Annotated in this window: 50 protein-coding genes (1 of these 50 only partly in view); 21 read left to right on the top strand and 29 right to left on the bottom strand. The window is 70.6% G+C overall.

The window, feature by feature from the left end:
* Positions 1–325: 325 nt before the first annotated feature.
* From ACIOEW_RS29845 to ACIOEW_RS29835, 3 genes are all read right to left on the bottom strand, one after another.
* Positions 326–1,501, bottom strand: coding sequence for a macrolide family glycosyltransferase (locus ACIOEW_RS29845; protein ID WP_362554284.1), 1,176 nt, complete (start codon positions 1,499–1,501; stop codon positions 326–328).
* Between the two features lie 229 nt (positions 1,502–1,730).
* A complete protein-coding gene (locus ACIOEW_RS29840) occupies positions 1,731–2,372 on the bottom strand; it encodes a CatB-related O-acetyltransferase (RefSeq protein ID WP_401967424.1) in 642 nt (213 codons plus the stop codon).
* Between the two features lie 166 nt (positions 2,373–2,538).
* Positions 2,539–3,945: a lipase family protein gene (locus ACIOEW_RS29835; RefSeq protein WP_401967422.1), complete on the bottom strand. Its 1,407-nt coding sequence runs from the start codon at positions 3,943–3,945 to the stop codon at positions 2,539–2,541.
* A gap of 1,055 nt (positions 3,946–5,000) precedes the next feature.
* Here ACIOEW_RS29835 and ACIOEW_RS29830 point away from each other — a divergent pair.
* The 8 genes from ACIOEW_RS29830 to ACIOEW_RS29795 all read left to right on the top strand — a co-directional run bounded on the left by ACIOEW_RS29830 (position 5,001) and on the right by ACIOEW_RS29795 (position 12,808).
* Positions 5,001–6,365 carry an ATP-binding protein gene (locus tag ACIOEW_RS29830; protein WP_401967419.1) on the top strand — a complete coding sequence of 455 codons (1,365 nt, stop codon included), beginning with the start codon at positions 5,001–5,003 and terminating at the stop codon, positions 6,363–6,365.
* 2 nt (positions 6,366–6,367) lie between these two features.
* Positions 6,368–6,796, top strand: a complete 429-nt coding sequence (locus tag ACIOEW_RS29825; RefSeq protein WP_326739377.1) for a roadblock/LC7 domain-containing protein — start codon at positions 6,368–6,370, stop codon at positions 6,794–6,796.
* Positions 6,793–7,146 (top strand): DUF742 domain-containing protein, encoded by a 354-nt coding sequence (locus ACIOEW_RS29820; protein WP_362554293.1) that lies wholly within the window; start codon positions 6,793–6,795, stop codon positions 7,144–7,146. Before ACIOEW_RS29825 ends, ACIOEW_RS29820 begins: the two co-directional genes overlap by 4 nt.
* The gene (locus tag ACIOEW_RS29815) at positions 7,124–7,750 is read left to right on the top strand and encodes a GTP-binding protein (protein ID WP_401967416.1); all 627 of its coding nucleotides are present in this window, start codon (positions 7,124–7,126) and stop codon (positions 7,748–7,750) included. Before ACIOEW_RS29820 ends, ACIOEW_RS29815 begins: the two co-directional genes overlap by 23 nt.
* Entirely contained in the window at positions 7,747–8,955 is a 1,209-nt protein-coding gene (locus ACIOEW_RS29810) for a cytochrome P450 (RefSeq protein ID WP_401967414.1), read from the top strand. The genes ACIOEW_RS29815 and ACIOEW_RS29810 overlap by 4 nt, the downstream gene beginning before the upstream one ends.
* Before the next feature lie 12 nt (positions 8,956–8,967).
* Complete coding sequence (locus ACIOEW_RS29805) at positions 8,968–10,200, top strand: cytochrome P450 (RefSeq protein ID WP_362554301.1); 1,233 nt, start codon at positions 8,968–8,970, stop codon at positions 10,198–10,200.
* A gap of 161 nt (positions 10,201–10,361) precedes the next feature.
* On the top strand, positions 10,362–11,891 hold the full coding sequence (locus ACIOEW_RS29800; RefSeq protein WP_401967412.1) for a glycoside hydrolase family 43 protein: 1,530 nt from the start codon (positions 10,362–10,364) through the stop codon (positions 11,889–11,891).
* 128 nt (positions 11,892–12,019) lie between these two features.
* Entirely contained in the window at positions 12,020–12,808 is a 789-nt protein-coding gene (locus tag ACIOEW_RS29795; protein WP_401967410.1) for an IclR family transcriptional regulator, read from the top strand.
* Positions 12,809–12,881: 73 nt separating this feature from the next.
* Here the strand turns inward: ACIOEW_RS29795 and ACIOEW_RS29790 are convergent, their stop codons facing one another.
* Positions 12,882–15,179 carry an FAD-dependent oxidoreductase gene (locus ACIOEW_RS29790; protein ID WP_401967409.1) on the bottom strand — a complete coding sequence of 766 codons (2,298 nt, stop codon included), beginning with the start codon at positions 15,177–15,179 and terminating at the stop codon, positions 12,882–12,884.
* 457 nt (positions 15,180–15,636) lie between these two features.
* Here ACIOEW_RS29790 and ACIOEW_RS29785 point away from each other — a divergent pair, with 457 nt between their 5' ends.
* From ACIOEW_RS29785 to ACIOEW_RS29770, 4 genes are all read left to right on the top strand, one after another.
* Entirely contained in the window at positions 15,637–16,563 is a 927-nt protein-coding gene (locus tag ACIOEW_RS29785) for a carbohydrate ABC transporter permease (RefSeq protein WP_401967406.1), read from the top strand.
* Positions 16,563–17,483: a carbohydrate ABC transporter permease gene (locus tag ACIOEW_RS29780; protein ID WP_401967405.1), complete on the top strand. Its 921-nt coding sequence runs from the start codon at positions 16,563–16,565 to the stop codon at positions 17,481–17,483. Before ACIOEW_RS29785 ends, ACIOEW_RS29780 begins: the two co-directional genes overlap by 1 nt.
* A 100-nt stretch (positions 17,484–17,583) precedes the next feature.
* A complete protein-coding gene (locus ACIOEW_RS29775; protein WP_362554319.1) occupies positions 17,584–18,891 on the top strand; it encodes an extracellular solute-binding protein in 1,308 nt (435 codons plus the stop codon).
* 227 nt (positions 18,892–19,118) lie between these two features.
* A complete protein-coding gene (locus ACIOEW_RS29770; protein ID WP_401967403.1) occupies positions 19,119–20,420 on the top strand; it encodes a BNR-4 repeat-containing protein in 1,302 nt (433 codons plus the stop codon).
* Positions 20,421–20,448: 28 nt separating this feature from the next.
* Here ACIOEW_RS29770 and ACIOEW_RS29765 read toward each other — a convergent pair whose 3' ends face one another.
* A complete protein-coding gene (locus ACIOEW_RS29765; RefSeq protein WP_362554325.1) occupies positions 20,449–21,405 on the bottom strand; it encodes a sugar ABC transporter substrate-binding protein in 957 nt (318 codons plus the stop codon).
* A gap of 155 nt (positions 21,406–21,560) precedes the next feature.
* Positions 21,561–22,700 (bottom strand): FAD-dependent monooxygenase, encoded by a 1,140-nt coding sequence (locus ACIOEW_RS29760; RefSeq protein WP_362554328.1) that lies wholly within the window; start codon positions 22,698–22,700, stop codon positions 21,561–21,563.
* A 466-nt stretch (positions 22,701–23,166) separates the two neighbouring features.
* Here ACIOEW_RS29760 and ACIOEW_RS29755 point away from each other — a divergent pair, with 466 nt between their 5' ends.
* On the top strand, positions 23,167–24,246 hold the full coding sequence (locus ACIOEW_RS29755) for an Lrp/AsnC family transcriptional regulator (RefSeq protein WP_401967437.1): 1,080 nt from the start codon (positions 23,167–23,169) through the stop codon (positions 24,244–24,246).
* A gap of 94 nt (positions 24,247–24,340) precedes the next feature.
* On the opposite strand, the gene ACIOEW_RS29750 is transcribed toward ACIOEW_RS29755, so the two are convergent.
* Genes ACIOEW_RS29750 through ACIOEW_RS29725 form a run of 6 tightly spaced genes read right to left on the bottom strand, consistent with a single transcriptional unit; the run spans position 24,341 to position 31,105 of the window.
* On the bottom strand, positions 24,341–26,080 hold the full coding sequence (locus tag ACIOEW_RS29750; RefSeq protein ID WP_401967400.1) for a CocE/NonD family hydrolase: 1,740 nt from the start codon (positions 26,078–26,080) through the stop codon (positions 24,341–24,343).
* Between the two features lie 13 nt (positions 26,081–26,093).
* Positions 26,094–27,035, bottom strand: coding sequence for an MBL fold metallo-hydrolase (locus ACIOEW_RS29745; protein ID WP_401967398.1), 942 nt, complete (start codon positions 27,033–27,035; stop codon positions 26,094–26,096).
* Positions 27,036–27,071: 36 nt separating this feature from the next.
* Positions 27,072–27,995 carry an alpha/beta hydrolase gene (locus ACIOEW_RS29740; RefSeq protein ID WP_401967396.1) on the bottom strand — a complete coding sequence of 308 codons (924 nt, stop codon included), beginning with the start codon at positions 27,993–27,995 and terminating at the stop codon, positions 27,072–27,074.
* Positions 27,996–27,999: 4 nt separating this feature from the next.
* Positions 28,000–29,115, bottom strand: coding sequence for an FAD-dependent monooxygenase (locus ACIOEW_RS29735; RefSeq protein WP_401967394.1), 1,116 nt, complete (start codon positions 29,113–29,115; stop codon positions 28,000–28,002).
* An 11-nt stretch (positions 29,116–29,126) separates the two neighbouring features.
* Positions 29,127–30,080 (bottom strand): phosphotriesterase, encoded by a 954-nt coding sequence (locus ACIOEW_RS29730; RefSeq protein ID WP_362554342.1) that lies wholly within the window; start codon positions 30,078–30,080, stop codon positions 29,127–29,129.
* Between the two features lie 50 nt (positions 30,081–30,130).
* Positions 30,131–31,105 carry a phosphotriesterase gene (locus tag ACIOEW_RS29725; RefSeq protein ID WP_401967393.1) on the bottom strand — a complete coding sequence of 325 codons (975 nt, stop codon included), beginning with the start codon at positions 31,103–31,105 and terminating at the stop codon, positions 30,131–30,133.
* A gap of 219 nt (positions 31,106–31,324) precedes the next feature.
* Between ACIOEW_RS29725 and ACIOEW_RS29720 the strand changes: the two genes are divergently transcribed.
* From ACIOEW_RS29720 to ACIOEW_RS29705, 4 genes are read left to right on the top strand one after another with little or no spacing between them, the layout of a single operon-like run.
* Positions 31,325–32,497 carry a cytochrome P450 gene (locus ACIOEW_RS29720; protein WP_401967391.1) on the top strand — a complete coding sequence of 391 codons (1,173 nt, stop codon included), beginning with the start codon at positions 31,325–31,327 and terminating at the stop codon, positions 32,495–32,497.
* Positions 32,494–32,682: a ferredoxin gene (locus ACIOEW_RS29715; RefSeq protein ID WP_362554348.1), complete on the top strand. Its 189-nt coding sequence runs from the start codon at positions 32,494–32,496 to the stop codon at positions 32,680–32,682. The genes ACIOEW_RS29720 and ACIOEW_RS29715 overlap by 4 nt, the downstream gene beginning before the upstream one ends.
* Complete coding sequence (locus tag ACIOEW_RS29710) at positions 32,679–33,824, top strand: NAD(P)/FAD-dependent oxidoreductase (protein WP_401967389.1); 1,146 nt, start codon at positions 32,679–32,681, stop codon at positions 33,822–33,824. The genes ACIOEW_RS29715 and ACIOEW_RS29710 overlap by 4 nt, the downstream gene beginning before the upstream one ends.
* 10 nt (positions 33,825–33,834) lie before the next feature.
* The gene (locus tag ACIOEW_RS29705; protein WP_401967387.1) at positions 33,835–34,761 is read left to right on the top strand and encodes a LysR family transcriptional regulator; all 927 of its coding nucleotides are present in this window, start codon (positions 33,835–33,837) and stop codon (positions 34,759–34,761) included.
* 50 nt (positions 34,762–34,811) lie between these two features.
* Here the strand turns inward: ACIOEW_RS29705 and ACIOEW_RS29700 are convergent, their stop codons facing one another.
* From ACIOEW_RS29700 to ACIOEW_RS29670, 7 genes are all read right to left on the bottom strand, one after another.
* Entirely contained in the window at positions 34,812–35,420 is a 609-nt protein-coding gene (locus tag ACIOEW_RS29700; protein ID WP_401967385.1) for a TetR/AcrR family transcriptional regulator, read from the bottom strand.
* A gap of 125 nt (positions 35,421–35,545) precedes the next feature.
* Positions 35,546–36,229: a 3-oxoacid CoA-transferase subunit B gene (locus ACIOEW_RS29695; RefSeq protein ID WP_401967383.1), complete on the bottom strand. Its 684-nt coding sequence runs from the start codon at positions 36,227–36,229 to the stop codon at positions 35,546–35,548.
* Positions 36,229–36,921 carry a 3-oxoacid CoA-transferase subunit A gene (locus ACIOEW_RS29690; RefSeq protein ID WP_401967381.1) on the bottom strand — a complete coding sequence of 231 codons (693 nt, stop codon included), beginning with the start codon at positions 36,919–36,921 and terminating at the stop codon, positions 36,229–36,231. The genes ACIOEW_RS29695 and ACIOEW_RS29690 overlap by 1 nt, the downstream gene beginning before the upstream one ends.
* Positions 36,918–38,279 (bottom strand): FAD-dependent oxidoreductase, encoded by a 1,362-nt coding sequence (locus tag ACIOEW_RS29685; RefSeq protein ID WP_401967379.1) that lies wholly within the window; start codon positions 38,277–38,279, stop codon positions 36,918–36,920. Before ACIOEW_RS29685 ends, ACIOEW_RS29690 begins: the two co-directional genes overlap by 4 nt.
* Before the next feature lie 128 nt (positions 38,280–38,407).
* On the bottom strand, positions 38,408–39,115 hold the full coding sequence (locus ACIOEW_RS29680; RefSeq protein WP_362554359.1) for a maleylpyruvate isomerase family mycothiol-dependent enzyme: 708 nt from the start codon (positions 39,113–39,115) through the stop codon (positions 38,408–38,410).
* Complete coding sequence (locus tag ACIOEW_RS29675; protein ID WP_362554361.1) at positions 39,115–39,963, bottom strand: fumarylacetoacetate hydrolase family protein; 849 nt, start codon at positions 39,961–39,963, stop codon at positions 39,115–39,117. Before ACIOEW_RS29675 ends, ACIOEW_RS29680 begins: the two co-directional genes overlap by 1 nt.
* Entirely contained in the window at positions 39,960–41,129 is a 1,170-nt protein-coding gene (locus tag ACIOEW_RS29670; RefSeq protein ID WP_401967376.1) for a cupin domain-containing protein, read from the bottom strand. Before ACIOEW_RS29670 ends, ACIOEW_RS29675 begins: the two co-directional genes overlap by 4 nt.
* A 130-nt stretch (positions 41,130–41,259) precedes the next feature.
* Between ACIOEW_RS29670 and ACIOEW_RS29665 the strand changes: the two genes are divergently transcribed.
* Positions 41,260–42,036, top strand: coding sequence for an IclR family transcriptional regulator (locus ACIOEW_RS29665; protein WP_401967373.1), 777 nt, complete (start codon positions 41,260–41,262; stop codon positions 42,034–42,036).
* A gap of 523 nt (positions 42,037–42,559) precedes the next feature.
* A complete protein-coding gene (locus ACIOEW_RS29660) occupies positions 42,560–44,194 on the top strand; it encodes an MFS transporter (RefSeq protein WP_401967372.1) in 1,635 nt (544 codons plus the stop codon).
* A gap of 149 nt (positions 44,195–44,343) precedes the next feature.
* Here the strand turns inward: ACIOEW_RS29660 and ACIOEW_RS29655 are convergent, their stop codons facing one another.
* The 10 genes from ACIOEW_RS29655 to ACIOEW_RS29610 form a co-directional block, all read right to left on the bottom strand.
* Positions 44,344–45,414, bottom strand: a complete 1,071-nt coding sequence (locus ACIOEW_RS29655) for a peptidase C39 family protein (protein ID WP_401967369.1) — start codon at positions 45,412–45,414, stop codon at positions 44,344–44,346.
* 113 nt (positions 45,415–45,527) lie between these two features.
* Complete coding sequence (locus ACIOEW_RS29650; protein WP_401967366.1) at positions 45,528–47,630, bottom strand: iron ABC transporter permease; 2,103 nt, start codon at positions 47,628–47,630, stop codon at positions 45,528–45,530.
* Positions 47,627–48,691, bottom strand: coding sequence for an iron-siderophore ABC transporter substrate-binding protein (locus tag ACIOEW_RS29645; RefSeq protein ID WP_401967364.1), 1,065 nt, complete (start codon positions 48,689–48,691; stop codon positions 47,627–47,629). Before ACIOEW_RS29645 ends, ACIOEW_RS29650 begins: the two co-directional genes overlap by 4 nt.
* A gap of 164 nt (positions 48,692–48,855) precedes the next feature.
* Positions 48,856–49,719, bottom strand: a complete 864-nt coding sequence (locus ACIOEW_RS29640) for an ABC transporter ATP-binding protein (RefSeq protein ID WP_401967362.1) — start codon at positions 49,717–49,719, stop codon at positions 48,856–48,858.
* A 166-nt stretch (positions 49,720–49,885) separates the two neighbouring features.
* On the bottom strand, positions 49,886–50,761 hold the full coding sequence (locus tag ACIOEW_RS29635) for a helix-turn-helix domain-containing protein (RefSeq protein WP_401967360.1): 876 nt from the start codon (positions 50,759–50,761) through the stop codon (positions 49,886–49,888).
* A 289-nt stretch (positions 50,762–51,050) separates the two neighbouring features.
* Entirely contained in the window at positions 51,051–52,205 is a 1,155-nt protein-coding gene (locus ACIOEW_RS29630) for a serine hydrolase domain-containing protein (protein WP_401967358.1), read from the bottom strand.
* Entirely contained in the window at positions 52,202–53,125 is a 924-nt protein-coding gene (locus ACIOEW_RS29625; protein ID WP_401967355.1) for a DUF6895 family protein, read from the bottom strand. The genes ACIOEW_RS29630 and ACIOEW_RS29625 overlap by 4 nt, the downstream gene beginning before the upstream one ends.
* Before the next feature lie 49 nt (positions 53,126–53,174).
* Entirely contained in the window at positions 53,175–54,203 is a 1,029-nt protein-coding gene (locus ACIOEW_RS29620) for a DUF6895 family protein (RefSeq protein WP_401967352.1), read from the bottom strand.
* Positions 54,200–54,916: a hypothetical protein gene (locus tag ACIOEW_RS29615; RefSeq protein WP_401967350.1), complete on the bottom strand. Its 717-nt coding sequence runs from the start codon at positions 54,914–54,916 to the stop codon at positions 54,200–54,202. The genes ACIOEW_RS29620 and ACIOEW_RS29615 overlap by 4 nt, the downstream gene beginning before the upstream one ends.
* A 10-nt stretch (positions 54,917–54,926) precedes the next feature.
* On the bottom strand, positions 54,927–55,103 hold the full coding sequence (locus tag ACIOEW_RS29610) for a hypothetical protein (RefSeq protein ID WP_350995886.1): 177 nt from the start codon (positions 55,101–55,103) through the stop codon (positions 54,927–54,929).
* A 389-nt stretch (positions 55,104–55,492) separates the two neighbouring features.
* Here ACIOEW_RS29610 and ACIOEW_RS29605 point away from each other — a divergent pair, with 389 nt between their 5' ends.
* Both ACIOEW_RS29605 and ACIOEW_RS29600 read left to right on the top strand, forming a co-directional pair.
* On the top strand, positions 55,493–56,020 hold the full coding sequence (locus ACIOEW_RS29605) for a hypothetical protein (RefSeq protein WP_401967349.1): 528 nt from the start codon (positions 55,493–55,495) through the stop codon (positions 56,018–56,020).
* 250 nt (positions 56,021–56,270) lie between these two features.
* On the top strand, positions 56,271–56,912 hold the 5' portion of the coding sequence (locus ACIOEW_RS29600; RefSeq protein WP_401967347.1) for a PP2C family protein-serine/threonine phosphatase. The gene runs 543 nt beyond the window's last position; the window shows 642 of its 1,185 coding nt (coding positions 1–642); it begins with the start codon at positions 56,271–56,273; its stop codon lies off the right edge, out of view.

Below are 56,912 nucleotides of genomic sequence, written 5' to 3'. Positions count from 1 at the left end.
ACTACGGCGTCGTCGGTGACCTCTTCAATGTCGTCCCGCAGCTCACCGACGAGGTCACCGCCCGCAAGGGCTGACCCGGCCGGGCAGCACACGGCACAACAGCAGGACCCGCAGTCCGGGGCCGCACGGTGAACCCACCGCGCGGCCCCGCACCGTTGCCCCCTGTCCATCGCGTTCTCGCCCTCCACCCGTTCGGCCCCGCTCACCTGGTCGGGTGGCAGGAGCCGAACAGGGCTGAGGGCGAATCGGCATGGTCGGCATGGTCGCAGCCCTTACGGCCGATGACGACGACCGGGGAACCCGGCTCTTCGCCCTCGCCGGGGTGTCAGCCCAGCAGTTCCTCGACGAGGTCGGCGGCCCGTGGGGTGCCGCCCTCGGCCCGCGCCTCGGCACGCAGCCGCGCCGAGCGGCGGGCGGCCTCCGGGTCGGCGACGAGTTCGGTGAGGGCGGTTCGCAGCGCCTCGGCGGTGGCGTCCGCGGTGTCAATGCGGCGGGCTACGCCCAGTTCCACGAGCCGGTCGGCGTTCATGAACTGGTCGGCGCCCTGCGGGACGGCGATCATCGGCACTCCGGTGTACAGCCCCTCGGCGCTTCCGCCCATCCCGGCATGGGTGACGAACGCGTCGGCCTGCTCCAGAATCGCCAACTGCGGCACCCAGGAGTGCACTTCGACATTGCCGGGGATGGTGCCGAGCTCCGCCCGGTCGGTGTGCCTGCCGACCTGGAGCACGACGTGCCAGCCGGGCAGGTCTCCGTACGCGGCCAGGCACTGGCGGTAGAACTCGGGCCGGTCGGTGTACGCCGAGCCCAGCGAGACCAGCAGCACGCGCTCCGCGCCCGCGGGGCGGGTCCAGGTCTGCTCGGCGGCGCGTCCGCCGAAGCAGGGGCCGACGAACGTCACCGTGTCCGTGTCGACGTCCGCACCGTGCGGCTGCATCGCCCGGGGGATCAGGGCGAGGGTGTGCGCGGGACGCCCGGAGAAGGCGTCCATGTCGGTGGTGGACGCGCCGCCGTCAGCGAGCCACCGGGTGAACCTCGCCCGGTACGCGTCGGCACCGGGCAGCCCCCACATGTGCGCCGCCACGTCCTGTTCGTAGCTGTTCCAGGCGACGAACGTCGGGGACAGCTGCATCAGCGGGCGCTTCTGGGACTCGGCCAGCGCACGCGCGGCGTACGCGCCGATGTCGTACAGGTAGAGGTCCGCGGGATCGTCGTCGTAGAAGGCCCGCAGCTGCGGGAGGGCCTGGACGGCGTCGTCGAGGAAGAGGCCCATCGCGCCGATGGCGTCGTCGGGCCAGTTGTTGTCGGCGACCGGCAGGACGGAGCCGTACGGGACGAACTCGGCGCCGGTGGCCTCGATCCGGTCGGCCACCACCGGGTCGTTGGCATACGTCACCCGGTGGCCACGGGCCACCAGTTCGCGGATGACCTCAAGGCTCGGCAGGACGTGGCTGACGGCAGGGATACCGACCATGGCGATGTGTGCACGGCGACGTGACATGGAAGATCACTCGATTCAGGTCTGCGGCGAAAGGGACACGGCGAACCCGTGCGTCGGCCGCCCCGGCACAGAGGCCGGTCGTGGGCGCGCACAGGGCATGCCGGACGGAGACGGGGCGCTGCCCCGTCCCGCGTCAGCCGTAGAGCTGCTGGAAGAACATGCGAAAAACCATATCCGGCGCTCGGGCCCGCCGCACCTGGATTTCGGCGGGCCCGGTGCGCGGCAGCCGTCACTCGGACGGGGCGGCGGCCTCGAGATCGTCGACGGTGCCCGACATGATCGTGCGTACGTGGGCGGTGATGTGCTCCGCCGGCCAGTCCCACCAGGCCACGGCGAGCAGCCGGGCGATGTCCCCGTCGTCGTAGCGGGCGCGCAGGAGGCGGGCCGGGTTGCCGCCGACGATCCCGTAGTCGGGCACATCCTTGGTGACCACTGAACCGGTGCCGATGATCGCTCCGTTTCCGATCCGCACCCCGGGCAGCACGGTGGCGCCGTGGCCGAACCAGACGTCATGACCGACGACGGTGTCCCCCCGGTTCGGCAGTCCGGCGAGCAGGTCGAAGTGGTCGGCCCACGAGCCGCCCAGGGTGGGGAAGGGGAACGTCGAGGGCCCGTCCATACGGTGGTTGGCGCCGTTCATGATGAACCGCACCCCCGTGCCCAGGGCGCAGAACCTGCCGATGACCAGCTTCTCCGGGCCGTAGTGGTAGAGGACGTTGCGCGTCTCGAACGCGGTGGCGTCGTCCGGGTCGTCGTAGTACGAGTACTCCCCGACCTCGATCAGCGGGGACTTCACCAGGGGTCTGAGCTGCACCACCCGCGGCTGGTCGGGCATCGGGTGGAGCACGGTCGGATCGGCCGGTACGGGCATGGTGCGCGATTTCCTTCACGGGTGACGGGCAGGGGGCCGGATCCCATGATCGTGTCACCGGCCCCGTCGCGACACCGGTTTACCGTGACCGGGCACCGGAATCACGACTGCCGGGCGGACCGGAGGTCCGCCCGGCAGGTCCGGGTCGAGAGTCGGGCGTCGGGCGTCAGGGCTGGAGCGGCATCGTCCAGCAGTTGGAGGATGTGCCCTTGCCCGAGAGGCGGTCGGTCATCCAGGAGATCGCGTCACCCTGATCGGTGATCAGCGGGACCAGGTGGTTGGTCAGGAGCTTGTCGCCGAGGTTCGGCAGAACGATGGCGTCGTAGGTGACGTCGGCACCCTTGCGGCACCAGTCCACGGCCAGTTGGCGCGCCTGGGCGTGGGGCACGATGTCGTCCTGCACACCGGTGGCCAGGCGCACCGGACCTGCGGGCTTCAGCGCGCCTATGCGCTGCCTGTCCAGGGCGGCCTGCGCCCTGGGCTCGGCGGCGATGACGTCACCGAGGGACTTGCCGCTGGTGGTCCACTTGGTGCTCTTGGTGAAGCCGTAGCCGAAGATCGCGTCCCCGACGCACATGGTCGAGGCGTCCTTCAGCGCGGCCCGGCCGGCGTCGTTGACGTTGGCCTCGATGACGTCCCTCAGATCGGGATCGGCCTGGGCGAAGCCGTTGATCGACCAGGCCAGGGCGCCGGCGAGGGCGCTGCCGTCGATGCCCTTCATGACCGCGGTCAGATTCGCTGGCGGCGCACCGGCGTAGGTGCCGGCGAGCTTGACGTCGGGCGCGTAGGACGGCTGGAGTTCGGCGGCGGACGCGCTGGCTCCGCCGCCCTGGCTGTAGCCGTACAGACCGGTGCGCGAGTCGGGCGCGATCGAGGTGCCGGGCAGCCGGTGCGCGGCGCGGGCCGCGTCGAGCAGGGCGTGCCCCTGGTCGAGCCGGTTGACGTAGGTGTGGAGCCGGTCGGTCGTGCCGAGACCGACGTAGTCGGTGACCACGACGGCGACACCGGCGGAGAGCAGCCGGTAGACCGCCAGGGTCTCGTAGCCGACCGACACGGTCTCGCCGCTGAGGGTCAGCGGGTACTGGAGGGTCATGGAGGGCGCGCACTGGTCGCCCTGACCCACGGTTCCCGAGGCCAGCGCCACCAGCGGACGCGGGCCGGAGCCCTTCCAGGCGGCGGACGGTTCGATGTAGGCGCCGGTCACCGCGACAGCCTGCCCGCCCGAGTCGGTGGAGCGGTACATCAGCCGGGTCGCCCTACCCGGCATCGGCCGGCCGTCCAGGCCCGGCAGACTCAGACCGAGGGGCAGCGGCTCGTGACGGATCACCGCGCCGTTGGCGGAGGGCAGTTCGGCCGGCGGGTTGTAGAAGTCGGGGATCGTGACCCCCCGGGACACCACGGGCTGCGACCCGTCGGTGGCGGACGCGGGTGCGGCGTACGCGGCCACACAGGCCGCCGCGGTCACGGCGACCGCCACCGCCCGCAGGCCACGGGGGCGTGGCCCGCGGGCGGGGGAAACCATGGGGGACGTCGTGGGGGAGATGGAAAGCGAACGGGTGCTCTTGCGGCTCACAGCTCACTCCTCGCTTTGCTCGGAATGCAGGTGAACGCAAGTTAGCAGCGGCACTTACCGCAGGTAACCCATCAGTAAGTTACGCTGCGGTAACTATCGGGGGCGAGTGCGCCGCATGCCGGCGTACGGCCGGATCAGCCCGCGAGGAGTAATACCGACGCTCCGTCACTCACCCACTCGCGCCGGCGCACCCCGCAGCGAACCAGAACGGGATCGCCACCCAAGCGGCACCCGAGGCGAGTTCGACTCCGCCGCCCCCACGGTCCATATCCTGGGCCCGATTTGGACCACCACGGACTCACGTACTTCCGGCCGGCAAGCCGCTCGGCGGGCAGGGCGGCACGGGGTGGCAAACCGGCTCCCTCTCACCAGCGCGGCCCCGTCAGGCATCCTCACGCTCAACTGCCGTGCCGCATATTTGCCTTGATGTGCCGTCATCCGGACCAAAATGCGGCGAGACGGCCCCCGCGCGACTTCCGTTTCGGATTCCGGCGTTCCTCAACACGGCCAAAATGCATCCGCTTTCACAGCAAAGCCTCCCATCAGACACAAGGGCCTCATGCGCAACAAGGCCAATTCCAACTAGAGTTCTGTCATGCCCATCTCGCCGGCCTTACGCTCACACCGCCGGCAGTCGGCCGACTCCGCCATTCCTGCCCGGCCGGGCGCTCATGGGCCGGCCGGAAACGGCAGCTCACGGCCTCGCGGACGCTCCTCGAAGGCCCCTGCGTGCACAGCGGGCCGGACCGCGAGGAGGCACTCGGGCAGGCCCCGCCGCAAACCGGCGCGCGCGCCGAATTTCGCCATCTCGCCGATCCCCCGGATCCACCCTTCCCTCCTGCGTACACGGAGGCAGGGGAGACGGCAGATTTCTGACTCATCGTCCGGAGCCGACCGCCCCCGTCCCCCCACGGTCGGCCTCGGCAGCCAACAGACCCCGAAACCCGGGCACTACGGAGTACAGACACGATGGAATCCCACCCCCGTAACGAGCAGCACGGCCCGACCGGCGGCATACACACCGGAACCGTCTCCCCGATTCTCGTGAGGGCCTGATGACCGAACTGATAATGATCGTGGCCGCGTTGGCGGTCGGCGCCGGTGCGACGCTCTACTTCCTCCGCAAGGCCCGCGCCCAGCGGCGCCGCGCCGACGGCCTTCAGCAGCACGTCGACCAGCTCGGGCAGCAGTTGCGCGCCGCCGAGCAGTTCGCCGGATATATCGCGCACACCGTCATTCCGGCCGCTGCGGCACATATCCAGTCCGGACAGGCCTATCAGCCCGATCTGCCCGTGCCGCCCCAGCTGGTCCACACCCAGATGGCGGGCGCTCTCGGTGCTCTCGCGGGACAGGCCTGCTCCGCCATCGGCCAGACCGGACAACTGGCGCAGAACGTCGCGCAGGACCAGGTCGCGCAGGTCTGGGCGGAGGCGGAGCAGCAGATCGCCCAGGCGCGGCAGGAGTCGGTGAACGTGGCCCGGGCGGCCGTACGCGCCTTCGCCTCCAACACGGTGCAGCGGGCCGCGAAGCTGAGCAGCGCGATCAGCGCCGGCGTGCGCCGTCATGTCTCGGACGAGGCGTACGCCACGCTGGTCGAGATGGATCACCTGGCCCAGCAGATGCTGCTCACCGCGTCCGGGTACGGCGTCCTGGCCGGCGACAAGCTGTCGCGGCGCTGGCCGGCGACCACACTCACCGACGTCGTCCGCACGGCCATGGGCCGGGTCGAGGGCTATCAGCGCATCCAGCACACGGACCTGGAGTCCTTCGCCGTACAGAGCAGGGCCGTGGAAGCCGTCGTTCACACCCTGGCGGTGCTGCTGGACAACGCGCTTCGCTACTCCCCGCCGAACGCCCGGGTGCACGTCTCCCTGGAGCACGGGGCGAACGCTGCCTTCCTCGTCGTGGACGATGCCGGACTGCGGATCGAGGACGAGCGGCTGACCTGGGCGCGCGAGGTGATGTCCGGCAAGCAGCGGGACGACATCACGCAGCTCGGTGCCTACCCGCAGACCGGGCTGCGCGTCGCGTCCGTGCTCGCCGACCAGTACGGCTTCCGCGTCGAGCTGACGGCGCCCAACCTGTACGGCGGCACCCGCGCGATCATCGTGCTCCCGCAGGCCCTGCTGACGACGCCCCAGCCTCCCCGGCCGTCGTCCGTACAGAGCATGCCCGCCGCCCGGCCGGCCCCCGCCGCGGAAGCGGAGCCCGCGCCGGCGCCCACGCCCACCACGGCAAGCGGGCTCACCGTCCGCCGGCGCACCCCGCGCCCCGTCGACGGAACGGGCCCCGCCCCCGACACGCGGCCGGCCCCTCCATCCGTGGAGCCGGGTACGCCCGCCGTGGCCGCCGCATGGATGGCCGGCAGCCGTCTCAGCCGGGACAACCAGAACACCGCCAGCACTGACGAAGGACGTTGATCATGTCGGACACCCACTCGAACGCCCTGGGCTGGCTGCTGGACGAGCAGCTGGGATCAGTGGAGGGCGTCCGGTACGCCGTACTGATGAGCGGAGACGGCCTGCTCAAGGCCCGGACGGAGACCATCGGCCAGGAGGACGGCGAGAAGCTGGCCGCTCTGACCGCCTCACTGCGGGCCTCGGGCCGGGCGTGGGACGACTTCACCGGGGGGCGCGGTGTGCGCCAGCAGCTGATCGAGAGCGTCGAGCGGATCGGCCTGACAACGGCGGCCGGTCAGAACACGATGCTCTCGGTCGTCACGACGGGACCCCACGCCGACGTCGGCCTGATCAGCCACCACATGGCCCTGCTCGTGGTGCGCCTGGGCGAGCAGCTCGGCACCACCGAACGCAGGCCCGTCCTCCAGCCGGACGGAGGCACCGCGGTATGACCGGTCCGCGGCATGACCCGGACATGGTGAGGCCCTATGTCCGCACGGGCGGACGGGTCCGCCCGCGCCAAAACGTACTTCTGGAGAGCGTGGTCATCGCCGCGACCAGCCCCACCGGCGAGCTGGGGCCCGATGCCCGGCGGGTGATGAGCCTGTTCTCCGTGGGCCACGGAGGGCTGGCCGTTGCGGACATCGCCGCCGCGCTGCAGCTGCCGCCCTCCACCATCCGGATCCTCGTCTCCTCCCTCATGGACAGCGGTCATCTGGCCAGCCCGGCGGCCGCCGAGAACGATCAGCCCGAAAACGACCTCCTGCAGAAGGTGCTTGATGGACTGCGAGAACTGGTCTGACACGCCGAACCCCGTCTCGTACGTGCCGGTCACGGTGACCCGGTCCGCCAAGATCGTGATCGCCGGCGGATTCGGCGTCGGCAAGACGACTTTCATCGGCAGCGTGTCCGAGGTGCGGCCGCTGCGCATGGAAGAGCCGATCACCGAGGACAGCGTCGGGATCGACGATCTGCGCGGCACGCCGCAGAAGACCACGACGACCGTGGGCATGGACTTCGGCCGTATCCACCTGGCCGGCGGTGCCCTTGCCCTGTATCTGTTCGGACTCCCCGGACAGGTCCGCTTCCAGCCTCTGTGGGAGGACCTCGCACAGGGTGCTCTCGGCTGCCTCGTCCTGGCCGACACCCGTGACCTCGAGGCGAGCCACGAGGCTCTGAGTCTGCTGGAAGGCGAGGGCATCCCCTACGCGGTGGCGATCAACACCTTCCCCGGCGCGCCCGTCTACGACCCCGACGAACTGCGCCAGGCCCTCGCCCTGGACCCTCACACGCCGCTGACCACATGCGACGCGCGCGACCGTACCTCTTCCCTGCATGCACTGATCACGCTCGCGGAGTACCTGATCTCGCACCGCGAAGCCCTCTCCCTGGAGCCCACGTCATGACCTTCACCAGCTCCGTGCCCACGGTCGCACCGGGCAGGGTCTCGCTGTACGAGCCGGGCTTCGCCGCCGACCCGCACGCCGCCTACGAGCGGATGCGCAAGACCTACGGCCCTCTGGTGCCCGTCGAGTTGTCCCCCGGTATCCCGGCCACGCTGGTGATCGGCTACCTCCAGGCCCGCCGCATCCTCAACGACCCCATGTACTTCCCGCCCGACCCGCGCATCTGGGAGCAGCAGGTGCCGGCCTCGTGCCCCGTGCTGCCGATGATGGAGTGGCGGCCCAACGCCCTGCGCAACGGCGGTGCGGAACACGCCCGTTACCGGGCGGCCAACACCGCCGGCATCAACGCCGTCGACCAGCACCACCTGCGCGCCCAGGTGGAGAAGATCGCCTCGGAGTCCGTCGGAGACTTCCTCACCACCGGCAGCGCCGATCTGCTCACCCAGTACGCCTGGCCGATCGCCTTCCGGATCCTGAATGCTCTGCTGGGCTGCCCCGACGAGATCGGGGCCCGCATCGCCGACGGAATGGCGCGCATCTTCAACACCACCGACGCCCATCAGGGCAACCAGATCCTCGGCCAGGCCCTCATCGACCTCGTCGCCCTGCGCCGGCGCGATCCCGCCGACGACATCACCTCGCGCCTTCTTGCCCACTCGGCGGAGCTGACCGACGAGGAGATGTGTCACCAGCTCGTCACTCTCTACGGCGCCGGCATCGAGCCCCTGACCAACCTCATCGCCAACACCCAGCTGAAGATCCTCACCGACGAGGAGTTCTCCGCCGGACTGCACGCGGGCCAGTCCACGGTGCGCGACGCGCTCGACACCGTCCTGTACACCGACCCGCCGATGGCGAACTACTGCATCACCTATCCGCCCTATCCCGCGGACATCGACGGCTTCCTGCTCCCGGCCCACCAGCCCGTCGTCATATCCATGGCGGCCTGCAACAACGACCCCGAACTCACCCAGGGGCCGGCCGGGATCTCGGGCAACCGTGCTCACCTGGCCTGGAGCATCGGCCCCCACACCTGCCCGGCCCGCTCCCACGCCTATCTCATCGCCGAGACCGCGGTGACCTATCTGCTCGACGCCCTGCCGGAGATGGATCTCGCCGTCCCCGCCGCTGAACTGCGCTGGCGTCCGGGCCCCTTCCACCGCGCCCTGGAATCCCTCCCCGTCCGCTTCGCCACCGCCCGCTGAGAGAGAGACACCATGCCCGAGCAGCCCGTACTCGTTCTCGATCCCACCGGCTCCGACCGCCACGCCGAGTACCAGGCCCTGCGCGACCGCGGTCCGGCCACCCGTGTGGACGTCCTCGGGGTGACCGCGTGGTCGGTCACCGACCCGGCACTCCTCAAGGAACTGCTCACCAGCCCGGAGGTCTCCAAGGACGCCCGCGCCCACTGGCCGGCCTTCGCCGAGACCGTCGCCACCTGGCCCCTCGCCCTCTGGGTCGCCGTGAGCAACATGTTCACCGCCTACGGAGGCGACCACCGGCGGCTCCGCCGGATGGTGGCCCCGGCGTTCAGCGCCCGCCGCATCCAGGACCTGCGGTCATCGGTCGAGAAGGTGGTCGCCACGCTCCTCGACGAACTCGACTCCCGGCCGGCCGGTGAAGTGGCCGATCTCCGCCAGGACCTCGCCTACCCGCTGCCGATCGCGGTGATCGGCCAGCTCATGGGTGTCCCCGATTATCAGCTCGACGGCTTCCGCGCCCTGGTCGACGGTGTCTTCGACACCACCCTCACCGTCGAGGAGGCCACCGCGAACACGGCCGCACTGTACGAGGCGCTCAACGGACTGATCGCGGCCAAGCGCGCGGAGCCCGGTGACGACATGACCTCGCTCCTCATCGCTTCCCGCGACGACGAGGGGGACGGCGGCGCCCTCACCGACGACGAACTGCGCGACACGCTGCTGCTGATGGTCTCCGCCGGATACGACACCACGGTCAACGTGATCGACCAGGCGATCACCGCCCTGCTGGCCGATCCCGCGCAGCTGGCCCATCTGCGGGCCGGCCGCGCCGACTGGAACAGCGTCGTCGAGGAGACCCTTCGGCACGAGCCCGCCGTCAAACACCTCCCCATGCGCTTCGCCCTGGCGGACATCCCCCTGCCCGACGGACAGAAGATCGCCCGGGGCGAGGCGATCCTCGCCTCCTACGCCGCCGCCAACCGCCACCCCGGCGTGCACGGTGAATCCGCGGACCTCTTCGACGTCACCCGGCCGACGAAGGAGCACCTGGCCTTCGGCCACGGCGTGCACTTCTGCCTCGGCGCCCCGCTCGCCCGCCTGGAGATCGCCACCGCGCTCCAGCAGCTCTTCGAGCGGTTCCCCGAGGCCGAACTCGCCGTTCCCGCAGCCGAACTGAAGCCGCTGCCCTCCCTGATCAGCAACGGGCACCAGACCCTGCCGGTACGCCTGCGCCCGGCCGCCGGCTGACCCTGCGTTCGGGCCCCCGCCGCTCGCTCGGCGGGGGCCCGAACGGAGCGCGCTCCACCGTTGACAGCTCACCGTCCCCGTGCGACTTTCGAAGCGCTTCGACGATCGTGGCGGTCCGGCGGGCAGCCGTTCCCGCCACCCGGCCACACCCTGGGACGAACATGGCGCTCTTCGACAACCCCGTGATACCCGGCTTCAGTCCGGACCCGAGCATCTGCCGGGTGGGCGACGACTACTACGTGGCGACGTCCAGCTTCGAGTACGTGCCCGGGGTGCCCCTGTGGCACAGCCGCGACCTGGTGAACTGGCGGCTGATCGGGCACGCGCTGGACCGCCCCGGCCAGTTGGAGCTTCCGGATTCGGTCCCGGCCTCGTGCGGTGTGTACGCGCCCACCCTGCGGCACCACGACGGCCGCTTCTGGATGATCACCACCGTGGTCACCGACGCCGGCACCGTCCTGGTCACCGCGAAGGACCCCGCCGGACCCTGGTCGGACCCCGTTCCGGTCGGCGTACCCGGCATCGACCCCGATCTCGCCTGGGACGAGGACGGCACCTGCTGGTGCGTGTACTCGGACGACGGCATCCACGGGGTGCGCATCGACCCGGAGACGGGCGAAGCGCTTGGCGAGCCGGTGGCACTGTGGTCGGGCAGCGGGCTGCAGTATCCCGAAGGACCGCACCTGTACCGGATCGGCGACTGGTGGTACCTGCTTCTGTCGGAGGGCGGCACCGAACGCGGCCACGCGATGTCGGTGGCCCGGGCCCGCAGCCTGCCGGGGCCGTTCGAACCGCACCCGGACAACCCCGTGCTCTCCCACCGCAGCACCGGCCACCCCGTGCAGAACATCGGCCACGGCGACCTCGTACAGGCACAGGACGACACCTGGTGGATGGTGCTGCTGGGCACCCGGCCCCGCGGCGACACCCCCAAGTACCACGGCCTGGGCCGGGAGACGTTCCTTGCGCCGGTCCGCTGGGAGGACGAGTGGCCGCTGCCGGGGCCGGTGGACCTGCGCGCAGAGGCCCCCGCACTGTCGCCGCACCCGTGGCCCGACGAGCCGGAGCGGGACGACTTCGACTCCCCCGCGCTCGCGCCGTGCTGGGTGTCGCCGCGGCGGCACGATCCGGCCGCCGTCCGCCTCGACGAGCGGCCGGGGCACCTGGTGCTGCACGCCCGCGCGGACAGCCTCGACGTGCCCGGCGCACTCTTCGTGGGGCGACGCCAGCAGGACCCCGACTGCATCGCCCGTACGCGGGCCGACATCGCCCCGGGAGGCCTGGGCGGGCTCGCCGTACGACTCGACGAGGCGCACCACTACCGGGTGGAGACGGACGGCTCCGGCATGGTCCGCGCTGTCGCCAGGATCGGTCCGCTGTGCCACACCCTGGCTGAACACGCCCTGCCGCCGGGCCCGTTGACCCTGCGGATCGACGTCACGACCACCGTGGTCCTGCCCCCCTCCGTCACGGACCCGGCGGCGACGGCCCCGCCCGGCCTGCGCGTCGGCGGACCCGACACCCTCCACCTGGGGTACGAGACCGCCGACGGCGGCTTCGAGATCCTGGCCGCGCTCGACGGCCGCTATCTCAGCACGGAGGTCGCGGGAGGCTTCACCGGCCGGGTCATCGGCATGTACGCGACCCGCGGCAGCGCGGCCTTCGACTGGTTCGGACTGCGCCCGGCCTGACGCGGGGACCGGGGACGGAACGCGCGCCCTGGGGCGGTGCGCGTTCCGCCGGATTTCGCAGCTACCCCTCCGGCCTACGCGATATGCTGATGCAGATTGTGCAAGCGGTTTGCAAAATGAGGAGGGTCATGGCCATTCGGGCGACCGACGCCGGGACGAACCAGAGCGTCGAACGGGCCGTCTCGGTGCTGCGTGCACTCGACTCCGGCCGCGCCGAGCTCCGCGTCTCCGACGTCGCCGAACTCACGGGGCTGGGATCCTCCACCACCTCCCGCCTGCTGTCCACCCTCGAACGCCTCGACATGGTCGAACGTGACCCCGTCAGCAACCTCTACCGCCTCAGCCTGGGCATCCTCCCCCTCGCAGCCACCGCCACCAATCGCCACCCCGTCCACCGCGCGGCCCGCATGGTCCTCCAGGATCTGGCCACGCGCACGGGGCTGGGGGCCAACGTCGCCATCCGCCGCGGGACCGAGCTGATGTTCCTGTGCAATTTCGAGGGAACGCGCGCCCCCAAGTCCTACACACAGGCCGGACACACCGCCCCGCTGCACGCCACCAGCATCGGCAAGTGTCTCCTCACCGGCCTCACACCCAAGGAACGCCGCACACTGCTTCCGGAACCGCTCGCGGCGCACACCGACTACACGACCACCAGCCACGACCTCCTCGACACCGAGATCGACACCGTGCGCCGCACCGGCTACGCCGTCGAGGCCGAGGAGCGCGCCCTGGGCCGCGCCTCCCTCGCCGCACCGGTCCGCGACGCCTCGGGGGACGTCGTGGCCGCCATCTCCCTGTGGGGCCCCACGTCCCTCCTCGGCAGCCACACCGAGACGGACGGGCAGCGCCTCGCACTGACCCGTGAGGTCATCGAAGCCGCCGACGCCATCAGCCAGGCGCTGGGCGCCGTCTGAGTCACACGCCGCAGAGAAAGGGGGTCTGTCACAGGTCGGCCGACCTGTGACAGACCCCCTTTCCGCCGCGCTCCTATGCGCCGTACGCCTTGAACGCGATCACGTGCGCGTGCGACGCCCCGTGCGTCGCGTCCACCACGAGACGCAGGGCGCCGGTGCTCACGGGGCTGCCGTCCGGACCGCGCAGATCGTGCACGCGGTGGCGGCGGCGGTTTTCCGTCACCGTCTCCAGGGTGCGCCAGGTGCCGTCGGGCTCGCGGCTCTGGACGCGGTAGTCGCGGACCAGTTCCGGCATGACCTCGAAGGGGGTGCGGTGCCGGTGCAGGTTGTTGAGGTACTCGTCGACGTCGTCGTCGAACACCACGCGCGCCTCGGTGAGCCGGCGCTCCTCGCCCCAGTCGAGGCGCAGCCACTGCGCCGCACGGTCCGGGTCGGCCAACGGCTCCGACGACCACATCTGCGGTCCCCCGTAGGGGCGCTGGAACCCTCCGACGGCCCGCTCGGGCAGGAACGCCGCGGTCTCCGGGGCGGCACGGAAGCCGAAGGCCCGCCGGCGCAGGCCGCGGGCCTGCCACTCCAGGACCAGCTGGCCGTCCTCCTCGGGAATGTCGTGGTCGACGGCCACATCACCCTCGACCCTGCTGCGCAGCGCGAGAACACCGTCGGTGCGCACGGGGACGAGGACCAGCGCCGTGTCCGGACAGGCGCGCACGATCAGGACGGCGTTCTCCGGGGCGTCCGGGCGGTGGCCGAGACGGGCCGTGACCCAGTGGGGACCGTCGGCCGGAACGGTCACCGTGGTGGTGAGCAGACGATCGACGGGGACGGCGTTCTCGGGGCGGCCGGTGCTCCACAGCTCGACGGTGAGCTCACTCGGCCCGCCCGGAGCGCCGTGGACCAGCAGGTCGACCGTGTCGAGCGCGGGGTCGACCGGCAGCAGCAGCGCGAGGTCACGGGTGAGCGGGTACGGCTCACCGGGCGCGTCCGGCGTCGGCTCCGCCGCCAGCCGGCTCAGGTGCGAGGAGGCGCTCACCCGGGCCGCGCGTGCCAGGTTGCCGGGGTCGTCGTCGTCCAGGCCGATCACCGAGGCGTCCTGCCGCAGCAGGGTGCGGCGCACCAGCTCGGGGCGCTCGGCGGCGAGCTCGCGCGGGCCGATGCCCTCGGCGACGCACAGTGCGGCGGCCGTGCCCGCGGCCTCGCCGAGTGTGGCGCAGGTGGCCATCACGCGGGTGGCGCCGAACGCGATGTGGGTGGCGGATATGTTGCGCCCGGCGAACAGGAGGTTCGTGACGTTCACCGAGTACAGGGAGCGCAGCGGGATGTGGAAGATGCCGTCCGCGTAGCGCTGACGGGCGCCGGGCTCGTCGGCGTACATCCCCTGTACGGGGTGGAGGTCGACGGACCAGCCGCCGAAGGCGACGCGGTCGTCGAACTGCCGCTGCTCCAGGACGTCTTGCTGGCTCAGCATGTGGTCGCCCAGGAAGCGGCGGTACTCGCGCTTGCCCGGGAGGCTGCCGACCCACTCCAGCGTCAGGTTCTCGGCGTCGGGGAACTCGCCGGAGTTCTTGATGTGGTCCCAGATGCCCATGATCACGGCCTGGAGTTCGTCACGGATGCGCTCGTTGTCGTGGACGGTGTCGTGCTCGCCGCCCCACTCGACCCACCAGTAGTCGCAGCCGTTGTCGCCGGTGCGCAGCACACGGTTGCGCAGGATGGGCGTGGTGGTGAGGTCGCGGGCGTACGCGGGCGGAACGAACTTCACCGGCCGGCCGGCGTCCTTGGTGTGGAACAGGATGGTCGACCCGAGCAGCGCCTCGTCCTCTTCCTCAGGCGCCCAGGGCTCACCGAACTCCGCACGCGCCTCTCGGCCGATGCGGTAGTGGGCGCCCGCGAGGTGGCCGAGCAGGCCGTCCCCGGTGCAGTCGAGGAACTGACGGGCGTGGAAGGTGATGCGCCGCTCGGAGCCCATCATCCAGCCGGTGCAGGAGTGCACCTCGCGCGCGTCGTCCGGGCCGCTCGCGTCGACCTCCCGTACGTCGGTGTTGAGGTACAGGTCGATGCCCGGTTCCGCCCGGACCGCGTCGAGGACGACCTGGTCCCAGTAGTACGGGTTCCCCTCGGGGTTGCGGTACTGGTTCTCGGTGTACAGCTCGCCCATGATGCCGGTCTCCCGGGCCCAGCGGTGCACGCCGTGTGCGGTGGCTCCGCAGACCCAGACGCGGACCTCGCTGCTGGCGTTGCCGCCCAGCACCGGCCGGTTGTTGACCAGGGCGACGCGCCGGCCGAGCCGGGCCGCGGCGATGGCCGCGCAGGTCCCCGCCAGGCCACCGCCGATGACGGCGATGTCGTAATGGACCTCTTCTTCCCGCACGGGGCGGCCTCCTCGGTGTGAAGCACGGATTCCTCCGCCACAGCGGAGCGACCATGAACGTACATCACATCCATATTGTGCAACTACTGTTCAGCCAGTGGGATGTGTTGTAAGTTTCCGGCGCAGTCAACGATGCCGTCGGCGACGGGTCACCGTTCGAGCTCACAGCAGGTCAACCACCTCGCCGGTTCCACACAGAACCGACGATTCACCGACCAAAAGGGTTGACGTCTTCGCACCATATGGAGAACGATCCCGCATGCTGCAACTTGCATTCAACGCAGCAGCCACGACCTTCACACAGGGCCTCGGCCGACGCACGGGACAGCGCGGCTCACGGCTCACGTCCGGCCGCATCACCTCCGCCCGTCCGGCCGCATCACCTCCGCCCGTCGGAGCGCGGCCGCCGCGGCACGCCCTGCACCACCGCTCCCGCCCCGTTCGAGAGGACTGATCCATGAGTACGGCCGCACCTCCACGGAAGGCCGCTCCACGACGCGAGCGGACCGGTGGACGACTCTCCAACGGCGCGTTCGCACTGCTGCTGACCGCACCGGGGCTCGCCCTGTTCGCCGCGATCATCTTCTATCCGCTGCTGTCGGCCCTGTTCACCGGCTTCTTCAAGCAGGATCTGCGGCTGCCGGGCCGTGAGTTCGTCGGCCTGGAGAACTTCGCCTACTGGCTGGACGGCGACTTCCTCACGATCTTCAAGCAGACGATGGTCTTCACCGTCGGCGCGACGCTCGTCCCCTTCGTGCTCGGATTCGCGCTCGCACTCGCACTGAACTCCGGACTCAAGGGCAGCGGCTTCCTGCGCGGCCTGTTCCTGTTCCCCTGGGTGATCCCGGGCGTGGTGGTCTCCTTCCTCTGGATGTGGATCTTCAACGCGAACTACGGCGTGCTGAACGGCGCGCTCATGAAGGCCGGGATCATCGAGGAGTCCGTGTCCTGGCTCGGCCGGCCGGGCACCGCCATGCTCGCCGTCATCGTGACCAAGACCTGGGCGAGCTTCCCCTGGATGATGGTGATGCTCCTGGCCGGTCTGCAGACCGTGCCCAAGGAGCTGCACGAGGCGGCCTCGATCGACGGGGCGGGCTCGGTCCGGCGCTTCTTCGCCGTCACCTGGCCCCAGGTGCGCGGGGTCGCCTCGATCGTGCTGCTGCTGGAGTTCATCTGGAACTTCCAGCACTTCGACACCATCTACGTGCTCACCGGCGGCGGCCCGGCCGGCGCCACCGAGACCTTCGCGACCGCCGTGTACCAGACCGCCTTCAAGGGCTTCGACATCGGCCGGGCGACCGCGCTGGGCGGCCTGTGGATGCTGCTCCTGCTCATCCTGGTCGCCGTCTACCTCAGGATCACCGAGCGGAAGGGCGACGCCTGATGACGTCCACGACCTCCACCCCGTTGCCCGGCACCGACAGCCTGAAGACGTCCGTCACGTCCGCCGGACGGACCTCGCGGCCCCGGATGCGCAAGGATCTGCTGCGCTCGCGGATCGTCGCCTGGACCGCCGTCCTCCTGATCGGCGCCTTCGGACTCCTGCCGGTCTACTGGCTGCTGGCCACCGCCCTGAGCAGCCCCGAGCAGGCCTTCCAGTTCCCGCCGAAACTGATCCCCACCGAGATCACCTTCAGCAACTTCACGGCGCTCGCCGAGAACGACCAGCTCATCAAGTACCTGCTCAACTCGCTCATCGTGGCCTCGATCACCGCGGTCCTGAGCGTGGTCGTCGCCACGTACATGGGGTACTCGTTCTCCAAGTTCCGCTACCGCGGCCGGCGCTCGCTGATGCACATGGTGCTGGCCTCCCAGATGTTCCCCCAGGCGCTCCTGCTGGTGACGCTGTACGCCGTGTTCTCCAGCTTCGGCCTGCTGAACACGTACACCGCCCTGGTGCTGTCCTTCACCACGTTCACGATGCCGCTGTGCGTCTGGATGCTGAAGGGCATCTTCGACACCATCCCGGACGCCCTGCTGGAGGCCGCGTCCATCGACGGCGCGTCCCGGTGGCGGACGCTGCACTCCATCGTGGCTCCGCTGGCGGCCCCCGGGATGGTCGCCGCCGGACTGTTCGCCTTCGTCCGCGGCTGGAACGACTTCATCTTCGCGGTGACGCTGGCCGACAAGGAGAAGCAGACCCTGCCGCCCGGCCTCGTCTCCACCTACATCGGCGAGTTCCAGGCCGCCTGGCCCGAGCTGATGGCCGCCTCGCTCGTGGTGTCCATCCCGGTCGTCGTCGCCTTCATGTTCCTGCAGCGCTACCTCGTCGGCGGCATGACCGCCGGCTCGGTCAAGAGCTGAGACCGCGGAACCCTCCGGCCCGGCCCCGAGCCGGGTCCGCGGTTCCCGCCCGCGCCCTCCCCCCGCACCTCCCCGTCCGTACACTCCCCATGGAGACACCATGACCACCTCTGGCATCAGCCGCCGCGGCGCGCTGCGCATGTTCGGCATCGGCGCCCTCGGTGTGGCCGGCGTCGGCGCGCTGGGCGCCTGCGCGCCGTCCCCGGCAGGCTCCGGCAGCTCCTCCAACGGTGGCGACACGAAGTCCAAGGACTTCGACTTCACCTCCTGGTCGCTCAACGAGGAGGCCGCCAGACCCTCGATCGAGAAGATCGTCGCCGCGTGGGAGAAGGCCCAGAAGTCCAAGGTCCGCGCGGTCTCGTACCCGTACAACGAGTACCTGAGCCAGCTCACCCTCAAGCTCGGCGGCGGGGAGACGACCGGCGCGGTGCACCTCGACATCGCCTGGCTCGCCGCGGTGGCGCAGATGGGCAAGCTCGCCGACCTCGGCTCCGTGGCCCCGAAGGGCGGCTACACCGATGTGGCGCTGAAGAGCGGCGTGTACGACGGCAAGCAGTACGGCCTGCCGTGGAACACCGGCTCGATCGGCGTGATCGCCAACTCCAAGCTCCTGGAGAAGGCCGGCATCGAGAAGCACCCCACCACCGTCGAGGAGTTCGAGGACGCGCTGCGGGCGCTGAAGGGGCTCGGCGGCGGTGTCGTGCCCTACGCGGCGGCCACCAAGGTCGCGCAGCTCAAGGACATCTTCCCGTGGATGCAGACCTTCGGCTGCACGCTCATGGACGGCGAGAAGGTCACCATCGGCGACGACGCGTCCGTGGACGCGGTCACCTGGTACAAGAAGCTGCACGACGCGAAGCTGATCGCCGCCGACGTGGACCGCTTCGACGCGCGCGCCCTGTTCGGCCAAGGGAAGGCCGCCTTCTACGACGACGCCGTCATCGGCAAGGGCGTGACCGCGGCCCAGTCCAAGGACAAGACGCTGGCCGACGCGATGCAGCCGATGCAGCGCCCGGTACTGCGCTCCGGTGACACGCCGCAGGCACTGCTGTGGGGCGGCGTGATCGCGATCGTCAACGGCAAGGGGCAGGAAGCTGCCACGCAGTTTGCGCTGCACACCACCTCCGACCTCGCCACCACCACCGAGTACTTCGCGTCGCGGGCCCTGCCGCCGTCCACCACGGCGGGCCTGGCCGACCCGAAGGTCGCCGAGGACACCTTCACCACCGAGTGGACCGAGAAGATCACCAAGACGGCGACCGGCAGCCCGTTCTGGCAGTTCGCCCAGAACGCGCAGATCGAGGAGGCCGTGGCCAAGCAGGTCCAGGCCGTCCTGGTCGGCAAGTCGAAGCCGAAGGACGCGATGAAGAAGGCAGGCGAAGAGGTCGCCGCGCTCATCAAGCGCTGAGACGGCGCGTGGCGAAGGGCCCGGTGAAGGCGGAGCAGCCTTCACCGGGCCCTTCGCCATGCCCGCAGCTGCCGCACACTCTTTCCCTCACGCGTATGCAGAATCCTCATTGTGCAATCCCTATTCACGATATGGGAACTGTTGTAAATTCCGGGACGCAGCGGAGGAGCGGACCGGCCCACGGGGCGTATCCGTTCCCCACCATCACGCCCGCGAAGGAGTTCACCTTGCGACGTCCCACGGCACGCGCGTACGCCGCCTCGGCAGCGGCCCTGGCCGCTCTGCTCACGCCAGGCCCGATCGCCCAGGCCGACAGCACGGACCGGGCAGCGGCCGCGGCGACGGTGATCGAGAAGGTCCCGTACGCGATGGACTCGTCGAACCAGGCCGCCTGGTGGACGCCTGCCGCCACCTACAAGGGCCGCGGCCAGTACACGTACTTCGCCTTCAACGAGCCCGGCGCGACGGCCGCCACGCACCGCCCGGCCATCGCGCGGCGCGACCCGGACGGTGTGTGGAGCCGTCTGCCGCTGCTCGCCGCGAGCGGACAGCAGGCCGAGTTCGCCGACGACAACGGTCACAACCAGCCGTCCGTCGCGCGCGACGGCAGCGGCCGCCTGCATGTGTTCACCTCCATGCACGCCAACCCCTGGCGCTACTACCGCACCGAGGCCCCCGGCGGGGACGTCACGGACCACGCCGCCGAACTGCCCGACCAGGGCGAGGCCATCACCTACCCGGTCGTGACCACCGCACCCAACGGCGACCTGTACCTGGCCGCCCGCGTCGGCGCCGGGGCCGACCAGCGCCCCGGCCGGCTGTACCGCTGGGACAACGCCACCGCGCACTGGAGTGTGGTCGCCACCTTCGCCGGCGCGCTGAACCGCTCCGTGTACCCCGACGACCTGACGGTGGACGCCGCCGGGCGCGTGCACCTCCTGTACGAGTGGGCCAAGGCCCCGGCGACCGCGTTCCGGCACCAGCTCTCCTACCTGCGCTACGACCCGTCGACCGGCGCCTTCGCGGACAGCACGGGCGCGGCCGTCACCACTCCGGTGACACCGGCCACGTCCGATGTGATCCAGGAACTCACGGCCGGTGAGGAGTGGAGCATCGACAACGCCTACACGGGTCCGGCGGTACAGAGCGCCAAACTCACCCTCGACGGCTCCTCGCCGAAGGTCGCCTACCGCTACCGCTCGGCCGACAGCGCCGGCGACTTCCGCGTGTACTACGCGTCCCCGGGCGGCGGCAGCTGGGCCCGCCAGACCGTGTACGCCGGTGGCCAGACCACTGCCGCCCTCGGCATCACCTGGGACGCGACGGACGCCGGGCGGGTGTACTACGTGACCGGTTCCGGCACCGACCGCGTCTTCGCCGCGACCGGTTCGGGCGGCACGTGGACCTCGCAGTCCGCCGCGCCGGGAGTGAGCGCGGACCGGCTCGCGGTGCGGCAGGACCCGGACGGGAACGACGTGCTGTATCTGCCGGACACCGCGCACAACTCGCTCTACTACGGGCTTCGTTGAGAGAGCACGGTGCCTGACCTCCCGGGGTCTACGCGGAACAGTACGGGGGCGCTTCGGCCAGGTTCTCCTTCGTGATCAGGGCGAGGGGGATCCGGGCGATCTTGTCGGCCTGCTCGGTGCCCTTCCAGCGTGCGAGCGCGTTCGTCACCGCCGTCTCGCCGATCACCTGAGGTGAGTTGGCCACGGTGGCGGAGAACCGCCCGTCCTTGATGGCGGACAGCCCCTTGTCCGTACCGTTCTCCGTCACGATCCGGACGTCCCGGGCGCCGGCGTCGTCGAACGCCTTGCGGACGGCGAAGGCCATCTCCTCGTTGGCGACGAAGGCGTAGTCCAGGTCGGGGTGGGCCTCGATCATGTTCTCCGCGACGTCCTGGGCCTCCACCGGGTTGAACATCCCGGGCTGGTTCGCCACGACCTTCGCGTTCTCGGGCAGGGCGGCGGTGAAGCCGGAGACCATCAGGTCCGAGGCGGCCCCCGGTGCCCCCGCCACGATGCCCACCTCGACCTGTTTCCCGGCGGCGTCCTTCGCGATCCAGCCGGCGTCCAGCGCGCCGAGGTGCTTGAGGTCGACGACTGCCGCACCGAGGATGCCGGAGACGTCGTCGGTGGCGACCGACGTCAGGAAGATGGGCACGTCGGCGGAGCCGGCCTTCGCGATGCCGCCTTCGAGCGCATCGACGTTGACCGTCTGCACGACCAGCACGTCGACGTCGCGCGAGATCATGTCCTCGATGTTGGACAGTTCCTTGCCGGGGTCCATCCGGGAGTTGGCGAGGTAGAGCTCGGCGCCTGCCGCTTTCGCCGTCTTCTCGACGGCTTTCTGCAGACAGGTGGCGAACTCGCTGGTGTCGCCGTTGACGAAGCCGAGGGTGACGGAGCCGTCGCTGCCGCCGCCGGAGCCGGCACCGCAGCCGCTCAGTGCGACGGAGGTGCCGAGGGCCAGCGACGCGGCGAGGCCCCGGCGGAGACGGGCTGAGAAGGGCATGGTGAACCGCCTTTGCTTGCGGGTGAGCAGGTGGGATGACGGCCCTGCCGTCAGGAGTGTGAGCGAATGCCGGCCAACTCGCGCGGGGCGGAATCGGAATCCCTGTGCCGGTGGGGAGCGTGCCGGCCGACGGTCACCAGCCCGGCCGGCCGCGATCAGATCGGCTGGGCCATCGCCTCCAGAACGCGCTGGGTCAGTCCGGCGTGGTCGAAGTCCGGGTGGCTCGCGGGGTCCATCTCGTATTCGCCGATCTGCACCGACGACTCCACGACGAGCTTGCAGCGCTCGTAGCGGCGCTCGGTGTATGCCGCGAACGCCTCTTCGTGACTGCTGTGGGACGACAGGCACCGGGCGAGAACGACACCGTCCTCGATGGCCTGCGCCGCCCCCTGTCCGAGGTGCGGGGTCACCGCGTGCACCGCGTCTCCCATGAGCACGATGCGGCCGTTGTGCCACGGCGCCGGTGCGATCAGCCACTCCTCGGGGCGGAACACGATCTGGGAGGAGTCGTTGACGTACTTGTCACGGACCCGCCCGGTCAGACCGCCGAACGGCGCGAGACGCTCCCGCAGTTCGTCCGCCATCTTGTCCTGGTCCAGCCAGCGGCCCTCTTCCCACGTGGTGTTGTAGAAGAGGTAGGCGAGGTCGGGACCGATCGGCACGAACCCGGCGAGGCCTTCCGGACCGTGCTGCAGGATGATCCGGTCGATCTCCGGCTCCCGGGGGATGTTGAGCCGGAAGGCCGACTGACCCAGATAGACCGGCTGCATGTCCTCTGCCAGGACGTAGGGCCGGACCTTGGAGTAGACGCCGTCGGCACCGACGACGAAGTCCACGACGTTCGCGGAGCCGTCGGTGTAGGTGACCGCGACGCCTCCCGGACCGTCGGTCAGCGTCGTGAACGTCTTGCTGTAGTCAATGGTGACGCCCGATTCGAGGGCCTTGTCCGTCAGGATCCTGTGCAGCTGCGGCCTGGTGAGGCCGTTCATGGGCGGCAGTTCGGACCCGGAGATCCTGGCTCCCGGCATCTCACGGATGAGGTTGCCGTCCACGTCGAGCATCTGTCCCCAGGCCGTGGTCGCGTACCCGACGGCCATGCATGCCTCGGCGCAGCCGATCGCGTCCAGCGCTCGCAGCGCGTTCACCGGCTGGATGATTCCCACGCCGTAGACCGACGAGTGGAGGTCCTCCTGGATCTCCACGACATTGACGTCGTAGCCGGCGTCACTCAGCGCGATGGAGGCGGACAGCCCACCGATCCCGCCGCCGACGATCAGAACAGTGCTTCCGTTCATTGCAACCACCCGGGTTCGTCACCTTGGCCCCGGTGCGGGAACGCACGGGGGCCGGATTCGAGGTGAACGTAACGGCCTTTTCACAAAGCGGGAACCAGGCAGGAACGCACCTATTGCTTGCGCCCCCAGGTGCTTGCGTCATCACGGAAAATACTCTCTCGGAGAACACCGATTCCCGACGACCCTTTCGTCTGGGATCGACGGATACAGGGAAGGGGAATCGAGAGGGGAAGGATCCCGGACGCCGGATTCCCTCACTCCTCAAAGTGGTCATGAGCTGGCAGTTCACCGTATCGAGACCCTGCCGGGGTCGATCGCGTGACGGGAATCCCTCATTCCTCCGACGTTGATGTCGGATTTCCCTGTTCGGCACATTCTGACTGGCCGACGGAAGGGGACATGACCCATGGCGGGGCGAAGAGAGTCAATCACCGGGCCGCCGATAAATTTCCCTGAATCCTTGAGGATGGAATGGGACGCGGCCCCGTACGATGTCATCGCCCAGCCGCGTCACGGGATGGCGCCGCCCCTTCAGCTCACGCGGGAGAACCTTGTGGCGCACCAGACCCTCGACATACTCGACCTGAAGCTGCTTCAGGCGCTGGAACTCGACGGGCGGGCGCCGTTCAGTCACATCGCGCACGTGCTGGGCGTCTCCGACCAGACCGTCGCGCGCCGGTTCCGTCGGCTGCGCGGCACCGCACGTCTGCGTGTGACCGGCATGATCGACGACAGCCGGCTCGGCCGGACCAGCTGGATCGTCAGGCTCGGCTGTGCCCACGACACCGCGGCGCAGCTGGCCGCCGTGCTCGCCGGCCGGCCGGACACCCACTACGTCGACCTGGCCGCCGGCGGTACCGAGGTCGTGTGCGCGATCAAGCCGCACAGCAGGCAGGACCGTGACGAACTGCTTCTGGAGCGCCTCCAGCGCACTCCTCACGTCACCTCGGTCAGCGCCCACTGCATCCTGCGTGCCTACTACGGCAACTCCCTCAGGTGGCTGCGCAAGATCAGCGCGCTCGACCCGGAGGAGGAGAGCGCGCTCCGCGCTCCCGCCTCCGTGCCCTCTGCGGCGCCGGTCGTGCTGGACGCCGCCGAGCAGACCATGCTCCAGGTGCTGCGGCGGGACGGCCGAGCCCCGCTCACCGAACTGCAGGCCGCCACCGGCCTGTCCGAGACCGTGGTCAAACGGCGCCTGGAACGGCTGCGCGCCACCGGCGTGCTGTATCTCGCCGTCGAGTACGACCACGAACCGCTCGGCCAGGGGGTCGAGGCCCTGTGCTGGCTGACCGTCGCTCCCCACGCGCTGGCCCGGGCCGGCCAGGAGGTCGCGCGCCACCCCGAAGTACGTTTCGCCGCGGCCGTGACGGGCCGGACCAACCTCGTCGTCTCCGCGCTCTGCCGCACCACCGACGACCTCTACGGCTTCCTGACCGAGAAGATCGGTTCCCTGGGCGACGTACACACCGCGGAGACGGTACTCACCCTCCGCCGGGTCAAGGCGCTCACCACCGAACTTGCGCCGGCCGCCTCCGGCACCGGCTGAGCGGCCGGGGTTCCGGCGACGACGACAGTGCCCCCACCGGAGGGTGGGGCACGTGCCGGCCGGGGGCCGGCCTTCGACGGTGACGCGCCGCGCCCTACCGCGTCGTGTCCGCCGCCGTGGCCGTCGTGAACGGCAGCACGAGCCGGGAGGGGTGCGCGGCATCGCGGTAGATCTTGTGGGTGACGGGCCGGCCCACCGGCAGATGGAAGGCGTCCGGCGGCAGCAGGGCGTTGTGCTCGTCGGCCAGCGGCTCGTCGTTGGACAGTTCCACGACCAGCTTGTGCCCGGGCAGGAACGTCGCCGCGAACGGGTAGACGCGCAGCACGTACTCCTCGATCCTCCCCGGCTCGACCGGCACCGCGCGGGTGTGCGGGTGGTAGGGGTCGCCCTCCTTGGTGCGTGCCTCGTCGAGCTCGCGGTGCGACGCCTTGAGGTAGGCGGTCGTGATGAGCTGACGCTTGCCGGTGGGGGCCTCGTCCCACATGCGCAGGATGAAGTTGGTGTCCGGCTGGTCGATCTCCGCGAAGATGTGCGCCGCGCCCTGGCCGATCATCTCGGTGGGCACGGTGAACGGCTCGGTGCTCCAGTTGAGGATCTCCACCTTGTCGGTCACCGTCAGCGGCGCCTGGTAGAAGCCGTCGGGCGCGGCGTGCTCGGCGCCCATGAGTTCCGGCTCGAAGGAGAGCTTGCGGCGCGGCCGCAGGTAGAGCGACTTGTACGCCACGTCCTTCGGCGGCCACTGCGCTCCGGTGACGGTCTCGCGCGAGCCCTCGACGTGGACGGTGACGGGCGGCTCGTCCATGATCCCGTTGTCGATGCCCTTGAGCCAGTACTCGTACCAGCGGAACATCTTGTCGTGCTCCTCGATGAAGGGGCGCGACTGCATCGGCGGGTAGGGGCCGATGTCGAGCTTCTTCGGACCCTTCAGCGCGTGGTAGGTCTCGATGGTGCCGTCCATCGTCCAGCCGCGGCCCTGGTCGATCTGGAGCCAGACCGGGATGTCGATGGCGGGCGCGAGCGTGATGGGGTTGCGCTCCTCGTACCACTCGCTGTCGACCTCGTTCATGACGATGTCGAACCATGCCTCGTGGTTCTTCGGGTAGTTCAGCACGTGGAAGAGGTTCGGCCAGGCGGCCACGTCCGGGTCCTGGAGGCGCTCGGCGACGCGTTCCTTGATCTCCTCGGGCGAAAAGGTCTCCAGCATGCGGGACTTGACGCCGTCGGTGAAGGCCCAGCCGGAGTCGCCGCCACGGCCCTCGCGGGCGGCGCGCGGCATGAACCACATGATGCCGCCGTGGTAGGTGGTCTCGTAGAAGTCGTAGTGACCGCCGCTGACGAAGATCGCCTTGAGGCTCGGCGGCCGTTCGGCCGCTGCCAGCACCTGCATCGAGCCGAAGTAGGAGATGCCGATCATGCCGACGTTGCCGTCGCACCACGGCTGTGCCGCGACCCACTCGATGAAGTCGTACGCGTCCTGGCCGAGCGAAACACCACCGGCGTTGTAGTTGCCGATGTGTTCGCCCTCGGAGGCTCCGGAGCCCCGGAGGTCGCCGATGACGTGCACGTAGTCCTCCTGGACGACGCCCGCGATGTCACCGGCCTCGATGCAGCCGTCCCACATGGGGCTCGGGCGCCGCTGCGGCGGGGTGGTGAGGGCGAGCGCCTGCAGCTCCTTGCCATACGGGCTGAGCGCCACGAGCGCCGGCCGGGGCTTGTCGTCGACGCCGCTGTAGGTGTCGGCGGCGAGCACGACACCGTCGCGCATCGGCACTCGGAGATCCTTGCGGACGGCGATCTTCTGCCCGCCCGCCTGAATCGTCTGGAAGTCGGTCATGAGTGCTCCTGTGCTACGAGTTCTGGTGGTGCTGCGTTCGGTAGCCGTGCATCGACGTGAAGAACGGCGACGGTTCGAGCGCGGGGTCGCCGGTGTAGCCGAGCTCCTCGGCGGCCGGGGCGAACGGGGAGTACGGGGAATCCGTCTCCCGCAGACCGGCCCGGAGGCAGCCGCAGGCGGCCGCGCCGACACGGCCCTCGACTTCGAGGCTCTGGGTGAGGGCCTCCTGGGCCTGCGCGGCGTCGAGTTCGACGCCGTACGGGGTTCCGTCGGTGCGGCGGTACGGGTGTCCGAGGTAAAGGTGCTGCGGACGGAGCTCGTCCCGCACGTACTCCAGGCCGGTGCGGTAGGCCGCCGGGTCCGTGTAGCCGGGGAAGCCGTTGGCCGCCCCGTGGACCTGCACCGCGTCGCCGACGAACACCGAGCGCTGTCCGTCGATCGAGTATGCGACCGATCCAGGTGTGTGCCCCGGGATCGCGTGCACCGAGACGGTGACGTCACCGCCGAGGGAGAGGGTCTCGCCGCCGTTGACGAGGAGTGAGGGCTCCATCTCGCCGGAGATGACGGCCTGCGTCGCGGCCGTGACCTCCGCCTCGCCCTGGGGGTCGCCCACATACCCGCCCCGGCCCGCGAGGTACTCCTCCACGTGGGCGCGCCGCGAGCGCAGCATCGGGGCATCGGCCTCGTGGATCACCACCTGTGCGCGCCGCCCGGTGAGCTCCCAGAGGGCATGTGCCCCACCGACGTGGTCGATGTGACCGTGGGTCAGCAGGATCCAGCGCACGTCCTCGATGCGCCGGCCGATCGCCTCCAGTGCGGGAGCCATCCCCTCGGCGGGCGAGGAGGCGATCCCCGTGTCGACGATGGCCGGCTCGGGTGCGTCGATGAAGAAGCTGTAGAGGCCGAACCGGCCCCACGGCGAGAACAGGGGATGGACGTTGACTGTGTTCGACATGGTCTTCTTTCCTCACTCGTACGTGGGGCGGCCGGGTCAGTGCCGGTCGAGGAAGTCGCGCGTCTCGGTGAAGACCCGGTGGTATTCGGGGATCCAGGAGAAGTGCTGGACGAACCCGTGGCCCGCGCCTTCGTACCGGCTCACCGTCGCGTCCACGCCGGCTTCCCGCAGCCGCCGGCCGTAGAGCTCGCCCTCGTCGCGCAGCGGGTCGTGTTCCCCGGTGACGACGAGGGCCGGCGGCAGCCCGGTGAGATCGGTCCGCCTGAGCGGCGAGACGAGCGGGTCCGCGGGGTCGGCGCCGCTGTCGAGGTAGAAGGCGTTGAAGGACTTCAGCCCGGCCGTCTCCAGGCCGTAGCCCACGGCGTTCTCGCGCAGCGAGGCGTAGCGGTCGACGTCGAAGTCCAGGTCGAGGGAGGGGTAGTAGAGGATCTGGTGGGTGATCCGGTGGAAGCCGTCGTCGCGGGCCCTGGCCGCGACCGCGGCGACGAAGTTGCCGCCGGAGCTGTCCCCCGCGACGGCGAGGACCGCGCCGTCCCGGGCGAGGCTCTCGTCCTCCTCGGCAGCCCAGCGCACGACCGCGTAACAGTCGTCGAGACCGGCCGGGAAGGCGGCCTCGGGCGCCAGGCGGTAGCCGACGGATATGACCTTGAGTCCGGTCTCCTTCGCCACGGAGCGTGCGACGTGGTCGTGCGTGTCCAGGCTGCCGAGGAAGAACGCGCCGCCGTGGAAGTAGACCAGCACGCCGTGGCTGCCGGCCTCGGCTGGGGTGTAGATCCGCACCGGTACCTCGCCCGATGCGGTCCGGGCGGTGACGTCCTCGACCGCGTGGAGCGGCAGGCGCTCGTCGAGGGGTGCGACGTGTGCCTCGTCCCCGGCGCGCATGGCGACGGGGTCGAGCGGGCCCGGGGCGTGGGCCGGCAGGCCTGCGACGAACTTGGCGATCTCGGGATGCAACGTCATGACGTCAGCCCTTCACGCCGGCGGCCGCGGGCTTCTGGCCGGGGAAGACCTCGTCGATCTCGCCCTCGCTCCAGCCCTGGCGCGAGACCGCCTGCAGCTTGTCGGTCACCGGCTTGCGGGTGGCCTGGAACAGGGCCAGCGCCTCCTTCACGGAGTCCGCATCCCGCAGGGCGTCGGCGAGCGCGCCGGCGTCCTCGACGGCCGAGTTCGCACCCTGGCCCTGGTGGTGCAGCATCGAGTGCGCGGCGTCGCCCATGAGGACGACGGAGTCCGAGTGCCACGTGTCGATCGAGTCGATGTCGTAGACGGCGCGGATGTTCACGGTGTCCATGTCGAGGTCGCGCGTGATGTTCACGAGGCGCTCGTCGAAGCCCTCCACCGTCGCCAGGAGGTCTTCCTTGGAGACCTCGGGCACCCAGGTGCCGTCCGGACACAGGGCGGTGATGTCGAACGACACCTGGTTGCGGTGGCGCAACGGCAGCAGATAGATCTTCGTGCCCCGGCCGATGTACATGCGGAGGTTGTCGTCGACGACCAACCCGTAGGCGTCGTCGGCCGAAATGACGGCCCGGTAGGCGTGCTCGCCGGAGAAGACCGGCTCCTTCTCGCTGAACAGCTCCCGGCGGACGACCGACTTGATGCCGTCGGCGCCGATGACCAGGTCGGCCTCGACGCTCGCACCGTTGGCGAAGGTGAGGGCGGCGCCGTCGCCGTTGTCCTGGACGCTCTCCAGCTTGTGGCCGAGGTGCACCATGCCCTCGGGGAGCACGCTCAGGAGAGCGTCGATGAAGTCACCGCGGTGGATGAGGTGGGTGTCGGTCTGCTCGCCGGCGACCGGCCACTCCTCTTTCATGATCAGATCACCGGTGGGCGTGAGGATTTCGAAGATTTCGCTCGGGGAGCTCACCTTCGCGATCGCGTCGAAGATTCCCCACTCGCGGAACCGGTTCATCGTGGAGGGACGCAGACCGATGCCGGCGCCGGCCTCCCGGATCTGGTTCGCCTGCTCGTAGACGTTGACGTCCGCGCCGAGCAGGCTCAGCGCCTTGGCTGCCGCAGCACCGCCGTACCCGGCTCCGACGATGGCGATCTTGAGGTTCTTGAGGTCTGAGAGCTGCATGGTGGTTCTCTCTACTTCTGGATGGTGAGGAAGCCGGCCGGGTTGTCCACGAAGATCGTCTTGATCGCGGCCTCGTCGAGACCCGCGGCGCGGAGGTCCGGGATGAGGTCGTCGAAGATGTAGTTGACGGTGTGGCCCTTCACGCCCGGCCAGCCCAGCGGGGAGCAGTTGGCGTCGGCGGAGGCAAGGACCTGCTTCAGCCGCCCGTCACCGATGAACCGGAGGAAGTGGTCCAGCCGCTCTTTGCGCGGGCGGGCCCAGAACGGCGGGTCCGGCAGCTCGGTCTCGTAACCGAAGGTGTCGAAGCCGATGCGCCCGCCCTGCTCCGCGATCCAGACATCGCGCGTCTTGTCCGCGTTCACGCCGTCGTCTACGTGCCCGAACAGGACGCGGTCCAGCGGGAGTCCCTCCTCGGCGAAGATCGCGATGGCGTTCTCGGCGTCGATCGCGAGATGGGTCAGGATCGGTACGCCGGTGGCGAGCGAGGCGCGGGCCGCGGCGCGGTAGATGCGCTTGTCCAGGTCCGTCATGCGGCCGCCGCGGCTCACCCCGACCTTGATGACTCCCGCGAGACTGCCGGTGTTGCCGATGCCGACGGTGATCTCGTGGACGAACTGCCGGGTCAGGTAGTCCACATCGGCCCGCGCGAAGTGCGGCAGGGCGGTGTCGCCCCCGACGAAGCCGGTGCAGGCGACGATGTGGACGCCGGTCTTCGCCGACAGCGACTTGTAGTAGTCGATGTCCCGCCCGTTGCAGATCCCCGTCGCGTCGACGAAGGTCCCGCCGCCGCTCTCATGGAACGTGCGCAGCTTCGGGACGGTCTCCTCGTACCGCTGCTCGGGGGTCTTCCACCACTTCGTGTCCAGCTCGGAGCCGGGCATGCCGTAGCCAATGTGCTCATGGATGGCCACGAGGCCCAGTTCCTCGGCCGGGATCGCCCCGAGGACGGTGTTCACTCTCGACACAACACTCACCTTTGGATGAAGAGACTTGATGGTCGTGCGCGCCGGTACGCTCAGCGCACCGACAGCAGGTCGCGCGGGTTGTCCACGAGAATCCGCTGCGCGTCCTCGTCGCTGAGACCCTGTGCCTTCAGGAGCGGGACGAAAGTGGTCAGGACGTAGCTGTAGGGCAGGTCGTTGCCGGGGTGACCCTTCGCCACCCCGGTCGCGCTGCTCGACAGCAGGACCCGGTTGCCGTGGCCGGCCCGGACGAGGCCGACGACCAGTGCGGCACGCTCGGCGTCGGTGATGTGGGCCTCGTCCTCCACGCCGACGTGGTCGAGTGCGACGTAGGCGCCGCGCCGGGCGACCTCCTGGGGTGCGCCGGTTTCGACGGCGTCCCTGCGGTCGAGGCCCGCGACGACGACGCGGTCGGCCGGCAGTCCCTCGTCCAGGGCGACGCCGAGGTCGTGGAGGGCGTCGCTGCCGTAGCGGACGGAGACCGCGACACCGGTGCTCAGGGCGGTCCGGGCCGCGCCGCGCAGCAGGCTCTCGTCGGTCGCCGTCATGCCCTCGGGGGTCGCGACGGTGGCGACCAGGCCGGCGGCGCCGCGTCGCTCCACGCGCGGGACCACCATGCCTTCGGTGACCTCCTCGGTGAAGAGGCCGGCGAACTTCTCGGCCGGCCAGGGGGTCGGCGGGTTGGTCTGCGGCGTGAGGAAGTAGCCGCCGAGCAGTTCCTCCGGGCCCTGCCCCGTCGAGGCGACGATGTGCACGCCGGTCGCGCGGGAGAGGGCCTCGTACAGCCGGACGTCCCGGCCGTGGAACATGCCGGTGCTGTCGACGACGGTGCCGCCGCCATGGGCCCGGAAGTCCGTCAGCTTCGCGGCGAGGGTCTCGAAGATCTCCGCGCGGTCGATGGTGATGTCGAAGGCGTACTCCGCGCCCGGCACGACCGACAGCAGGGCCTCATGGACCGAGACGACGCCCAGATCCTCGTTCGGCACAGGCCCCAGGACGGTGTTCACGGTGTTGCTCTTGACGCTCATGCCTGCCCTCACAAGTACGGGTGGGGTGCATCGCACCCTGTGGCTGGAGTCACCGTAGCCATTCGCTTTACACGGCGTCAATGAAGCAGACACCTAGAAAAAATATTCATCTGAGGGTCAGGAAAGGAGGGGTGAGGGAGAGATTCATCCATCTTCTGCATGTAGATGCATGCGAATCATTCATTTGTTGGATGTGATGGCAGCCACTTCACTGGGCGCATGACCACCCCATGCGCCTCCGACATCGACCTCTTCGCGGACGAGGTCGTGCTCGATCCCTATCCCGTCTACGCCGAGCTGCGGGAACAGGGATCCGTCGTCCGTCTCCGGAAGAACGACGTCCATGTGCTGACGCGGTACGAAGCCATCCGCGGCGCGCTCGCCGACTGGCAGTCGTTCTCATCGGACTCCATCGGGTTCAACCCGACGGTCAACGAGGCCCTCAGCGGCACCTCGCTCGCGTCCGATCCGCCGGTGCACCCGCAGTTGCGGGCGACGCTCACCGAGAACCTCTCCCCACGCGCGCTGCGCGGGCTGAAGGGCCGCATCGAGGCCAAGGCCGACGCCCTGGTCGCCCAACTCGTCGAACAGGGCAGCTTCGAGGCGATCGACGCCCTCGCCCGGGCCTTCCCCCTGGAGGTCGTCGCCGACCTGATCGGCTTCACCGGCCAGGCACGCGACAACATGCTGCGCTGGGGACAGGCCGCCATGCAGGTCATCGGTCCGATGAACCGGCGCACGACGGAGAACTTCCCGATCGCGGGCGAGCTCTACGCCTGGTGCTCCCAGGTCCGGGCCATCGATCTGGCCGAAGGGTCCGTAGGCCGGGGCATCTTCGACGCCGAAGCACGCGGCGCCATCGCGCCGGGTTCGGCCGGCGCCATCATCCACCAGTACCTCGGTGCGGGAGTCGACACCACGGTGGCGGCGATCGGCAACATCGTCGCCCTCTTCGGCTCGCACCCCGGCCAGCTCGACCTGATCCGCAAGGACCCCTCGCTGGTGCCGGCGGCGTTCAACGAGGTGCTCCGTTTCTGGGCCCCCGTGCACGCCTGGGGCCGCCGCGCCACCGAGGACGTCGAGATCGACGGAGTCGTCATCCCCGCAGGCGCCCAGGTCGCCGTCCTGTTCGGCGCCGGCAACCGCGACCCCCGGCACTTCGAGGACCCGGACACCTTCCTGGTCGAGCGCAATCCCGTCGACCACCTCTCGTTCGGCTACGGCCCGCACGGCTGCGCGGGCCAGGGGCTCGCCAGGCTGGAGGCCCACGCGGTGATCGACGCGCTGTCCCGGCGCGTGAAGCGCCTCGTGGTCGGACCCGAGGTCCGGATTCCCGGCAACATCACCCGGAGCATCGAGGAGCTCCCCGTCCTGGAGGTGATTCCCGCATGAGGATCGTTCTCGACCGCCCCCGCTGCGAGGGCCACGGCCTGTGCGAGGAAGCCGCACCGCAGCTCATGCACCTCGACGACGACGGCGAGCTCGTCCTCGACCGCGAGGAGATCGACAGCGCCGACGCCGCCCCGGCGAACGCCGCAGTCCGCGTGTGTCCGGTCGCCGCGCTGAGGCTCGCATGAGCGGCGCGACGGTGGACCGCGTCGTGGTCGTCGGCAACGGGATCGCCGGGCTCACCGCGGCCGACACGCTCCGCGAGGCCGGGTTCGACGGCGAGCTGACGATCGTCGGCGACGAACCGCACCCGGCGTACAGCCGCCCGGCACTGTCCAAGGCGCTCCTGCTCGACGACGCCGACCTGACGTCGCACGAGCTGCCGCCGGCCGGCCACGGTGCGAAGGAACTCCTGGGCGTACGCGCGACCGGGCTGAACCTCGACCGCAGGCTCGTCACGCTCGACGACGGCACCGCCCTGCCGTACGACCGCCTCGTCCTCGCCACCGGCTCCCGGGCGCGGCGGCTGTCCTCCCTGCCCGGGGAGCTCACCCTGCGGGGACTCGACGACGCCCTGTCCCTGCGGAGCCGGCTGGCGGGCCGGCCCTCGGTCGTCGTGGTCGGCGGCGGCCCGCTCGGGATGGAGATCGCCTCCGGGTGCCTGGCCGCCGGCTGCCGGGTCACCCTCGTCTCCCAGGGCGTGCCCCTGACGGTCCAGCTCGGGCCGTACCTAGCCGGCGTCTTCGTCAGGGCCGCGCTGGACCTCGGGCTCACCCTCGTGGAGACCGGATCGGCGCGGATCGAAGGGTCCGGGGACACCGCCCGGGCCGTACTCGACGACGGCGCGGTCCTCGAAGCGAACCTTCTCGTGTCCGCCGTCGGCGACATCCCCAACACGGAGTGGCTCGCGGACACGGGACTTGTCGCCGAGGGCGGCATCATCCCGGTCGACTCGCGCGGGCTCGTCCGTTCCGATGTCGCGGCCGTCGGCGACCTCACGGCCTTCCCCACCTCGTACGGTCTGCGCCGCCTCCCCCTGTGGAGCAGCGCGATCGAGCAGGCGAAGACCGCCGCACGGGCGCTCGTCCACGGCGAGGACGCGCCGCCGCTCCGGTTCCAGCCGTACTTCTGGACCGAGCAGTTCGGGCTGCGCCTCAAAGCGGTGGGCTTCCTGCCGCTGGAGGGCGAGCCCGCGTACGTCGACGGAGGTCCAGGTGGCGAGCCGGCGCTGATGCGCTGGTCCCACACCGACGGCACCGGTGCGGCCGTGGCTCTCAACTACCGGATCCCGATCCCCAGGCTGCGTCGCATGACCCGGGCGGACTCGTAAGGTCTACTCCATGAGCGACGGCGAAGAGGGCACCACAGGCTCGGGGTTGGACCGGCTGGCCTCGGTCAACCTCAACCTGCTGGTGCCTCTTCTCGCGCTCCTGGAGGAGGGTTCGGTGACCAGAGCGGCGGAGCGGGTGGGTCTGTCGCAGCCGGCGATGAGCCACGCCCTCACGCGGATGCGGCGTCTGCTGGGTGACGACCTCGTCGTCCGGCAGGGGACCGGCGTCACGCTCACCCCGCGCGCGCTGGAGCTGATCGCGCCGCTGCGCAGTGCCCTGGAGCAGACGGCACGCATCGTGGACTTCCCGTGCTTCGACCCCGCCGCGGACCGGCGCGTCATCACCGTCGCCATGACGAACAGCACGGCGTTCGTCGTCGGTCCCCACCTGACCCGGCTCGTCGCCGAGCGCGCCCCGCACGCCACCTTGCGTGTGCGCACGATCACGGTGCCGACCGAGGCCACCTTCACCGACAAGGGCGTCGATGTCGTGCTGGTCTCCGAGGGCCACTTCTCGCCGTACCCGCGCGAGCGTCTGTACAACGACCGCTGTGTGGTGGTGGCCTCACCGGACACGCCGCCGGAGGCGAGCGCGCTCGAACTCCTGACCACGCAACGGCACATCGTCGTCGACACCGAACGGCGCGTCTTCCCGTACTCGTTGCTGGAGGAGAACGGGATCACCTACCGGGTCGGCCAGTTGATCTCCGACTTCCTGCTGGTGCCGTTCCTGGTCGCCCGTGCCGGCGGTGGCGTCGCGCTGCTGCGCTTCCAGGTGGCCACCGCCATGCGGGCGCTGACCGACCTGCGGATCGAGGAGTTCCCGTTCCCGCTTCCGGGGCTGGGGATCGACATCGTCTGGAACCCCCGCCTGACCGATCAGTACTTCACCGAATGGCTGCGGGCTCTGCTGTTCGACGCCGCCGCGAGCCTGTGACCTCGACCGCGGGCGGCGCCGTCCGACGCCGTCCGTCACGGCGACCGCGCTCAGTGCAGCAGGCGTACCCAGCTGGTCCCGAGCTCGTCGAGCATCTGGTCGCGGGTGAGTTTCCAGTCGGCGCGGTGCCAGTTCTGAGCGACGAAGTCGAGCTCGGCCATGGCCAGCACGCCCCGGAAGTGCCGCTGATACGGCTCCAGGCGCCCGGCCGCCGTCAGCCCGTCCTTGATGTCGCCGATGGCCTCCTCCATCCACTGCTCGACCAGGTCGGCGAGCTCCGGATCGACCACCGCGGCGTCACGGCCGATCCGGATGAGGGGCCAGATCGCCGGCCAGCTGTCGGCGGTGCGGCGCAGCCAGTCCGTGATCGCCTCCGGCGACCCGTCGGCGACGGTGGCCACGAGGCCCTGCGCCGTGGAACCGTGCTCGGGAGAGCCGACGCGCTGCAACACCTCGTTGAGCTGCTCGTCGATGAGGGCCTGCATCAGCTCGCTGCGGGAGGAGAAGTACGCGTAGAACGTCGCCCGCGTCGTACCCGCCGCGGTCGCGATGTCGTCGACCGTGGTGGCGGCGTACCCCTTCGTCTTGAACTGCTCGATTCCCGACTCCAGAAGCAGACGGCGGGTCATCTGCTTCTGTGCCTCACGAAGGTTCGCCATGACCGGATCCTAACGCGCCGCGGTGCGTCGATCGTACGGACCGGCTGCACACCACACACACCGCACCGAGTCCTGACGCGACGTACAACGACTCACCGGCGCTCACTCGGCTCCCCTCGCGCGGCTCATCCGATCAGGTCGACCGCGACCCGCTTCCGCAGCTCCGCGACCGTGGACCCGTACGTCTCCAGGACGCGGACCCCGTCCGGACCGGGGGCGAAGATGCCGTGGTCGGTGTAGACGCGGCTGACACAGCCCGCGCCGGTGAGCGGGCAGGTGCAGACGGGGACGAGCTTGGGGGCGCCGTCCCGGGTGAACAGCCGCATCATCACCAGGACCTGCCGGGCCCCGACGGCGAGGTCCATCGCTCCGCCGACGGCGGGGATGGCAGCGGGATCACCGGTGTGCCAGTTGGCCAGGTCACCGCGGGCCGAGACCTCGAAGGCCCCGAGGACGCACACGTCGAGGTGGCCACCGCGCATCATCGCGAAGGAGTCGGCGTGGTGGAAGTACGCGGCCCCGGACAGTTCGGTGACCGGCACCTTCCCCGCGTTGGTGAGATCGGGGTCGATCTCGTCCTCGGCCGCGGCCGGGCCCATGCCGAGCATGCCGTTCTCGGTGTGCAGCACGATCCCCGCGTCCGCCGGCAGGTGCTCGGCGATCCTGGTCGGCTGCCCGATGCCGAGGTTGACGTAGGAACCGGGGGCGATGTCGAGGGCGATACGGGCCGCGAGCTCGTCCGTGGTGAGCGGGCCCCGGCCGAGGTGCTCCACCGGCCCCGTCCCGAATGTGGTGTTCGTGGCCGTCATCAGCGGGCTCCCTGCACGGTGAGTCGTCGGGCCTCGGCCCGTACGAGACGGTCGACGTAGATTCCGGGCGTGACCACGGCCTCCGGATCGATCTCCCCGACGGGCACGATGTCGGTGACCTGCGCGACGACCGTCGTGGCCGCGGTGGCCATGACAGGGCCGAAATTCCTGGCGGTCCTGCGGTAGACGAGGTTGCCCATGGTGTCGGCGCGATACGCCGAGATCAGGGCCACGTCCCCCTTGATCGGGTACTCCAGGACATGGGCACGCCCGTCGATCTCCCGGGTCTCCTTGCCCTCGGCGAGGAGGGTGCCGGCGCCGACTGGGCAGTAGAAGGCGCCGATTCCCGCGCCTGCGGCCCGCAGCCGTTCGGCGAGGGTGCCCTGGGGCACCACCTCCAGCTCGATGCGCCCGGCCCGGTACAGCTCGTCGAACACATAGGAGTCGCTCTGCCGGGGGAAGGAACAGATCACTTTGCGGACCCGGCCCGTCTTGAGCAGCGCGGCCAGGCCCACATCACCGTTCCCGGCGTTGTTGGACACCACGGTCAGCTCGCCGGCCCCCTGCCGGATCAGGGCGTCGATCAGGTCGAAGGGCATGCCCGCCAGACCGAATCCGCCCACCAGAACCGTCGAACCGTCCTCGACACCCACGACGGCCTCGTCGACCGTCGCGGCGATGGTCGTGATCATGCCTGGGCCACCTCGTGAGCGACGTGGCCCGTCTGCTCCTCGATCCGGGCCGAGGCGAGCGGGATGGGCGTGAACATCGCGGGTTCCTCGTCCGGGGACAGCGCGGTGGGGCCGTACACCCAGTCGGTGAATCCGTAGTCGTGGTCGTCCCGGCCGCGCATGATCGCGTTGCGCTGCAGCCGGCTCTCCCCGTCCAGGTGCCACAGCTCGCCCCAGGCGCGGGCGGTGGTCTGCACCCGACGGCAGTGCTCGACGCGGACCGCTTCGTAGGAGGCGAGGACGGCGTCCCAGTCCGGTGCTCCGGCGTTCGCGTCCGCCCCGGCACTTCCGTCCGCCCCGGTGTTCGCGTCCGCCCCCGCGTTCACGGCGGTCTGGCGGGCGACGTGCCGGGCGAAGACCCAGCCGTCCTCGATCGCCATGATCGCCCCCTGCGCCATGTACTGGAGCGGCGGGTGGGCGGCGTCGCCGAGCAGGGCGATCCGGCCGTGCACCCACGTCTCGATCGGGTCCCGGTCGAGCATCTGCCACCAGCGGTCGCGCCACATCAGGGGGATGCCCTTGCGTACGGTGTCGCAGGTGGCGGCGAAGGCCGCGTCCAGCTCGTCCGGCGTACCCCAGTCGTCCTTCCCCGCCAGCGCCTTCGGCGACTCGAACACGGCGACCTGGTTGAACATGTCGCCGCCGCGCAGGGCGTACTGCACGAAGTGACAGCGCGGGCCGACGTACACGGTGACGTCCTTCTCCGCGATGCCGTTCTCGCGCACCTCAGCGATCGGGACGGCCGCGCGGTAGGCGACGTAGTCGGAGCTGACCACGTTGTCGCCGACCAGCTTGCGCCGGGCGACGGAGTGCAGTCCGTCGGCGGCGATGACCACCGGCGCCTCCTCGGTGCTGCCGTCCGCCAGGTGGACCCGGGCGCCGCCGTCGGTGTGCTCGTAGTCCGTCACCGTCCGATCCGTCAGCAGCTCCACACCGGCCCGCCGGCAGGCGCGCAGGAAGATGCCGTGCAGGTCGCTGCGGTGGATCACCATGTACGGGAAGCCGTAGCGCCGCTCCACGTCCCGCAGGTCGAGCCGGGTCAGCTCGCGGGAGTCGAGCGCGTCGCGCATCACCATGTTCTCCGGGAGCACACCCAGCTCCTTGGCCTCGTCGAGCAGGCCGTACTCGTCGAGAATGCGGGTGCAGTTGGGCGCGATCTGAATGCCGGCGCCGACCTCGCCGAACTCCGGAGCCCGTTCGAGGACGCGCACGCGCAGCCCCTGCCGGGCGAGGGCGAACGCGGAGCTGAGGCCACCGATGCCACCTCCGACGATGATCACGTCAGGGTTTTCGCCGGTGGGAGGGGTCGCAGGGTTCATCGTCTCTTCCTCGAATCGCGGGAGTCGTCGAGTGGCAGAAGCGCTTGGGGCCATCGGGGCGTCGCGCGCCCGCGGCCGTGGTGGGGCAGGGAGGGGCCCGACCGCCCGCCCCTGCCCGGTCCGGTGGGTCAGAGCCAGCGGGCCAGGGCGGGCACCGGTCCACCGTCGGGCGCCGCGAGGGCGTGGGCACGCCCGGTGAGATACGCGGTGATCTCGTGGAGGTCGCCGACGATCGCGGTCGGCTCGCCCTCTCCGGGGAGCTTCCAGAACGCACCGCTGCCCGTCGCCTCCAGAACCAGCGCCGGTCCGGACTCCTTGGCGCGCTTGGCCACGACGTCGTCGCAGAGCGCGGCAAGGAATCCGGCCGGCAGGTCCGCGAAGGTCAGGCCGGTGCCCAGATCGACGGCGTGGACGCACACCTCACGGGAGCGCATCCAGGGCAGTTCGGTGGCGGGCACGGTGCGGCCCTGCGCCGTCACGACCGGGGCCTGCCACTGTGCGTCGCCGAGCGCGGCGGTGGCCCCCGCCAGCTCCTCCGCGCTGCGGCGCAGCCATGCGGTGAGCTCGGCGGCCGGCATCCCGGCGCCCCGCTCGATACCGGCGGCGCGCTCCTCGGGGGAGGCGTACATCGGTGTGGGTTCACCGGTGGCGGCCCAGTGGACGAGGTTGCCCAGGGCGTCGGCGTTGGCCGCGACGTGCGCGACCAGGTGCTTGCGGGTCCAGCCGGGCAGCGCGCTCGGCGCGTCCTGTCCGGCGTCCGCGAGGTCCGCCGCCTGCACGAACAGGGCGGTGCCGAGCTGCGCCCAGCGGCGAGCGTCTTCGAACGTACGGGACATCAGGCGGACTTCTCCTTGACGACGCGGTTCTCCAGGCGGCCGATGCCGTCGATCTCGGCGACGACCGTCTCCCCGCCCAGCAGATAGCGCCCCGGCTTGCGGGCGTGCCCGACACCGCCCGGGGTGCCGGTGGCGATGATGTCGCCGGGGTTGAGGCGCGTGATCGTCGAGACGTACTCCACCAGCGCGACCGGGTCGAAGAGCAGGTCGGCCGTGGTGTCGGACTGCATGACCTCGCCGTCCACGGTCAGGCGGACGTCGAGCGCGGGACGTACGCCGCCCGGCAGTTCGTCGGGGGTGACCAGGCAGGGGCCGACCGGGGTGCTGGAGTCCCACATCTTGCCCTGGAGCCACTCACGGGTGCGGAACTGCCAGTCCCGGCAGGTGATGTCGTTGAGGACGGTGAACCCGGCGATCGCCTGCTCGGCCTCCTCGCCGCGGGCGCGGCGCACCTGCTTGCCGACGACCACCGCGAGCTCCACCTCCCAGTCGAACTGGTCGGTCTCGTCCGGCCGGAGGATGTCGTCTCCCGCGCCGATCAGGGAGTCCGCGAACTTCGCGAACAGGGTGGGGTGCTCGGGCAGGTCCCGGCCCATCTCCGTGATGTGCGTCCGGTAGTTGAGTCCGACGCAGATCACCTTCGAGGGCTGCGGGACGACAGGCGCGTACTCGGCGCCGTCGACGGGGTACGTCCCGGAGTTCCCGGCGGTGGCCGCGGCGGCGTGCTCGGCCCAGTCGCCCCGGCCCAGCAGTGTGCCCACGTCGGGGACGCCGAGGTCGATCAGGACATCGCCGTCGATCCTGACGGCCTTGGTGGTGCCGCCGGTACGGAGGGTGGCGAGCTTCATCGGGTGGTTCCTTTCACATGGGTGCGGTCGAGCCGGAGGGCCTCGAAGATCGGGGAGTCACTGAAGCGGAACAGGTCCAGGGCGCCGGAGTCGGAGTCGGTGGTGCCGGCCTCGGACCGCACGGACAGGGGCTGCCAGGAGGGGACGACGAAGAGGTCGCCGCGCGTCACGGTCCAGGTCCTCTCCCCGACGGTGACGGTGCCGGAGCCGTCGAAGACCTGGTAGACCGACGAGCCGGTCTCGCGCACCGGGGCCGTCTCGGCGCCGCGCACGACGCGGTGCATCTCCGCGCGGATGGTCGGCAGCACATCGGCCGCGGTCGACGGGTCGGTGAACCGGACGGCGGCGTGACCGGGCTCGACGGTGCCGGCGAAGCCCTCCGCCTCCAGGGCGAGCTGGTCGTCGAGGGCGCGGTCGGTGTGTTCCCAGCGGTACGCGAGGAGCGGCGTGCCTGGGGCGGATCCGGTGGCGGCGACGGGGCGCAGCCCGGGGTGGCCCCACAGGCGCTCGGCACGCGAGCGGTCCGGGGTGGTCCGCTCGGCCTCGCTGATCTCGTCCCGGCCGAACTCGAAGAACTGGGTCTCACTCGCGTACTGGAACGGGATGTCGAGTCCGTCGATCCAGGCCATCGGCTCGGTGGTGGCGTTGTGGTGCGCGTGCATGTTCCATCCGGCCTGCGGCAGGAAGTCGCCGCGCCGCATGGCCACCGGATCGCCGCCGACGACCGTCCACACGCCCTCGCCCTCGACGACGAAGCGGAACGCGTGCTGCGTGTGGCGGTGCTCGGGGGCGTCCTCCCCCGGCATCAGGTACTGGATGGCGGCCCACAGGGTGGGCGTGGCGAACGGGCGGCCGCCCAGGGAGGGATTGGCCAGCGCGATGGCGCGGCGCTCACCGCCGCGGCCGACCGGGACAAGCTCTCCAGCCTGCGCCGCGAGCGCCCGCAGCTGCTCCCAGCGCCATACGTGCGGCACGGCGTGCGAGCGGGGACGGTCCGGCATCAGGTCACCGATCTCGGTCCACAGCGGGACGAGAAGTTCCTGTTCGAAGCCCCGGTACAGCTCCTCGAGTGCCGGGGTGACCTTGGGCTGACCGGCTGCGGAAACGGCCTGCAGCCGGACGGGCGAGCCCGTAGCGATGTCTTGAGCGAGGGAGGACTGAGTCACGGCCTCAGCGTGCGCCGGGTTCGCATACAAGACATGTAGATTCTGGAGAGCAGAATCTATGGCTCGGTCCCCGGCCGGAGCGGCACGCCGCCGCACGGACGACGGCCGGGAGCCCGCCCGAGGAGGCACCGTGGACAAGCCGCTCAAGACCCCGCCGCCGTATCCCGTGGCGAGCGTCGACCACGCCCTCAGGGCGGCGACCATGCTCCAGTTGGAGGGCCCGGCGACCGTCTCGCAGATCGCCGAGCGACTGGGGGTCGCCCGGTCCACCGCGCACCGGCTCCTGGCGATGCTCGTGTACCGGGACTTCGCCGTGCAGGACGAGAACCGCGTCTACCGGGCGGGCCCCGTCCTCGAACTGGCGGCGCACTCGCAGTCCCAGGTGTCCCGGCTGCGAGCCGCCGCCCTGCCCCACCTGCACCGGCTGGTCGGCCTGCTGGACGAGACGGCGAACCTCACCATCCGCACGGGTGACACGACCAGGTTCATCGCCAGCGTCGAGAGCCGGCAGGCGCTACGGGTCGGCTCCCGGGAGGGAATGGTGTTCGCGGCCCACCGCACGACCGCCGGTCTACTCCTGCTCGCCGGACTGGACGACGCCGAACTGGCGGAGATCTACTCCGCCGCGCGCTACCACGACCGCCCCGCGGACCGCCCGGACCTCGCGCGGTTGCGGAGCGAGCTGCGGCGCATCGCCCGCAACGGGTTCGCCGTGAACCAGGAACGCTCGGAGCGCGGGCTCGTCGCCGTGGGCGTCCCGGTGCGCGACCGGGACGGGACGGCGCTGGCAGGCCTGTCGGTGTCCATGCCCAGCGTGCGCTACGACTCCCATGACCTCCCGTCGCTGGTCGCGACGCTCAACGCCGCGGCGCGCGCGGTGGAGACGGACCTGGCCGCGGCGCACTGACCGGGCGACGCGGCGGGGCGACGTCCGGGGGCCGGTGAGCCTGCCGGGCGCACGCCGGCATGCCGGTTCGCCCTGCGGTGCGGCTGCGCCCGGTGCGGCACCGTTCCGTACGCCTGCGTCCCGTAGACCTCTCTTCTGCCCCGCACGCCTCTCCCACCCCCCCACTTCCGCACTCCTCCGCCGTGCCAGCTCCACATTACGTCGAGGCAATTCACCTTAAGCAACGTACATTTCATTGACATGCTGTATGGCGAAGTGTCATTCTCCACGGCACCACGCCGGATACGAGCCGCGTGCCCCCTCCCCCACTGCCGCGATCACGGCAGCGGCTCGCCGCACCTGTCCGCACGGGACAGACCGTGGCACCCGACGACAACCTCATCGGCGTGCCCGGATCCGGAGAACCGGCGTGGCCGGAGAGCGACGCGCAACGCTCCCCGCCCCCTCCCCTCACTACGGCCGTCGGCCGGAGCCCGTCCCGCCCGATGGCGGGGCGATCACCTTCCCAGCCAGGGAGAAAGCAATGACGCTCAACAAAGGGACAGCGACGTCCCACGGCCCAACCGCGGGGGCTGCCCGGAAGCCGGGCTACGCGGGGACGCTGGCTGCAACCAGCTGTGCGGTGTTCGTGGCGCAGGTCGCCAACGCACTGCCGGCATCGCTCAACGGACTGTTCCAGGAGGACCTGAACACCCACGGCTCCCAACTGACTTGGATCACCGCAGCCTTCATGGTCGCCGTGGTCTGCTTCGAATTCACCTTCGGCGTGCTCGGCGACCGGTTCGGCCGCAAGAAGCTGATCACCGCGGGCGCGGGACTCGTCGCCATCGGCAGCGCCGTGGCCGCGGTCGCGCCCAGCGTGCAGGTCCTCTGGGTCGGCGCGGCACTCAACGGTCTCGGCGCCGGCGCACTGTTCCCCGGCTCACTGACCATGCTCGCGTCGGTCACCCGCACCCCCCGGGAGCGGGCTCAGGCCGTCGCGCTGTGGAGCGGGTTCCTGTCCGCCGGTGCGGCCCTCTCCCCTCTCCTCGGTGGGGTGTTCGCCGAAGTCGGCTCCTGGCGCGGCTCCTTCTGGGTGCTCGTCGCACTGGCCGTCGCGAGCATGGTGCTCACGCTCTCGCTGACCTCTGAGTCCAAATCCCCGGAGGGCCGCGAACTCGACGTCCCGGGCCAGATCACCTTCGCCATCGGTCTCATCCTGGTGCTGTACGCGGCCGTCGAGGGACCCGAGTCCGGGTGGACCACCCTTCCCGTTCTTCTGTCCGGCATGCTCGGTCTCGTCTTCCTCGCCGGTTTCGTCCTGGTCGAGGTGGGCGCCAAGTCCCCGATCTTCGACCTGAGCCTGTTCCGGAACCGGGCCTTCACGGTGTCGTCCGTCGTCGCGGTGATCGGCATGCTCGCCTTCCTCGGCGCGTGCTTCGCGACGAGCATGTGGCTCGGTCCCGTCCAGCACCAGGACCCGCTGCGCGTCGCCGTGCCGTTCCTGCTGCTGCAGGGGCCCGCGTTCGTCCTGATCCCCGTCGTCTCCCGGCTGCTGCACCGGGTCGCCCCGACCTGGCTGCTGACGTCGGGCTTCGCCCTGATGTCCATCGGCTGCTTCCTGTGCACCGGACTCGATGTCACGGACCCCGGCCTGACCGCCTTCGTCGTACCCGACCTGCTGATCGGCATCGGCTTCGCGCTGTGCGTGAGCTCAGTGACGGCCGTGGCGCTGGACAGCGTGCCGCCGCAGCTGGCCGGCATGGCGAGTGCGACGACCAACATGCTCCGCGATCTCGGCTTCGCGCTCGGCCCCGTCGTCGTCGGTGCGGTCGCGCTGAGCAAGGCGGCCTCGGCGTTCTCCTCGAACCTGAGCGGGGCGGAGCTTCCGGCCGACCAGCTCGGAGCCGCACGCGGGATCGCCGCCGAGGGAGGACCGATCGCCGTGAACAGCGTGCCGCCCGGCACGCCGGGATCGGCGGCGCACGACCTCGCCCTCGACGCACTGGGCAGCGGCTTCGGCAGCGCCTTCCTGATCTGCGGCATCGCCGCCGCCGTGGCCGCGGTCCTGACCGCCGTCGGCATGATCGGTGTCCGACGCCCCGACCACTCCCCCGACCAGCTCCCGGCCGAGTCCGCCGCCGGACGGAACGAGGCCCGGGAGGCCGTAGTGAACTAGGGCCTTTCGTTCGGATCAGGCCGGATCAGGGTGCGGGGGGCGGTGCGTGCGGCTGCACCGCGGAGGACCGAGGCGTGGCGGCGGAGCCCCCGCCGGCCCGGCATGATCCGAACGGACGGGGCTACTCGTCCGCCGGACCGGCTGTGCCCCTACGGGCGGCCGATGGTCACGGCGCCCCGGAAGCGGTCCGGCGCGAGGGTCGACATCGTGTCGAGCGACGCGTCGGGGACCGGCAGGAGGTGGGCGTCGACCCAGGTGTCCCCCGTTGCCGCGTTGGCCCACGGGTCCTCGATCACGACAGCGCCGGGTACGACGCCGTGGCAGAGCACCCAGTGCGGCACGTCGAACCCCTGCATGTCGGCGAGCGAGAGCAGGAGCAGCACGTGTTCCCGTCGGCCGACCGCATCCCGGATCGCGGTCATGGAGAGGTGGCCCGGGTCGATCGGGACACCGATCCGTCCGGCGTCCGTACGTGACGCGCGCTGGAGCACGGCACGCCATTCCTGTTCCTTCTCCGGGTAATGGTCGAGCAGGACGGGCCGTTCCGTGTCGAGGTGGACCGCGACGGGGGACGACGGCCAGGCCCGGCGCAGGGCGACGCCCAGTCCGACGGGCTCGCAGGCGAGGAAGTTGGTCGCGTCGCGCCACAGCGTCAGCTCCGCCTGACGGTCGAGGGCCTCCCGCGGCAACGTCCCCGCGTGCGCCTGCGCGACCAGGGCGGTGACGGCACCGCACGTGAAGTGCGTGGTCTGCCCGTAGTACGGGGGTTCGGCGACCACGCCGTCGCTCAGCCAGCGGACGTAACCGGCAACGGGTCCGGCCGCACCCTCCGGCTGTGTGAGCGGAGGGCTCAAGGGAGCGAACCCGGCGGCAACGGCATCCTCCGGGACTGCCGTCCAGCCTTCCCACTTGACCTGCGCGAGCTCTCGGTGGCGTGCGTGGGCGACCACCGCCGCAACGGCTGCCTGCACATCGCCGACGGCGTCGACGATCTTCAGATAGGCCGTGTTCGGGCGGGCCGTCACGAGCGCGGCAGCACTCCAGCCCTCGCCGCCGTCACGCGGAACGCCCACGAGGTGAGGGGCGTGAGCTGAGCGGTCGACCGCCTGCCAGCGCTCCGGCAGCCGGTGGTCTCCGAGCCGCCTCTGCAGGGTCGGCGCATCATCGGGCACGAACGGGACGACGATGCTCTTCACGGGCGTTTCCTGCTGGGACGGCATTCCGGTGCTCCTGGCGGGACGGAGAGGACGGGGAAGGGGGAAGGGGCGGGAGGAGGGACGGGTGCGTTCACCGGCGGTTGCATGGCCTGTGCGGACTGGGCCGCCGCCCGGTGTCACGCACGGGACTGCCGGAGTATCCAGACGAAGTACGGGGCGCCGACCAAGGCGATCATGAGGCCGGCCGGCACCTGGGACGGGGCGACAACGGTGCGGCCGAGGGCGTCGGCCACGCAGACCAGCAGTCCGCCGAGCAGCATCGCGACCGGGATGGACCTCCCGTGCCGAGCGCCCACCAGCGACCGGGCGAGGTGCGGGGCGACGAGCCCCACGAAGCCGACGACGCCGACGGCGATCACGCTGAGTGCCGCGAGCACCGCGGCGATCGCCAGTGCGGCGAAGCGCACACGCACCGGCCTGACGCCGACGATGCGCGGAGTGTCCTCGTCGACGGCGAGCAGGTCGAGCCGGTCACGCATGGCGAGCAGTACGGGGAGCGCGAGCGCCAGGGCCACCGCGACCGGTACGACGTCGGGGAACGTGCGCCCGTAGGTCGTGCCGGAGAGCCAGGTGAAGATCCGGGGCGTGTTCCACGGGTCGGCACGCAGCAGGAGGAAGGTGGTGATGGAGCTGAGGCCGTACCCGCAGCCGATGCCGATGAGCACGAACCGGTCGGGCAGGAAGCCGCCGCGCCAGGACAGCAGGGCGATCAGCCCGAACGTGGCGAGCCCCGTCACGACGGCGGCCACGATGAGCAGCGGACGGCCGCCGGACAGCCCCGACGTGACAATGGCGACGGCGCCCAGCCCGGCACCGGCGGTGATACCCAGCACACCCGGCTCCGCGAGCGGGTTGCGTACCGCGCCCTGTACGACGCATCCGGCCAGTCCGAGTGCCGCACCGGCGAGGACCGCGGCGATCACGCGCGGGACCCGGTCGTCGAGCGCCTGCCCGATCAGGCCGGGGGCGGCGCCCTGGACCCAGAGCACGATGTCCCCCGTCCGCAGCCAGAGGCTTCCGGCCAGGACCGCCACGACGGCCGCCACGACCAGGAGTGCCACCGCGGCGAACATGACGAGGAGGAACGCGCGACGCGACCGTGCGACGACCCGCGCATGCGGTGGTTGCCGGAGCCGGCCCGTGTCACGGAGACGGAGCGCTAGAACCACGATCACGACGGAGCCGAGCAGCGCGGTCGGTACGCCGGTGGGAATGGAGGCGGCCCCGTCCGCACCCTGCACCGCGCGCAGTGTCGCGTCGGCGAGCAGGATGAGCAACGCGCCGAGCAGCCCGGCCGCGGGCACCAGGAAGATGTGGCGGCGCAGCGCCCGGACCCGCCCCGCGATCAGCCGGGCGAACACGGGGGGGCCGAGGCCGACGAAGGCGATCGGGCCCGCGAGTGTCACTGCCGAGCCGGTCAGGACCACCGCGCAGATCACGGCGATCACACGGGTCGCCCGGATCGGCACGCCGAGGGTGGACGCGGCGTCGTCGCCGAGGTTCATCACGTCGAGCCGCCGGGACAGCGCCAGGGCGACGCACAGCACCACGGCCACGACCGGGAGGGCGCGTACCGACGCGTCGATGTTCATCTGGGCGAGCGAACCGCTCCCCCAGGCGAAGAGACCGGTGGTGTTCTGCTTGAAGAGGATGAGGACCATCGCGGTCGCCGAGTCCAGGGCCATCGCTATCGCCGATCCGGCGAGGATGAGGCGGGTACCCGAGGTGCCCGCGGCCCGGCCCGCGAGGAGCAGCACGAGGGCCGCCGCGGCCAGGCCACCGGCGAAGGCGACGGCGCCCGACGCCCATAGCGGGACAGTGAGACCGAAGGCCGCGACGAGCGAGAGCGTGAAATAGGACCCGGCCGTGACCGCGAGGGTGTCCGGGGAGGCGAGCGTGTTGTGCGTGACGGACTGCAGCAGCGTGCCGGCCGATCCGAGGGCGAAACCCACCGTCACGCCCGCGAGCAGGCGCGGCAGGCGCGAGCCGATGAGGATCTCACCGACCGGCGCTCCGCCGGTGGTCTCCCGTTCCCCGGTGAAGTACCTCACCAGGTCGCCGACCCCGACTCCGGACGTCCCCTGCGTCAGGTGCCACATGCCCACCAGGACGGTCAGGACGGTCAGAACTGCCAGGACGGCCGCCCCGGTGGGACCGCTGCCGCGCTCGGCGCGCGGCAGCGATTCCCTCCGGGGTACCGATGTCTGCGAGGTGCTCACTTCTTGTCGAGCACGTCGACGTAGGCGTCGATCGCCTGCTCGCAGGAGAGCGGGCCGCCGGCGCCCCACACGCCCGACGGGAACGCGTGCGCGCGGCCTTCCTTCACGGCCGGGATGGTCTTCCAGAGCGGGTTCTTCGCAAGCGCGGCGACGTACCCGCCGGCCCCTTCGTCATTGGCGTAGAAGAAGTTGGCGTCGCCCACCGCGGTGAGTCCCTCGACGTCGGTCTGCGCGAGACCGTAGGAGGGGTCGACGCCTCCGTCACCGTGGGCCTTGTTGACGTCGTCGGTCCACACGGGCTTCATTCCGAGCTCTTCACCGATCTGGGTGAACAGGGCGCCCTTGCCGTAGGGGCGGACCGTGAGGTTGCCTCCCTCCAGCCATCCGTCGAAGAACAGGAAGTCGTTCGTCGGCAGATCGGCGTCGGTGACCTGCTTCTTCGCTGTCGCGAGGTGCTCGTCGAACTCCTTGAGCACCTGGTCGGCCCGCTCATTGCGCCCCGTCGCCTTGCCGATCATGCTGAACACGTTCTTCATGTTCCCGATCGGGTCCTTCGGGTCCGCGCCCAGCGTGGCCATCACGGGGACGCCTCGCTTCTCCAGCTTCGCGAGGGTCTCGTCGTCGGCCTTGAACGCTTCCACGACGATGAGGTCGGGCTTCGCCGCGTAGAGGGTGTCGAGGTCGGGCTCCTCACGGGTGCCGATGTCGGTCACTCCGCCGGGCAGCTTCTCCGCGCTGACCCAGGTGCTGTATCCCTTCGCGTCGGAGACCGCGGTGGGGGTGACGCACAGGGTCAGCGCGTCCTCGACCTGCTGCCATTCCAGGACCGCGATCCGCTTGGCGGGCTTGTCCAGCTTCACCTGCCGGCCGACGCCGTCCTTGAAGGAGACCGGCTCCGTCGAGGTGGCCGTGGTGTCCTGTGCACAACTCGCCGACGCGGGCGACGCGCTGGCACTGTTCTTGGTGTCGGCCTTGTCGACGGTGGTCGTGCCGCAGGCCGTTGCGCCGAGGACGATGAGCCCTGCGGAGGCTGACGCCGCCAGGCGATGGGCACGGTTCATGAACGATCCTCTTTCTTGCGATTTCTTGCGATTTCTTGCGATGAGTTGCCGCGGCGGTTGTGCCGCTTCGGACCGTGTGGCGCCCGGCAGCTTCAGACGGCTGCGTTCCGGCCGCTTCGGACCGATGGGGTCCGGCGGCCACAGGCCGGTGGGGTCCGGCCGCTTCAGACGGGGTGGCGCCCGATCGGGTCGATGCGGAGACGGCCCGTGCGAGGGTCGATACCGACCTCGACACGGATGTCGTAGACCTCTCCGATGTTCTGCGCGGTGAGGACGTCGGCGGGTGCGCCCGCTGCGTGCACGCGGCCTGAGCGCATCAGGACGAGCGTGTCCGCGACGCGGGATGCCTGGTCGAGGTCGTGCAGCACGACGCCGACCGCGATGCCGTGCTCCTCGACGAGATCGCGTATCAGGTCGAGTGTCTCGACCTGATAGCGGAGGTCGAGGTGATTGGTAGGTTCGTCCAGCAGCACGACACCGGTGTCCTGGGCCAGGCAGGCCGCGAGCCAGACACGCTGCATCTCCCCACCGGAGAGTTCACCGACCGGCCGGCCTGCCATGTCCCGCACACCGGTGACGCCCATGGCGTGGTCGACGGCGCTCCGGTCCTCCGCGGTCGGTCCGGCGAAGCCACGCCGGTACGGATGACGTCCGAACGACACGACCTCCGTGACCGTCAGCCCTTGGGGCGCCGGCCTCGACTGGGAGAAAAGCGTGACCTCGCGGGCGAACTGGCGGGCGCTGAGCAGGGACGCTTCGCGCTCGGACGGTCCGTCGGAGGCGCCGAGCGTCACCCGCCCGCCGTCCACCTGGTGCAGTCGCGAGAGCGCGCGCAGCAACGTGGACTTCCCGCTGCCGTTCGGCCCCACCAGGGCAGTCGCGCGGCCGGGTTCCAGGGCGAGCGAGACGCCGTGGACGACCGGCTTGCCGCCGTACCGCAGCACCAGGTCGTGCCCATTGAGCCCGGCCACCGGGGCAGCGGGGTCGATCGCGGGGCTACCGGCGTGCCGGAAGGGGCTTGTGAACATCGATGAGTCCGGACGTTCGAAGGGGCGAGGACTGCGGCACCCTCCGTCCGGCCTTCACCGGCCGGGCCTGGAGCCCACCCGCGCACGGACAGCACCGTCCACGGCGAGAGGAAACTAAGGGTTACCTAACTCCGAGAAGGTTATATTCCGCTCGCGATGTCGACAATCAGGAGTTCTGGACATGCGATACGGGATTCCGGACATTTCCCGATGCTTCACGGGCTGCGTCGAAGAACGCGCCCGGCGTGGTTCCCATGACCCGCCGGAACGCGGCGATGAAGGAACTGGGCTGCGCATAGCCGAGCGCCTCGGAGACCGTCATCACCTCGAAACCTTCGGACAGGAGCATCAGCGCCCGATGCACCCGCAGCATCTGCCGCCACTGCGCGAAGGAGAGACCTGTCGCCTGACGGAACGCGCGCGTGATCGTGCGGTCGCTGATCCCCAGCCGCTGCGCCCACTCCTCCAGTGAGCCTCCGTCGGCGGGGTCGTCCAGCAGGGCTTCGGCGATCGCGTCGATCCGGGGGTCACCGGGCAGCTGCAACGCGAACTGGTGCCTCGACGGCTCGATCACGTCGAACACGACCGACTCCGCGCGTGCCCTGGCCGGCGCGTCGAGATCCGTACGGGACAGATGGGCCAGCAGCGACTCGAGCAACGGCGTCATCGCGATCGCCTTCGGTTCCCCGAACGCGAACGGCGTGCGGTCGGGGGTGAAGAGGGCGTCGTGGAACTCCGCACCCGCCGTGGCCCGGCCCGCGTGAACCACTCCCGCGGGCATCCACAGCCCGTGCCCCTCGAACACGGTGAAGACGCGGTCCCCCACCCGGGACGTCAGCGTCCCCCCGCGCACCCAGAAGAGCTCGTGCAGAGGATGCGAGTGCAGCGCCCACTCCGTGGGAACACGGGGAATCCGCAACCTGGCGCTGATGGCGAACGGGGCTACCGCCTGCTCCGGAACGGCCACGGCCCGGCGCACCACTGTGCCCGCCTCCCGCCGCCACATCCCGGGGGCCGCCTCACCACGGGACGCTCGAACCATGCGGTCGAGTCTACGGGCGCCGTTGCCCCGGCCATGAACCGCTATGGCCCGCAATGACCGGCGATGACCCGCGATGACTGGCGAGCGGTTCGGCCGGTCAGCCGGTCGGTCGGTCGGTGGTCGGCCAGCCGGTCGGTCAGTGGTGGGTGGTCGGTGGTGGTCGGTCGGCACACCGTCACGTTGCTTGATCCTCCACGTGAGGGGCTCGCGCGTTCACCGACCGTGGGGCCGTCACGCCGGAGACCTTTCCGGGGGCTACTACGGCAGGGACGGGAGCGGATCCGTACGGTCAGAGTTTCTCCGTGAGCAGCTCGTGGACCGTCGCGATGAACGGGTCGGTCCTGTGCACCCGCCGTGCGCACATGGCCGCCAGGGCGGTACCGGTGTCCGGGCGGAAGCCGAGGAACATCTGCTGCCCGAGCGTGGCTCCCGCGTGGAAGCAGACCGGCCCGCGCGGTGACGGATGGCGGAACCAGGTCAGGGTGTGGGTGTGCGCATGCCGCAGGCCGCGCCGCAGCAGCGGGCGCCGCACGTCCGCGAACGCGGCGGCGGGAGGCCGCGTGGGCGCAGCCGCAGCCGATGTCGCTGTCGCATCCACTGCCAGTGCCACTGCCGCACTCACTGCCGCATCCACTGCTGCTGCCGATGCCGGGAGATGTGCCTCCAGGAACGTGAGCAGGTCGGGCGGTGTCGCCCGGACCGCTCCGGCGGCGGTGAAGCCGCCGGTGTCCAGCGCGGGCAGCGGCCTGCCGTCGCGTCGGTGCCCCACCGCGTCGCCGGCCGGATCCCCCGGGCCCAGGCGCGTGCCCTCCAGCCCGAGCGGGCCCAGTACCTCCTGCTGGAGCAGCGCCTCCCAGGGTGTGCCGGTGGCGGCGGCCAGGGTGTGTCCGAGTACGGAGACGGCGAAGTTCGAGTAGTGCCATCGGGTACCAGGGTGATGGCGCGGGCGGGCGCGGAGGAACGCCCGGACGACCCGGTCGGCCGGGTAGCGGCTGTAGGGCGCGGTGGACCACCGGGGCAGTGCCTGCGGATAGAAGTCGGCCGGCAGTGCGGGGAGGCCCGAGGTGTGGGTGATCAGATGGCGCAGGGTGATGGCGCGCACGGCGGGGTGCACCGGGTGGCCCGGGGCCAGAAGTCCGGCCGCGGAGTCCTCGTAGCGCACGCGGCCGTCCGCGACGAGTGCGGCCAGCAGCAGACCGGTGAAGGGCTTGGACGCGGAACCGAGCTCGTAGCGGAGTCCGTCGCCGGGCCCATGGAGGGGTGCTTTGCCGAGTGGCACGTCCGCGCCGAGCTGGAAGGTGCGGTGGCCTCGGTGGCTGAGCGCGATCACGAGGTCGGGTGCGTCGATGGTCCGGGCCGCCTCGGTCAGCAGCCGGGCCCGCTCGCCGTCGTCCTGGGGCGGACGGTCGGCGGGGGCCCGGCCGACGTCCTGCGGGGCCGTCACGCGGGGGCCGGAGCGGCGAGGTCCGACAGGGCGCGGGACAGGGCCAGCGCCGAGGCGAACGCCGCGACCAGCGTGGGGTGGTAGACGAGGTCGAAGACGGACTCCTCGTCCCCCTCCGGCATGGCACCCATCACCGGCATCGCCCCGTCCTCCTGCTGGGCCCCGGCGAATCCCTCCCAGGCGGCCGGGTCCAGGGTCGGTTCCGGCATGCAGGCGTCGACGACGAGCAGTTCGCCCAGCAGGTCCCAGCGGCCCAGATCGAGCCAGTCGTCCAGCCACACCGGCAACCAGAGGGCGAGGTAGTCCGCGACGTCGGCGGGCAGCCCGGCCGGATTGGCGCCCCAGTCGGTCAGATGGAAGACGGTGTGGGTGATGTCGTAGCCGATATTGCCCTCGACGGTCCACGGCTCGGGCCGTTTGGACAGCCAGGTGCGCCGGTACGCCTCGTCGACCGGCATGCTCGGCTCCACTCCGAAACGGCGCTCCATGGCACTGAGTCCGAGCCGGCGCACCGGGACGACCTCCAGCGCGCCCCAGCTGCTCAGCCGGTGGTTCAGCCGGACGGCGGCCTCGAGGGACGGCTCCCGGAACCCCAGCTCACGGAACGGGACGTAGACCTCCATCGGGACGGGGCAGAGCGGTTCGCGCCGCTGACCGTCGACCAGCCGGCTCCCCGAGCCCAGCAGTTCGTGCCAGGCGTGATCGAGGAGCTTGCGGGCCAGGGCGGCCTGCCGGGATCCGGCGACGCCTTCGCGGAAGATGACCTTGCTGATGAGCGCCAGTTCGCCGAGCGGCTTGAACCGGTCCAGGACACCCACCTCGGGAGGCGGGTCGTCGTCCAGCCGGAAGCCGGACCGGTGCTCGTACAGCCATCCCAGGGCCCGCGCGCCCACGTCATGGATCTGCTGGATGCCGCTCATGCGGCAGCTCCCTTCGTGCGGCTGGTGCGGCATCTGAGGACGGTGCGGCTCATACGGCGGCCCCGGTGGCCTCTGCGGCTGCATCGGCCCGGTGCTCGGTGAGCCGCTTGAGGCACAGCGCGGCGGCGAACGCGGTGACCAGGGTGGAGTGGTAGCAGGCGAGGAACGGATACGGGTCAGGCTCCGTGCCCGGTCCCGGTCCCGCATCGTCCGGCGGGGCGGCCCGCACCGTGGAACCCGTCTCCGGCACCGCGCCGCTCGGGGCCTGCGCGGTGGCGAGCGCGGGCCAGGCCGCGTCCAGCAGGTCCGTGGGCGGCGGCCCCGGCAGGGCCGCGGCGACCGCGAGCAGTTCGCCGGTCAGGTCCCACTGCCGGCTCTCCAGACAGCCGTCGACCCAGGGCGGCAGCCAGGCCCGCAGATATGCGTCGATGTCGGCGGGCATCCGCTCGGGAACGCAGCACCAGTCAGTGATGTGGAAGACGGTGTGGGTCAGCGCGTAGCCGGAGGGACCCTCGAACATCCACGGTTCGGACAGCCCGCCGAGCCAGGTGCGGGCGAGGACCGAACCGGCGTCGGTGTGGAGGGGGTTGCCGATCCGCCGCTCCGAATTGATCAGCCCGAGCTCCCGGTTGGCCTGCTGCTCGGTGTGGGCCCAGCCCCTGGTCGCGGCGAGCGTCCCGGCCAGGCTCTCGAAGCCCTCGTTGCGCAGCCCGTATCCGGCGAAGGCGGCGTAGATCTCGTACGGGTACGCGGCGAACGGTTCGCCGCGCAGCAGCTCCAGCAACAGGTCGCCGGCGTGCACCTGTTCCCACGCGAACATGACGAGTTCCCCGGCCGTCCCGTGGTCCGGGGTGTCCGGGGCGGTGCTGCGGCGGATCGTGGTGCAGAGCTGGGCCAGTTCGCCAAGGGGTTTGAGTGTGCTGTTGACCTGGGTGTGCGGTTCCAGGACGTCCGGAGGGAGCACGAACCCCGCGCGGTGGGCGTCGGCCCAGCCGAGCGCCTGCCGCAGCACGCCGGGCAGGACGGACAGCGCCGCACCCTCCGTACCGCCGGGGGCGGTGGCCGCCGGTGCCGTCACCGCGCCCGCCCCTCTGCCATCAGCCGGGCGGCCCGTACGTGCAGTGCGACCCGGGGGTCCGTGCCGCCCATGAGCTCGACGAAGTCGAGTCCGCGGTCCAGGCCCAGCGTGTCGGGCCGGCCGTCCAGCCCGGCCAGCCAGCGGCCGGCACCCGCCGCCTGGAGCCAGTTGCGCCGCCGCACCGCGCGCACGAATCCCCGGGACAGATCCACGACCCGGTGGGCGGCGGCCCGGTGCACGGCCGACGAGGCGGCCGGCACGGCGAGCGGCGCCAGCACGGAGAGCTGATGGGTGAAGGCCTGCCAGGGGGCTCCTTCGAGCCACGCCGCATCCGGCTCACCGGTGCCGGGCCCGGCGGCGGGCAGCTGCCCGGGGGTGGTGGCCGGTGCCGTCCGGTGCAGGGCGGACCTCATGCCCCAGTGGCTCCAGGCCGTGGCGTCGGAGGCGTCGGGCCGGGGCGGGAACTCCCGCACGGCACGGTGGAGCACCGCGAGGTCTCCGGGATGCGGATGGTGGCCGTGCAGAACACTGGGCAACAGCAGATCGGCTCCGATGACGCGTACCGCGGCAATTCCTGTCCGGTTGTCCTCGTCAATTCCGGCCGCGCCGCACACCGTGGCGAGGTGGTCCCCGCTCCGAAGAGCGAGGACCACCTCTGTTGCCAGGTCATGCACGGCACCCGCGAGGGGGGACGAGGCATGTGACTGGTCCATGTGCTACCGACTAGCCCTTCTTCGGGCGCGGGGTCGGCGGCGAGAGCAGCAGTGCGGAGCCGCCTCCGAGGAGGGCGAGATACGCGCACTCGCGGGAGTCGCGGTAGAAGCCTTCGGCCTCGCCCGGGTTGAGCGCCGCGTCGAGGTCGATCTCGATGTCGGTGGCAGTGGATTCAGTGGTGTACATGGGTGTTGCCCCGTCCTGTGGGAAGTGGGGGTTGCCGTACGTTTTGAGTGAAATAGATGAAATGTAAGACCGCAAATCAGACGGGCCCGCAAAAGAATTTCCTCATTCAATTGAATAGCGAATTCGCACGACTCCCGTACCGCTTCGACCTGGGGAAACGCACCTTCCATTCACTCGAACGGTGAGTAGTGCGCGGGGCGCATCCAGCCGTTCCGGCGTGCACCTGGGGGTGTCACGGCATCGCCTTATTCACGGCATCACCTTCTTCACGGTGCGGGCACCACCGGCAAAGTCGCCCCTCATGCAGAAATACCGCCAGGCTTCGACAACGCACGCAGAACCGGAAGAGCGTCCCCCGAATCACTCGTGAGCTGCGGGAATGGGGCCCGGTGGTGAATCACAAACGGGTCGCAGGAGGCAGCAGCGCCTACCCGTACGCCGTGTTCACGGTGCCGGACGAGGACTCCGCGTACGAGCTGACCCAGATCCTGGAGAAGATCGACACGTCGGACCGGAACTGGCTGCGCTCGACCGCCGTCACGACCACGTGGAGCTTCCGCTCCCACCGGGAGCCGACCGTCTTCTCGCGCGACCTGCCGTTCCTCGCACCGGCGTACGACATGCCGGTGGCCGGTCTGAACACGCTGCCGGCGAAGAGCGGCATCAAGGTCGGCCTGTCGGTCGAGGGGCACGCCGGGTACACGCCGGGTGCGATCACGGCCGCCACGCTGTCGTACTCCTACGACGGCGGCGCCACCTGGGTGCAGGCTCCGGCCCAGCAGCGGAACGGTAAGTGGTCGGCCGTGCTCGACCACTCCGGCGCCACCGGCAAACAGGTCACCACCAGGGCCACCTTCACCGACGCCAACGGCAACGCGGTCACTCAGACCATCACCCGCGCCTACGACGTCCGGTAACCACACAGTCCGGCCGGCCGGCCTCCCCCCGCGGGGTGGCCGGCCGGCCGCTGTTCCGCTGCCCCGGAGCGGCGAGAGCAAGGGCTCGGGTGCAGTTGCGCCTCCGGGTCAGCTGAAAGGACGCATTTCAACGCGGGTCCGGCCAGCCTCCCTCCGGCATTTCAACCGGATTGCATCATGGGGGCCGCACGTCTCTTGCTGCGTGCGGCACCTGCGCCGCCTTGTCACACCGCCGCTGGAGGATGCTCGCATGTTCGGTTCGTTGCGAACTGCGCTGGGATCAGTGGAAGACCTCGCGGAAAGGGATGGCAGCACTTCCATCCGCACGCCCACCACGCGCGCTGTCGTCCTGGTGACCGTGGCAGTGACGGTGGTGACCATCGCCCTCGGCAAATTGACCGGAACGGCAGTGCTCCTGCTCGGACTGCTGGTGTTCCTCCCCGCGTTCGCCGCCGCGCTGTGCACTCCTCGCCAGACGGCACTGGTCTCCGTCTGGGTGAGCGTTCTCGTCATCATTCCCGTTGCCCTGTCCGGGGAGAATCTCGCCGACCGGGTGACCCTGGCTCTGTTCGCCCTCGGCTTCGGCGTACTGGCCGTCTACGGATCGCGGCTGCGCATCGCTCGCGAGATGGCTCTGGTCAGCCTGCGGTCGACCGCTGCCGCGATGCAGCGGCAGATCCTGCGGCCTCTGCCGCTGCTCACCGACGACGTTCTCGTGGATGGCGTGTACGAACCGGTGCAGCAGGACAAACTCGTCGGCGGCGACATCTACGACGTGGCGGCCACCCCCTGGGGCACCCGTGTGCTGATCGGCGACGTCCAGGGCAAGGGGCTCGCCGCCATCGGCATGGCCATCGAGGTGGTCGGGGCCTTCCGCGAAGCCGCTCACCGC

The sequence above is a fragment of the Streptomyces sp. NPDC087901 genome (genome assembly GCF_044742205.1).
Lineage (GTDB): Bacteria > Actinomycetota > Actinomycetes > Streptomycetales > Streptomycetaceae > Streptomyces.
This window is presented reverse-complemented; position numbering and strand designations above follow the sequence as displayed.

Excerpts from the sequence above, each read along its gene's own strand:
- ACIOEW_RS29745 (WP_401967398.1), bottom strand. The coding sequence starts at position 27,035 with ATGTCGAACACAGTCAACGTCCATCCCCTGTTCTCGCCGTGGGGCCGG.
- ACIOEW_RS29800 (WP_401967412.1), top strand. The coding sequence starts at position 10,362 with ATGGCGCTCTTCGACAACCCCGTGATACCCGGCTTCAGTCCGGACCCG.
- ACIOEW_RS29680 (WP_362554359.1), bottom strand. The coding sequence starts at position 39,115 with ATGTCCCGTACGTTCGAAGACGCTCGCCGCTGGGCGCAGCTCGGCACC.
- ACIOEW_RS29795 (WP_401967410.1), top strand. The coding sequence starts at position 12,020 with ATGGCCATTCGGGCGACCGACGCCGGGACGAACCAGAGCGTCGAACGG.
- ACIOEW_RS29825 (WP_326739377.1), top strand. The coding sequence starts at position 6,368 with ATGTCGGACACCCACTCGAACGCCCTGGGCTGGCTGCTGGACGAGCAG.
- ACIOEW_RS29845 (WP_362554284.1), bottom strand. The coding sequence starts at position 1,501 with ATGTCACGTCGCCGTGCACACATCGCCATGGTCGGTATCCCTGCCGTC.
- ACIOEW_RS29640 (WP_401967362.1), bottom strand. The coding sequence starts at position 49,719 with ATGTTCACAAGCCCCTTCCGGCACGCCGGTAGCCCCGCGATCGACCCC.
- ACIOEW_RS29660 (WP_401967372.1), top strand. The coding sequence starts at position 42,560 with ATGACGCTCAACAAAGGGACAGCGACGTCCCACGGCCCAACCGCGGGG.
- ACIOEW_RS29760 (WP_362554328.1), bottom strand. The coding sequence starts at position 22,700 with ATGAACGGAAGCACTGTTCTGATCGTCGGCGGCGGGATCGGTGGGCTG.
- ACIOEW_RS29810 (WP_401967414.1), top strand. The coding sequence starts at position 7,747 with ATGACCTTCACCAGCTCCGTGCCCACGGTCGCACCGGGCAGGGTCTCG.
- ACIOEW_RS29635 (WP_401967360.1), bottom strand. The coding sequence starts at position 50,761 with ATGGTTCGAGCGTCCCGTGGTGAGGCGGCCCCCGGGATGTGGCGGCGG.
- ACIOEW_RS29820 (WP_362554293.1), top strand. The coding sequence starts at position 6,793 with ATGACCGGTCCGCGGCATGACCCGGACATGGTGAGGCCCTATGTCCGC.
- ACIOEW_RS29735 (WP_401967394.1), bottom strand. The coding sequence starts at position 29,115 with ATGCAGCTCTCAGACCTCAAGAACCTCAAGATCGCCATCGTCGGAGCC.
- ACIOEW_RS29690 (WP_401967381.1), bottom strand. The coding sequence starts at position 36,921 with ATGATCACGACCATCGCCGCGACGGTCGACGAGGCCGTCGTGGGTGTC.
- ACIOEW_RS29645 (WP_401967364.1), bottom strand. The coding sequence starts at position 48,691 with ATGAACCGTGCCCATCGCCTGGCGGCGTCAGCCTCCGCAGGGCTCATC.
- ACIOEW_RS29615 (WP_401967350.1), bottom strand. The coding sequence starts at position 54,916 with ATGGACCAGTCACATGCCTCGTCCCCCCTCGCGGGTGCCGTGCATGAC.
- ACIOEW_RS29815 (WP_401967416.1), top strand. The coding sequence starts at position 7,124 with ATGGACTGCGAGAACTGGTCTGACACGCCGAACCCCGTCTCGTACGTG.
- ACIOEW_RS29755 (WP_401967437.1), top strand. The coding sequence starts at position 23,167 with ATGGAATGGGACGCGGCCCCGTACGATGTCATCGCCCAGCCGCGTCAC.
- ACIOEW_RS29625 (WP_401967355.1), bottom strand. The coding sequence starts at position 53,125 with ATGAGCGGCATCCAGCAGATCCATGACGTGGGCGCGCGGGCCCTGGGA.
- ACIOEW_RS29610 (WP_350995886.1), bottom strand. The coding sequence starts at position 55,103 with ATGTACACCACTGAATCCACTGCCACCGACATCGAGATCGACCTCGAC.
- ACIOEW_RS29775 (WP_362554319.1), top strand. The coding sequence starts at position 17,584 with ATGACCACCTCTGGCATCAGCCGCCGCGGCGCGCTGCGCATGTTCGGC.
- ACIOEW_RS29840 (WP_401967424.1), bottom strand. The coding sequence starts at position 2,372 with ATGCCCGTACCGGCCGATCCGACCGTGCTCCACCCGATGCCCGACCAG.
- ACIOEW_RS29700 (WP_401967385.1), bottom strand. The coding sequence starts at position 35,420 with ATGGCGAACCTTCGTGAGGCACAGAAGCAGATGACCCGCCGTCTGCTT.
- ACIOEW_RS29705 (WP_401967387.1), top strand. The coding sequence starts at position 33,835 with ATGAGCGACGGCGAAGAGGGCACCACAGGCTCGGGGTTGGACCGGCTG.
- ACIOEW_RS29785 (WP_401967406.1), top strand. The coding sequence starts at position 15,637 with ATGAGTACGGCCGCACCTCCACGGAAGGCCGCTCCACGACGCGAGCGG.
- ACIOEW_RS29675 (WP_362554361.1), bottom strand. The coding sequence starts at position 39,963 with ATGAAGCTCGCCACCCTCCGTACCGGCGGCACCACCAAGGCCGTCAGG.
- ACIOEW_RS29765 (WP_362554325.1), bottom strand. The coding sequence starts at position 21,405 with ATGCCCTTCTCAGCCCGTCTCCGCCGGGGCCTCGCCGCGTCGCTGGCC.
- ACIOEW_RS29695 (WP_401967383.1), bottom strand. The coding sequence starts at position 36,229 with ATGACGGCCACGAACACCACATTCGGGACGGGGCCGGTGGAGCACCTC.
- ACIOEW_RS29725 (WP_401967393.1), bottom strand. The coding sequence starts at position 31,105 with ATGAGCGTCAAGAGCAACACCGTGAACACCGTCCTGGGGCCTGTGCCG.
- ACIOEW_RS29740 (WP_401967396.1), bottom strand. The coding sequence starts at position 27,995 with ATGACGTTGCATCCCGAGATCGCCAAGTTCGTCGCAGGCCTGCCGGCC.
- ACIOEW_RS29805 (WP_362554301.1), top strand. The coding sequence starts at position 8,968 with ATGCCCGAGCAGCCCGTACTCGTTCTCGATCCCACCGGCTCCGACCGC.
- ACIOEW_RS29830 (WP_401967419.1), top strand. The coding sequence starts at position 5,001 with ATGACCGAACTGATAATGATCGTGGCCGCGTTGGCGGTCGGCGCCGGT.
- ACIOEW_RS29750 (WP_401967400.1), bottom strand. The coding sequence starts at position 26,080 with ATGACCGACTTCCAGACGATTCAGGCGGGCGGGCAGAAGATCGCCGTC.
- ACIOEW_RS29710 (WP_401967389.1), top strand. The coding sequence starts at position 32,679 with ATGAGCGGCGCGACGGTGGACCGCGTCGTGGTCGTCGGCAACGGGATC.
- ACIOEW_RS29655 (WP_401967369.1), bottom strand. The coding sequence starts at position 45,414 with ATGCCGTCCCAGCAGGAAACGCCCGTGAAGAGCATCGTCGTCCCGTTC.
- ACIOEW_RS29780 (WP_401967405.1), top strand. The coding sequence starts at position 16,563 with ATGACGTCCACGACCTCCACCCCGTTGCCCGGCACCGACAGCCTGAAG.
- ACIOEW_RS29685 (WP_401967379.1), bottom strand. The coding sequence starts at position 38,279 with ATGAACCCTGCGACCCCTCCCACCGGCGAAAACCCTGACGTGATCATC.
- ACIOEW_RS29715 (WP_362554348.1), top strand. The coding sequence starts at position 32,494 with ATGAGGATCGTTCTCGACCGCCCCCGCTGCGAGGGCCACGGCCTGTGC.
- ACIOEW_RS29720 (WP_401967391.1), top strand. The coding sequence starts at position 31,325 with ATGACCACCCCATGCGCCTCCGACATCGACCTCTTCGCGGACGAGGTC.